Origin of the sequence: Acinetobacter guillouiae CIP 63.46 (assembly GCF_000368145.1) — a bacterium.
Taxonomy (GTDB): Bacteria; Pseudomonadota; Gammaproteobacteria; order Pseudomonadales; family Moraxellaceae; genus Acinetobacter; species Acinetobacter guillouiae.
In genome coordinates, this window is record NZ_KB849283.1 from 919,141 (window position 1) to 976,811 (window position 57,671).

At 37.0% G+C, this 57,671-nt stretch carries 50 protein-coding genes, 1 tRNA gene and 2 pseudogenes (1 of these 53 running past the window's edge); 21 read left to right on the forward strand and 32 right to left on the reverse strand.

Features of this window, described 5'->3' with window-relative positions; genetic code table 11:
• Window position 1 precedes the first annotated feature (1 nt).
• Genes F981_RS09545 through msrB form a run of 3 tightly spaced genes read right to left on the reverse strand, consistent with a single transcriptional unit; the run spans window position 2 to window position 1,781 of the window.
• On the reverse strand, window positions 2-847 hold the full coding sequence (locus tag F981_RS09545; RefSeq protein WP_004720959.1) for an AraC family transcriptional regulator: 846 nt from the start codon (window positions 845-847) through the stop codon (window positions 2-4).
• A gap of 35 nt (window positions 848-882) precedes the next feature.
• Window positions 883-1,365, reverse strand: a complete 483-nt coding sequence (locus F981_RS09550; RefSeq protein WP_004720960.1) for a glutathione peroxidase — start codon at window positions 1,363-1,365, stop codon at window positions 883-885.
• The gene (gene msrB, locus F981_RS09555; RefSeq protein ID WP_004720961.1) at window positions 1,362-1,781 is read right to left on the reverse strand and encodes a peptide-methionine (R)-S-oxide reductase MsrB; all 420 of its coding nucleotides are present in this window, start codon (window positions 1,779-1,781) and stop codon (window positions 1,362-1,364) included. Before msrB ends, F981_RS09550 begins: the two co-directional genes overlap by 4 nt.
• A 151-nt stretch (window positions 1,782-1,932) precedes the next feature.
• On the opposite strand from msrB, the gene F981_RS09560 reads away from it, so the two are divergent.
• Both F981_RS09560 and F981_RS09565 read left to right on the forward strand, forming a co-directional pair.
• Window positions 1,933-3,168 carry a pyridoxal phosphate-dependent aminotransferase gene (locus F981_RS09560; protein WP_004720962.1) on the forward strand — a complete coding sequence of 412 codons (1,236 nt, stop codon included), beginning with the start codon at window positions 1,933-1,935 and terminating at the stop codon, window positions 3,166-3,168.
• Window positions 3,169-3,476: 308 nt separating this feature from the next.
• A complete protein-coding gene (locus F981_RS09565; protein ID WP_004720964.1) occupies window positions 3,477-4,535 on the forward strand; it encodes a type II asparaginase in 1,059 nt (352 codons plus the stop codon).
• A gap of 127 nt (window positions 4,536-4,662) precedes the next feature.
• Here the strand turns inward: F981_RS09565 and F981_RS09570 are convergent, their stop codons facing one another.
• On the reverse strand, window positions 4,663-6,009 hold the full coding sequence (locus F981_RS09570) for an esterase-like activity of phytase family protein (RefSeq protein ID WP_004720965.1): 1,347 nt from the start codon (window positions 6,007-6,009) through the stop codon (window positions 4,663-4,665).
• 110 nt (window positions 6,010-6,119) lie between these two features.
• Between F981_RS09570 and F981_RS09575 the strand changes: the two genes are divergently transcribed.
• Window positions 6,120-6,659: a hypothetical protein gene (locus tag F981_RS09575; protein ID WP_004720967.1), complete on the forward strand. Its 540-nt coding sequence runs from the start codon at window positions 6,120-6,122 to the stop codon at window positions 6,657-6,659.
• 66 nt (window positions 6,660-6,725) lie between these two features.
• Here the strand turns inward: F981_RS09575 and tsaD are convergent, their stop codons facing one another.
• Window positions 6,726-7,742, reverse strand: a complete 1,017-nt coding sequence (gene tsaD, locus F981_RS09580; RefSeq protein WP_004720969.1) for a tRNA (adenosine(37)-N6)-threonylcarbamoyltransferase complex transferase subunit TsaD — start codon at window positions 7,740-7,742, stop codon at window positions 6,726-6,728.
• 145 nt (window positions 7,743-7,887) lie between these two features.
• On the opposite strand from tsaD, the gene rpsU reads away from it, so the two are divergent.
• Complete coding sequence (gene rpsU / locus F981_RS09585; protein ID WP_001136722.1) at window positions 7,888-8,103, forward strand: 30S ribosomal protein S21; 216 nt, start codon at window positions 7,888-7,890, stop codon at window positions 8,101-8,103.
• A 38-nt stretch (window positions 8,104-8,141) separates the two neighbouring features.
• Window positions 8,142-8,588 carry a GatB/YqeY domain-containing protein gene (locus tag F981_RS09590; RefSeq protein WP_004720970.1) on the forward strand — a complete coding sequence of 149 codons (447 nt, stop codon included), beginning with the start codon at window positions 8,142-8,144 and terminating at the stop codon, window positions 8,586-8,588.
• A 106-nt stretch (window positions 8,589-8,694) separates the two neighbouring features.
• Here F981_RS09590 and F981_RS09595 read toward each other — a convergent pair whose 3' ends face one another.
• The 6 genes from F981_RS09595 to F981_RS09620 all read right to left on the reverse strand — a co-directional run bounded on the left by F981_RS09595 (window position 8,695) and on the right by F981_RS09620 (window position 13,464).
• Window positions 8,695-9,273 (reverse strand): GNAT family N-acetyltransferase, encoded by a 579-nt coding sequence (locus F981_RS09595; RefSeq protein ID WP_004720972.1) that lies wholly within the window; start codon window positions 9,271-9,273, stop codon window positions 8,695-8,697.
• Window positions 9,274-9,311: 38 nt separating this feature from the next.
• Window positions 9,312-9,671, reverse strand: coding sequence for a hypothetical protein (locus F981_RS09600; RefSeq protein ID WP_004720974.1), 360 nt, complete (start codon window positions 9,669-9,671; stop codon window positions 9,312-9,314).
• A 150-nt stretch (window positions 9,672-9,821) separates the two neighbouring features.
• The gene (locus tag F981_RS09605) at window positions 9,822-11,219 is read right to left on the reverse strand and encodes a M48 family metalloprotease (protein ID WP_227515086.1); all 1,398 of its coding nucleotides are present in this window, start codon (window positions 11,217-11,219) and stop codon (window positions 9,822-9,824) included.
• Between the two features lie 172 nt (window positions 11,220-11,391).
• Complete coding sequence (locus tag F981_RS09610; protein WP_004720978.1) at window positions 11,392-12,357, reverse strand: 2-hydroxyacid dehydrogenase; 966 nt, start codon at window positions 12,355-12,357, stop codon at window positions 11,392-11,394.
• A gap of 34 nt (window positions 12,358-12,391) precedes the next feature.
• Window positions 12,392-13,099, reverse strand: coding sequence for a hypothetical protein (locus F981_RS09615; RefSeq protein WP_004720980.1), 708 nt, complete (start codon window positions 13,097-13,099; stop codon window positions 12,392-12,394).
• A 152-nt stretch (window positions 13,100-13,251) separates the two neighbouring features.
• On the reverse strand, window positions 13,252-13,464 hold the full coding sequence (locus F981_RS09620; protein WP_004720981.1) for a hypothetical protein: 213 nt from the start codon (window positions 13,462-13,464) through the stop codon (window positions 13,252-13,254).
• A 735-nt stretch (window positions 13,465-14,199) separates the two neighbouring features.
• Here F981_RS09620 and F981_RS09625 point away from each other — a divergent pair.
• A complete protein-coding gene (locus F981_RS09625) occupies window positions 14,200-15,828 on the forward strand; it encodes a long-chain-fatty-acid--CoA ligase (protein WP_004720985.1) in 1,629 nt (542 codons plus the stop codon).
• Window positions 15,829-16,193: 365 nt separating this feature from the next.
• Here the strand turns inward: F981_RS09625 and F981_RS09630 are convergent, their stop codons facing one another.
• Window positions 16,194-20,735, reverse strand: coding sequence for a translocation/assembly module TamB domain-containing protein (locus tag F981_RS09630; protein WP_004720987.1), 4,542 nt, complete (start codon window positions 20,733-20,735; stop codon window positions 16,194-16,196).
• 35 nt (window positions 20,736-20,770) lie between these two features.
• Window positions 20,771-23,515, reverse strand: coding sequence for an autotransporter assembly complex protein TamA (locus F981_RS09635; protein ID WP_004720989.1), 2,745 nt, complete (start codon window positions 23,513-23,515; stop codon window positions 20,771-20,773).
• A gap of 175 nt (window positions 23,516-23,690) precedes the next feature.
• On the opposite strand from F981_RS09635, the gene F981_RS09640 reads away from it, so the two are divergent.
• Together F981_RS09640 and coq7 are read left to right on the forward strand one after the other, a co-directional pair.
• On the forward strand, window positions 23,691-25,010 hold the full coding sequence (locus F981_RS09640) for an MFS transporter (protein WP_004720991.1): 1,320 nt from the start codon (window positions 23,691-23,693) through the stop codon (window positions 25,008-25,010).
• Between the two features lies 1 nt (window position 25,011).
• Window positions 25,012-25,647 (forward strand): 2-polyprenyl-3-methyl-6-methoxy-1,4-benzoquinone monooxygenase, encoded by a 636-nt coding sequence (gene coq7, locus F981_RS09645; protein WP_004720993.1) that lies wholly within the window; start codon window positions 25,012-25,014, stop codon window positions 25,645-25,647.
• Between the two features lie 122 nt (window positions 25,648-25,769).
• Here the strand turns inward: coq7 and F981_RS09650 are convergent, their stop codons facing one another.
• The 5 genes from F981_RS09650 to F981_RS09670 form a co-directional block, all read right to left on the reverse strand.
• A complete protein-coding gene (locus tag F981_RS09650) occupies window positions 25,770-26,294 on the reverse strand; it encodes a hypothetical protein (protein ID WP_004720995.1) in 525 nt (174 codons plus the stop codon).
• 27 nt (window positions 26,295-26,321) lie between these two features.
• On the reverse strand, window positions 26,322-26,753 hold the full coding sequence (locus tag F981_RS09655) for a 2-amino-4-hydroxy-6-hydroxymethyldihydropteridine diphosphokinase (protein WP_016539512.1): 432 nt from the start codon (window positions 26,751-26,753) through the stop codon (window positions 26,322-26,324).
• The gene (gene folB, locus F981_RS09660; RefSeq protein ID WP_004720998.1) at window positions 26,710-27,090 is read right to left on the reverse strand and encodes a dihydroneopterin aldolase; all 381 of its coding nucleotides are present in this window, start codon (window positions 27,088-27,090) and stop codon (window positions 26,710-26,712) included. The genes F981_RS09655 and folB overlap by 44 nt, the downstream gene beginning before the upstream one ends.
• Window positions 27,091-27,197: 107 nt before the next feature.
• A complete protein-coding gene (locus F981_RS09665) occupies window positions 27,198-28,496 on the reverse strand; it encodes an ABC1 kinase family protein (protein WP_004721001.1) in 1,299 nt (432 codons plus the stop codon).
• A 39-nt stretch (window positions 28,497-28,535) separates the two neighbouring features.
• The gene (locus F981_RS09670) at window positions 28,536-29,318 is read right to left on the reverse strand and encodes a HesA/MoeB/ThiF family protein (protein ID WP_004721002.1); all 783 of its coding nucleotides are present in this window, start codon (window positions 29,316-29,318) and stop codon (window positions 28,536-28,538) included.
• A 298-nt stretch (window positions 29,319-29,616) separates the two neighbouring features.
• Between F981_RS09670 and F981_RS09675 the strand changes: the two genes are divergently transcribed.
• Window positions 29,617-30,090: an Lrp/AsnC family transcriptional regulator gene (locus tag F981_RS09675; RefSeq protein WP_004721004.1), complete on the forward strand. Its 474-nt coding sequence runs from the start codon at window positions 29,617-29,619 to the stop codon at window positions 30,088-30,090.
• Window positions 30,091-30,254: 164 nt separating this feature from the next.
• A pseudogene (locus F981_RS23900) lies at window positions 30,255-30,727 on the forward strand (GrpB family protein).
• A 246-nt stretch (window positions 30,728-30,973) separates the two neighbouring features.
• On the opposite strand, the gene F981_RS09690 reads toward F981_RS23900, so the two are convergent.
• From F981_RS09690 to F981_RS09700, 3 genes are all read right to left on the reverse strand, one after another.
• Entirely contained in the window at window positions 30,974-32,428 is a 1,455-nt protein-coding gene (locus tag F981_RS09690) for a hypothetical protein (protein ID WP_004721014.1), read from the reverse strand.
• 924 nt (window positions 32,429-33,352) lie between these two features.
• Complete coding sequence (locus F981_RS09695; protein WP_004721018.1) at window positions 33,353-34,102, reverse strand: YebC/PmpR family DNA-binding transcriptional regulator; 750 nt, start codon at window positions 34,100-34,102, stop codon at window positions 33,353-33,355.
• A gap of 106 nt (window positions 34,103-34,208) precedes the next feature.
• Window positions 34,209-34,772 (reverse strand): 1-acyl-sn-glycerol-3-phosphate acyltransferase, encoded by a 564-nt coding sequence (locus F981_RS09700; protein WP_004721021.1) that lies wholly within the window; start codon window positions 34,770-34,772, stop codon window positions 34,209-34,211.
• A 748-nt stretch (window positions 34,773-35,520) separates the two neighbouring features.
• On the opposite strand from F981_RS09700, the gene F981_RS09705 reads away from it, so the two are divergent.
• From F981_RS09705 to F981_RS09715, 3 genes are all read left to right on the forward strand, one after another.
• Window positions 35,521-35,949 (forward strand): MAPEG family protein, encoded by a 429-nt coding sequence (locus tag F981_RS09705; protein ID WP_004721023.1) that lies wholly within the window; start codon window positions 35,521-35,523, stop codon window positions 35,947-35,949.
• A gap of 465 nt (window positions 35,950-36,414) precedes the next feature.
• Window positions 36,415-37,521 carry an OmpW/AlkL family protein gene (locus tag F981_RS09710; RefSeq protein ID WP_004721026.1) on the forward strand — a complete coding sequence of 369 codons (1,107 nt, stop codon included), beginning with the start codon at window positions 36,415-36,417 and terminating at the stop codon, window positions 37,519-37,521.
• 211 nt (window positions 37,522-37,732) lie between these two features.
• Window positions 37,733-37,966, forward strand: a complete 234-nt coding sequence (locus F981_RS09715) for a DUF2171 domain-containing protein (protein ID WP_004721027.1) — start codon at window positions 37,733-37,735, stop codon at window positions 37,964-37,966.
• Between the two features lie 115 nt (window positions 37,967-38,081).
• Here F981_RS09715 and F981_RS09720 read toward each other — a convergent pair whose 3' ends face one another.
• Both F981_RS09720 and F981_RS23905 read right to left on the reverse strand, forming a co-directional pair.
• On the reverse strand, window positions 38,082-38,366 hold the full coding sequence (locus F981_RS09720) for a hypothetical protein (RefSeq protein ID WP_004721029.1): 285 nt from the start codon (window positions 38,364-38,366) through the stop codon (window positions 38,082-38,084).
• A gap of 425 nt (window positions 38,367-38,791) precedes the next feature.
• Complete coding sequence (locus F981_RS23905) at window positions 38,792-38,959, reverse strand: hypothetical protein (RefSeq protein ID WP_004721030.1); 168 nt, start codon at window positions 38,957-38,959, stop codon at window positions 38,792-38,794.
• A gap of 311 nt (window positions 38,960-39,270) precedes the next feature.
• Between F981_RS23905 and F981_RS23910 the strand changes: the two genes are divergently transcribed.
• Window positions 39,271-39,417: a hypothetical protein gene (locus tag F981_RS23910; RefSeq protein ID WP_004721032.1), complete on the forward strand. Its 147-nt coding sequence runs from the start codon at window positions 39,271-39,273 to the stop codon at window positions 39,415-39,417.
• A 403-nt stretch (window positions 39,418-39,820) separates the two neighbouring features.
• Here F981_RS23910 and F981_RS24380 read toward each other — a convergent pair.
• Window positions 39,821-40,013, reverse strand: a pseudogene (locus F981_RS24380) (integrase family protein); the annotation flags it as partial.
• Window positions 40,014-40,161: 148 nt separating this feature from the next.
• On the opposite strand from F981_RS24380, the gene F981_RS09730 reads away from it, so the two are divergent.
• Window positions 40,162-40,238: transfer RNA gene (locus tag F981_RS09730), tRNA-Ile, on the forward strand.
• Window positions 40,239-40,471: 233 nt separating this feature from the next.
• Here the strand turns inward: F981_RS09730 and F981_RS09735 are convergent.
• Genes F981_RS09735 through atzF form a run of 3 tightly spaced genes read right to left on the reverse strand, consistent with a single transcriptional unit; the run spans window position 40,472 to window position 46,617 of the window.
• Window positions 40,472-41,164 (reverse strand): GntR family transcriptional regulator, encoded by a 693-nt coding sequence (locus F981_RS09735; RefSeq protein ID WP_004721035.1) that lies wholly within the window; start codon window positions 41,162-41,164, stop codon window positions 40,472-40,474.
• A gap of 3 nt (window positions 41,165-41,167) precedes the next feature.
• Window positions 41,168-44,770, reverse strand: coding sequence for an urea carboxylase (gene uca, locus F981_RS09740; protein ID WP_004721036.1), 3,603 nt, complete (start codon window positions 44,768-44,770; stop codon window positions 41,168-41,170).
• Between the two features lie 14 nt (window positions 44,771-44,784).
• Window positions 44,785-46,617: an allophanate hydrolase gene (gene atzF, locus F981_RS09745; protein ID WP_035372142.1), complete on the reverse strand. Its 1,833-nt coding sequence runs from the start codon at window positions 46,615-46,617 to the stop codon at window positions 44,785-44,787.
• A gap of 571 nt (window positions 46,618-47,188) precedes the next feature.
• Between atzF and F981_RS09750 the strand changes: the two genes are divergently transcribed.
• The gene (locus F981_RS09750; protein WP_004721040.1) at window positions 47,189-47,461 is read left to right on the forward strand and encodes a putative quinol monooxygenase; all 273 of its coding nucleotides are present in this window, start codon (window positions 47,189-47,191) and stop codon (window positions 47,459-47,461) included.
• A gap of 46 nt (window positions 47,462-47,507) precedes the next feature.
• On the opposite strand, the gene F981_RS09755 is transcribed toward F981_RS09750, so the two are convergent.
• Window positions 47,508-48,047: a type 1 glutamine amidotransferase domain-containing protein gene (locus F981_RS09755; protein WP_004721041.1), complete on the reverse strand. Its 540-nt coding sequence runs from the start codon at window positions 48,045-48,047 to the stop codon at window positions 47,508-47,510.
• A gap of 291 nt (window positions 48,048-48,338) precedes the next feature.
• Here F981_RS09755 and dctA point away from each other — a divergent pair, with 291 nt between their 5' ends.
• Window positions 48,339-49,622 carry a C4-dicarboxylate transporter DctA gene (gene dctA / locus F981_RS09760; protein ID WP_004721043.1) on the forward strand — a complete coding sequence of 428 codons (1,284 nt, stop codon included), beginning with the start codon at window positions 48,339-48,341 and terminating at the stop codon, window positions 49,620-49,622.
• 263 nt (window positions 49,623-49,885) lie between these two features.
• On the opposite strand, the gene F981_RS09765 is transcribed toward dctA, so the two are convergent.
• Window positions 49,886-51,112: an MFS transporter gene (locus tag F981_RS09765; RefSeq protein WP_004721045.1), complete on the reverse strand. Its 1,227-nt coding sequence runs from the start codon at window positions 51,110-51,112 to the stop codon at window positions 49,886-49,888.
• Between the two features lie 134 nt (window positions 51,113-51,246).
• On the opposite strand from F981_RS09765, the gene F981_RS09770 reads away from it, so the two are divergent.
• From F981_RS09770 to F981_RS09780, 3 genes are all read left to right on the forward strand, one after another.
• The gene (locus F981_RS09770) at window positions 51,247-51,840 is read left to right on the forward strand and encodes a TetR/AcrR family transcriptional regulator (protein WP_004721048.1); all 594 of its coding nucleotides are present in this window, start codon (window positions 51,247-51,249) and stop codon (window positions 51,838-51,840) included.
• A gap of 196 nt (window positions 51,841-52,036) precedes the next feature.
• On the forward strand, window positions 52,037-52,552 hold the full coding sequence (locus F981_RS09775; protein WP_004721049.1) for a GNAT family N-acetyltransferase: 516 nt from the start codon (window positions 52,037-52,039) through the stop codon (window positions 52,550-52,552).
• Between the two features lie 152 nt (window positions 52,553-52,704).
• Window positions 52,705-53,514 (forward strand): siderophore-interacting protein, encoded by an 810-nt coding sequence (locus tag F981_RS09780; RefSeq protein ID WP_004721051.1) that lies wholly within the window; start codon window positions 52,705-52,707, stop codon window positions 53,512-53,514.
• 265 nt (window positions 53,515-53,779) lie between these two features.
• Here the strand turns inward: F981_RS09780 and F981_RS09785 are convergent, their stop codons facing one another.
• From F981_RS09785 to F981_RS09795, 3 genes are all read right to left on the reverse strand, one after another.
• Complete coding sequence (locus tag F981_RS09785) at window positions 53,780-54,559, reverse strand: TIGR03915 family putative DNA repair protein (protein ID WP_004721052.1); 780 nt, start codon at window positions 54,557-54,559, stop codon at window positions 53,780-53,782.
• Window positions 54,560-55,819, reverse strand: a complete 1,260-nt coding sequence (locus F981_RS09790) for a putative DNA modification/repair radical SAM protein (protein WP_004721054.1) — start codon at window positions 55,817-55,819, stop codon at window positions 54,560-54,562. It lies immediately after the preceding gene.
• A 468-nt stretch (window positions 55,820-56,287) separates the two neighbouring features.
• Entirely contained in the window at window positions 56,288-56,710 is a 423-nt protein-coding gene (locus F981_RS09795; RefSeq protein ID WP_004721056.1) for a PACE efflux transporter, read from the reverse strand.
• 93 nt (window positions 56,711-56,803) lie between these two features.
• On the opposite strand from F981_RS09795, the gene F981_RS09800 reads away from it, so the two are divergent.
• On the forward strand, window positions 56,804-57,671 hold the 5' portion of the coding sequence (locus F981_RS09800) for a LysR family transcriptional regulator (RefSeq protein WP_004721057.1). It continues 56 nt past the right edge of the window; only the first 868 of its 924 coding nucleotides appear in the window; the start codon lies at window positions 56,804-56,806; its stop codon lies off the right edge, out of view.

Here is a 57,671-nt window from a genome sequence, read left to right on the forward strand (position 1 = left end):
GTTAGAGCATGACAAACTGAGCTTGAAACTGCTTCGGTGTGATTCCAGTATGCGATTTAAACACATGATGAAAATGACTTTGGTCTGTAAATCCCAAATCATGTGCAACTTGAATAATTGCTTCTCCAGACTTCAAACGCTTTCTGGCTATATTTATTTTTTGATTTAATTGATACGCATGTGGTGTTAAGCCAAAATTACTTTTAAACAAGCGAATAATGGCAGAACGACTAATCCCTAGACTTTGACTGAGATCTTCTAAAGAAAGCATCTGTTTACTGTGATTCATATCATCAATCATTGCACCCAAATGCTTTTGAAAATAATCAGACTGCTTTAATAACGTAAATTCAAAATTGGGCAATAATATTTCACTCAGGACTTCAATTAATTGTTGTTGTTTGAATAAAATCGATATGGTTGGATCAAATAACAGCTGATTTAACTGCGTAAATGCTTGGTATATATGTGGGTTTGTTAAAATTTGTGGTTTTAGCAACGGAATATGATGGGGATAAAGCTGCTCAATATCTTTGACTAATTCTGAAAAAAGTTGAGCAACCCAATGTGCATCTAGATGCATCATTTGATAACTCCATGCTTGATTTTCCAGTGGATTACATGCATGTTCCACCTCAGCAGGAATGATTACTACGCTTCCTGTTTGAATTTGCTCTTCGCTGGCAAAATAGCTACTAAAGCGACTTATTCCACAATCCACAGCACCAATCGAAAAGGTCGGATGGCTATGTGATTTATAGCAAATACGGCTTTGACATGCCCTACGTGTTTCGACATAGGGCATTTGCGGATCAGTCCAAAATTCAACTGCAGTGTCTAATTGCATCATATCCTCAGTCTTATTTTGGTCTGTACAACAGGTTATTCTGCTAAAGCTTTTTCAATATCCTGTTCTATATCCTCAGGCTTCGTGGTTGGTGCATAGCGGTTAATCACTTCACCTTTCTTATTTATTAAGAATTTGGTGAAATTCCACTTAATGCCACTGCCGAGTATGCCCTTACTGTTATTGGTTAAATAACGGAATATCACATGCGCTTCAGGTCCTTTTACATTCACTTTAGCGAACATTGGAAAAGAAACACCATAATTGCGTTGGCAATAAGTGCCGATTTGCTCATTTGTACCGGGGTCTTGTCCACCGAACTGGTTACAAGGAAATCCTAAAACTTCAAGACCTTGGTCTTTATATTTCTCGTAAACCTTTTCTAATCCTGCAAATTGTGGAGTAAAGCCACATTTACTTGCAGTATTTACAATCAATAAAACTTTTCCTTCATAATCAGAAAAAGATTTATTTTCACCCTCTAACAGCTCAGCCTCAAACTGATAAATGTTGGTCATGGATACGTTTCCTCGTCGCCTTTTTCTTGTGATTTTAATTCTAAAGAAGCGGAATTTACGCAGTAGCGTAAGCCCGTTGGTTGTGGTCCATCTTCAAATACATGCCCCAAATGAGCGTCGCAATGATGGCATATAATTTCTACACGTTCCATACCATGTGAATGATCATCTTGTTCTTCTATAACAGTATTATTGATCGGTTTAAAAAAGCTCGGCCAACCACAACCACTGTCATATTTGGTTTCTGAAGAGAATAATTCTTCCCCACAACATCGACATACATAGGTTCCATGCTGCTTGGAATTCCAATACTTTCCAGTAAAGGCAGGTTCAGTGCCCTTTTGTCGAGTGATTTTAAATTCCTCTGGTGATAACTCTCTTTGCCATTCTCGGTCTGTTTTATTGAGTTTTCCCATCATTAAACTCCTTTAAATCTTTGACATTCAATGTCATGCTTCAGTACTTCCATATTTACGCTAGAGCTTGGAAAATTTCTAGCTAAATTTCAACATAGATTGTGATATTTCAGTAATCTATTTTTTTAACTCAAAATAATTGGATAAAATTATGTCCGTTTTAGGTAACACAACCCCACGTGAAATCAAGAAATCGTCAAAGCTAGAGCATGTTTGCTACGACATTCGTGGACCAGTGTTACGAGCGGCCAATGAGATGGAAGAAGCCGGTCATAAAATTATTAAATTAAATATCGGTAACCCCGCCCCGTTCGGCTTTGAAGCCCCTCAAGAAATTATCAATGATGTGGCTTTAAATTTGCCTAATGCTGTCGGTTATACAGATTCAAAAGGGATCTTCCCTGCGCGTAAAGCCATCTGTCAGTATTATCAGCAAAAAGGTATCTTGGATTTACATGTCAAAGATGTGTATATCGGGAATGGTGTATCTGAACTGATCGTTATGGCGATGCAAGGTTTATTGGATGATGGCGATGAAATGCTGGTTCCAATGCCGGATTACCCATTATGGACGGCAGCCGTAAATTTATCAGGTGGTACAGCGATTCACTATAAATGTGATGACCAAAACTACTGGTATCCTGATATGGCGGATATGGAAAGTAAAATCACCCCAAATACTCGTGGTATTGTGGTGATTAACCCAAACAATCCAACGGGTTCAGTCTATCCGCGCCATGTTTTAGAACAGATTGTTGCATTGGCAAAAAAACATGATCTAATTTTATTTGCAGATGAAATTTACGACAAAATTGTTTATGACGGTATCGAACATGTCTCTGTTGCAGCATTAGCAGGAAACCATTTATGTGTTTCTTTTAATGGTTTATCTAAAGCCTATCGTATTGCAGGTTACCGTTCTGGTTGGATGGCGATTACGGGTGATAAGTCACGTGCAATGGATTACATTGAAGGCTTGGACATGCTTGCCTCTATGCGTTTATGTGCCAACCACCAAGCCCAATATGCGATTCAAACCGCTTTAGGTGGCTATCAATCAATTAATGATTTGATCCGCCCAGGTGGTCGTTTATATGAACAACGCAATATTGCTTGGGAAATGCTTAACGATATTCCTGGCGTGTCGTGCGTAAAACCAGAAGGTGCAATGTATTGTTTCCCTAGGCTGGATCCTGAAATCTATCCAATTGAAGATGATGAAAAATTCATGTTAGATTTCCTCAAAGCTGAAAAAGTTTTACTGGTTCAAGGAACAGGTTTTAACTGGCCTACACCTGATCATTTCCGTGTGGTATTCCTTCCTGCAGAAAATGAATTACGTGAAGCAATGAACCGCTTAAGTCGTTTCTTGGCAAAAATGCGTTAATCTTTATAAAGTAAAGATAAGCTCAAAAAGGCATTCAAAATTGAATGCCTTTTTTAATTGCTCAATTCATCTGTACAACTAAAAACTTAGTCATTGACGTTATATTGCACAACATCTTCATTGAATGCTGAAAAAACGCACTGGCAAGCACTTTATCCAGTTTTAATAGTATGTAACTATAAATTTGAGTGATTATTTGAAAAATTACATTTTTAAATAAGTATGGGCAACAGCTCAGTATTTATATAGATTTAAAAACTGGTACAAAAAATGCTTATGACCAGAACAATGATTGAAAAGGATAGTTTATGAAAAAGACGGTTACTGCACTTACACTTGCAATTGGCATGCTTTTACCCTTTACGAGTTATGCAAAAAATAATGTCGTTGTCGTCGCAACTGGCGGTACGATCGCGGGTGCTGGAGCAAGTTCTACAAATAGCGCAACATATACTGCTGCGAAAGTTCCTGTAGATGATTTGTTGAATGCAGTTCCGCAAATTCAAAATCTTGCTAATGTTACAGGCGTACAGGCTTTACAGGTTGCTTCAGAAAGCATCACTGACAAAGAGCTTTTAACCATTGCACGTAAAGTAAATGAATTGGTTAAAAAGCCTGATGTGAATGGCGTGGTGATTACCCATGGTACAGATACTTTAGAAGAAACTGCTTATTTTCTAAGTCTTACAGTTCATACAGATAAACCAATTGTCGTTGTTGGTTCTATGCGTCCACCTTCAGCGCTTTCAGCTGACGGCCCTTTGAACCTTTATAGTGCTGTTGCGCTTGCTGCCGCAGACAGTGCCAAAGGCAAAGGCGTTTTTGTGTTAATGAATGATGATATTTTTGCAGCACGTGATGTGTCAAAGACCATCAATATTCATACCGATGCTTTTGTCAGCCAATGGGGTGCTTTAGGTACACTGGTTGAAGGTAAACCTTATTGGTTTAGAAACGTTGCAAAACGTTTTAACAATAGCTCTGAGTTTAATATTGAAAATATTCAAGGTGATGCGTTACCAATCGTTCAAATCGTTTATGGTTCAGGCAATATGCTTCCAGATGCCTATGTGGCCTATGCGAAAGCGGGTGCTAAAGCCATTATTCATGCGGGTACAGGTAATGGTTCCGTTGCCAACTATATTGTTCCAACATTAAACCAACTCCAGCAACAAGGTGTACAAATCATTCGTTCTTCACGCGTTCCACAAGGTTTTGTGTTACGTAATGCTGAACAGCCTGATGATAAATATGGTTGGGTCGTTGCTCACGATTTAAATCCGCAAAAAGCAAAACTTTTAGCTGCTTTAGCACTGACCAAAACCAAAGATGCAAAAGAAATTCAACGGATGTTCTGGGAATACTAAGTTTAATATTTGAATCAAGCTTAATACTTGAATCAAGTTTAAAACCAGCACAAAGTTTATCGTAAATACATTCATTAAATCGCCAAATTAATTTGGCGGTTTAATTTTATCTTGAATGAATAAATACTTAATCCGCTGTTAAATCCAATTGATCAAGGATATAAAGTGTATTGCCATCAATGATATTTTTATCGTGATCTAAATACTTTTGTTCCAATACCCCATCTGTTTCAGAAAAAGCATAATCATCATCATTGAGTACTGCTAAGTGCTGTTCATCAATCACCCATAGACCTTCAATTTTATCGTGCGGATACTGTAACCGCGCAACCAAATCCACCACTAAGGTTTTTTCTACTGGGTAGATACCCTGTTGAGCCAGACCACTCCAGCCTGCTGTTAACACATATTGTTCTAGGGTTTGTTCCGCTATCAACAGACCGAATTGTTCATCTTGCCGAATCGTTGAACTTGGCTTTAGCTTTTCCAAATCAGTGGCATGTTGCAGATTGATTTTATAAATCCGTTTAAATGCTTGAGGATTATCTTTATAGAAATCATCATCACGTTCTGCGACTAGAAATTGCGTGGAACTCAAGGCTGTAATTGCTGTATTTGAATAGGTCTTTGCACCCCCTTCTTGTTGATACAAATACTGAGAAACGACTTTGCTTTCTAAATCAATCATCACAATACGCACAAGATCTGATTTGCTTACTGAAGCATCGGGATTGCTCATGGTGGATTGCATGATGCCCACCAGCTTTTTTTGATCGGGTGTAATGGTTAAACCTTCCATTCCTCGATTCTGGCGTCTATTGGCATATTCTTGAGGTAATAAATAACCCGATGTTCTGCGCTCATCTAAAACATAGGCATTGATACGATCAATTTCTAGCCCATCTGCATTAATATGCACAATATGAGGACCATATTCATCGCTGACCCAAAAAGTACCATCTTTGAGTGCAACCAAACCTTCAGCATCCAATCCAAATTCATCTGTCCCTATGGCTAATTTCTTTCCATCTTGGTCATAGGCAATTTCTTTACTTGCGCCAAAATGCTGATTAGGCAAACCTGTAATATTTCTGCCCATTGGATCTTTTAATAAAATTTCTTTTATTTTCTGAATAGTTCCATCTTTTTTTAACTCAAATAATCCAATTTTAGGGGTATAGTCAGGATCTAAAAAGATTTTGCCATGATCCTGATTGACGTTATACGTGGTATTCGGCCCACGATCTGTAAGTGCATAGAATTGATACTTTTCTGTAGGGTGAGCTGAAATTTCTGAACCAAACCCACCACAACGAACCTCGATAAAATGGCCGGGTTTTGCACCATCAGGAATATTGTGAATGTTTAAAACCTCATAAGGTAAACGCACGCCTTGGCTAAATTTTTTATAAAGCTGAAGATCTGTGTCAATATTGCTTAGGTTGATATGCTGTTCAGAAGACAATAAGTCCATATGCCAATCTCATTTTTTAATATTCTGATTATTTTCTATCATGAAATCAGATAAACCACAGTAAAAGAAATGCGATAAACTGTATAAATACACATTCAAAGTCAGTATAAATGAAAAGATTTTTTGCCCTATCACTGATTGTTTGTTCTGCATCACTACAATTGGCATATGCTGGGACGACGTTGAAAAAAGTTTCTGAGTGTCAGAGTGATTATTTTAATGGCGATTATTGTTCTAAAGCCAACCTTGCCAAATACAAAAATGCGCTTAAATCAATGCAGCCTAATTTTGATAAAAAATATATTTTACTCAATACGGGAACTTCAGATTCTTTAGAAATGGTTGCTATAGATACCCAAACAGGGATTGTCTATCCACTCAATTATCAGTTCACGGGTTGGGAAGATAATGAAGGCAATGTCAAAAAGAAGCCCACTTATACATTTGGATTGAATGACGCCAAATTATGCTTAATGGGTTCGCAATTCGATGGTGATCATCCTGGCACACATGAAACTTATAGCAATATCAAAAATTGTTTTAGCATCAGTCATCAATATGGCCATACAAAATTTGAATCAAATTACGATGATCAGGTTCAATATAACTATGATAACAAAAGCAAAACGTGGAAGCCTTATTCGCGTTAAATTTTAAATCCAAAAAAAGAGGCTTTCGCCTCTTTGTTAAATTTAACAATCCGTTCAATATCAGACTTAAACTAATTCAGGTTTCGTCAATTCAGTCATTGGCCAACGTGGTGTTGTCGTCACCGATAAACCATCTTTTTGTCCAGCTTTTAAACGCTGATAACCTGCAAACGCTATCATTGCGCCATTATCTGTACACAAAGCAGGTTCTGCATAATAAACCGTTGCTTTAATTTTAGCTAAATCTGCTTCTAAACGCTCTCTTAAACGTTTATTGGCACTGACACCGCCCGCAATCACCAACCGTCTTAAACCCGACTGTTTTAATGCTTTAATCGACTTTTTAACCAAAGTATCCACCAAAGCTTCTTGGAATGAAGCTGCAATATCTGCATCACGTTGTTCTTCACCTAATTTTTTTAACTGCACTGAAACAGCAGTTTTTAGACCACTAAATGAAAAATCTAGCCCTTGATGCAACATTGGACGTGGAAATTCAAAAGCATTTTTGTCACCTTGTTCCGCCAATTTTGAAATATTTGGACCACCCGGATAAGGTAATTTCAACATTTTTGCGACTTTATCAAAAGCTTCACCAGCGGCATCGTCAATCGACTCACCTAGAATTTCGTACTCACCTATTGCATGTGCTGCCATCAATTGAGTGTGTCCACCTGACACTAATAATGCGACAAACGGAAATTCAGGTGGATTTTCGGATAATAATGGAGCAAGCATATGACCTTCCATATGATGCACGCCAATCGCGGGTTTATTCAGCGCAAAAGCCAAGGTGCGACCAAATAATGCCCCTGTCATCAGTGCACCCATTAAGCCAGGGCCGCGCGTATACGCCACTGCATCGATCTCTGATTTTTTCACACCGCTTTGCTCAAGAAGTTGATTAATCAAAGGAATTAACTTCCGAACATGATCACGAGAAGCCAACTCAGGAACGACACCACCATACTCTGCATGCAATTTAATTTGACTATATAACACCTGTCCTCTTAAGCCGACTTCATTGTCATAGAGCGCTAATCCTGTTTCATCACATGAAGTTTCTAAGCCCAGAACGATCATTAAATTGCCTTTTACCCATTTCAAAATATTGCTAAAGCTATTATAGACTTGTGGTATGAGATGTAAATGAGTAAAATACTGACCTTCACTTGTGATCTAGGGTAATTCGACCCTGATCTTATCCATAACTTAATGAGGATTCTTCATGCCACAAGTTAAATTGAAAGAAGGCGAACCAGTAGACGTAGCTATCCGTCGTTTCAAACGTTCATGCGAAAAAGCTGGTGTTTTAGCTGATGTTCGTAAACGTGAATTCTACGAGAAACCTACTCAAGAACGTAAACGTAAAAAAGCTGCTGCTGTTAAACGCTACCAAAAGAAATTGGCGCGTGAATCAGTACGTACTACTCGCCTTTACTAAGATTAATTTGTGATTGATTGACTCACCTGGACAGATAAATGACTACTTTAAAAAACCAAATAACTGATGTTTTAAAAGCAACAATGCGTGCTAAAGAAATGGGTAAGTTAACGGTAATTCGTGGTCTACAGGCAGCAATCAAGCAAATCGAAGTCGATGAGCGCATAGAGCTTGACGATACTCAGGTTCTTGCGGTCATTGAAAAGCAAATCAAACAACGTAAAGAATCGGTCAAAGCCTTTGAAGGTGCAGGCCGTGAAGATTTAGCTAGTAAAGAACAAGCCGAAATTGAGGTGTTATCTCAGTTTCTACCTGAAGCTATGTCAGAGGACGAGCTTGATTCTCTCATTGCGCAAACTATTACTGCGCAAGGTGCAACTAGCATGAAAGATATGGGTAAGGTGATGAATTCTCTACGTCCGATCATAGCCGGACGTGCCGATCCAGCACAAGTTTCTGCAAAAATTAAAGCAAAACTTGGCTAAACCCAACGTTCTTAAATCTGAATTTCTGTTTGATTTGGTCTATTTAACAACTTAAATAAAAATTATTTTGCAATGAAATAGTTTCTTGTTAAATAGCCCAAAATCGTCAATCTACAATATCACTTAATTTATTTTCTATTTGATAATGGCAAATATCTCTAAAGCCACCATCGACTGGATTCCGTACAGATTGATATTGAATATTTTTAAGTAAAAACCCAGCTTTTTCACATAATTTTCGTGCCAATATATTTTCTGCATCGACATAAGCATTTAAACCGACAAAATTCCATTTCGAAAATAAACTACTTACAAATAGTATTAGCGCTTGTGACATGTAGCCTTTTTGCTTAAATTTTGAGTTTCCCCAAAACCCAATAGATGCAGTATTTTGCAACCAATCAATTTCATGGATATCGACCACCCCTAAAAGATCATCAGTTTCTTTTAAACGGATAATAAATACAAAGTTCTCTTTATTTAACAACGCCACCAAACGAGATTGGCAAAATGCCATTGAAGCATGCAAATTAGGTTCTTCCAATGCCCATACTAAACTTGCAGGAAACTTTCTAAGCTCGGTTAAGCTATTTGTTATTGCGCTATATAAATCTTCAGCATCAGATACTTGAATGATGTTGAGAACAATTTGCTCATTCTCAATTTGAAATTGGCTAAAATCCATAAATAATATAGCTCAGATGTAAGATGTTAAAGATAACCCTATTTCAAATCACACTGAATATTATATTTTTTAAGTAACTGCATTTCAGGTGACAACATCACTTTATCAATCACATTTTGTTTGGTCATAGATTGCGCTGATGGTGGGAGGTATTGACGATTTTCATCTGTCGTTTTATACATATCATCGACATATTTTTTAACAATGCCACAGAATTGTGACTCTTGTTGCGGGTTAAACTGGCTCAATTTCGGATCTAGACTACGTAAAAAAAATTTCATATCTGCACTGTATTGTGCCGAAATACGCTCAACTTCTCGAACATAGCTTTCTGGTACTGCTGCAAATGTTGAGTGAGTATAGAAAAAAATGCTGAATGCGATTAAAATTTTCTTCATGTGAATCAAATACTTTATTATAACTTTAAGTGATTTTAGCTTAACCTGTTCAAGCAAGAATAGAAAGTAAATTTTCTTTAATGGCACATTTAAAATCACCCATTATTTTTTGTTTTTTAACTCAAGTTTTAAGTTCTTTAAATCAAGCTTTTAAATTTTTAACTTTCGTTCATCTTGCATCACTTTTAAGCGTGTATCGATACGGGCACTCATCGCATTATTTTCTTTAGCTAAACGCTTGGCATGTAAAAGTGATTTAATTGCATTTTCTTCATCACCAGACCAATATTGAACTTCCGCCCTATTTCTCAGCACATTGACTGTACGCATTGGATTCTTTTTATCTAAATTTGCCGCTTGTTGTAACAATTGCCAGCCAATAATGTCCTTATTATTCTTATTCACAAAACGATTGACCAATTGCTCGGCTTCTTTGGGCTTCTGCTGTCGAATATAAACTTCGGCTAATTTATAACTTAATGCGCGATTTTCTGGGGTTATGATTTGCTTAGTGATGATGGTTTGATAGGCATCATCTAATTTATTTCGCCCTAAATAAATATCAGTTTGAATCAAAGTGACCAAAGTATGTTCTGCGTTGACCTTCTTGGCTAAATTCAGCTGTGTTTGCGCATTGTCATAATCACCTTGCAGCAAATAAAACTCACTTAAAGCCAATAAACCCGCTAAATTATTCGATTGTGCTAAAGCCAGCAATTGACGGTCAGTGGCTTGCCCCGAAATCACTGCGGTATACCATTTAATAATATCAAAATCAGATTGCTGGGCACGAAAAGGAACTTTTGGAAATTGATTTGCCCTTAATCTTGCTTCACTCATACGCTCTGTTGTTAAGGGATGAGTTAACCAAAAATCAGGTAAAAAACTTAAACGACTGGTAGAACGATGCATGGTTTCAAAGAAATCAGCCATACTTTCTGGGTCATATCCAGCCCCATACATAAACTGCATGCCGATCCGATCAGCTTCACGTTCTTGATTTCGGCTATAACTGAGCTGCTTGTCCATCAATGCAGCTTGTGTACCCATCATCACCGCGCCACCAATATCACCATCCGCTTTGGACGCCAATGCAGCACCGACGATAATTCCTGCAAGCGCCAATAAACCTTGACCTTTAAATGCTTCCTGCGAACGGCTGTAATGACGTTGTGTGACATGGGCAATTTCATGTCCCATTACACTAGCAACTTCATCCATATTACTTGAAGCTGTAATCATCCCACTATTTAAGGCAAACATGCCCCCAGGTACTGCAAATGCATTGATCTGAGCATCTTTGATCACCACCAAGCCTACTGGCTGTGAAAGCTGGGTCTGACTGAGAATTTTTGAAAAAACCAGCATAAACTGATCTTCCAGCCAAGGATCTTGCAGAACTGGCATTTGCTGTTGAACTTGACGATAAACTTTTTCACCAATGGTTTTTTCTTTTTGTTGATCAATAAATCCCACCCCACTGCCAATTTCAGGTACTTCAAATTGAGTACTATTTTGAGTTTGCAGAAAATCATCAGCTGAGCTAATTGAAGTGCTTAAGCAGAGACAAAGGCTGAGGAAGGTCTTGTTCAATTGATCATCCCAATTATTTTAATATTCTAAATATAACATTGAATTTAGTACAAATTCGCAATGAAGTGTTAGGGGGCTGTAAACATTTCTTATGTAATTTGCATTGTCAGCAAACATTCAACATCCACTAGAAGTTTTCATTGACTAAATATCTTGGTGTGCGTTGTTCCAAAGCATCGACTAAATTTTGAAAAGCCAGTTCCGCCATTTTCTTGCGCGTCTCGGCAGTTGCTGAGCCGATATGCGGTAAAGTCACGACATTATCCAACTCAAACAATGGCGATTGTTGCAACGGTTCTTTTTGGTATACATCTAGACCCGCAGCAAAAATTTGACGGTTCTGTAAAGCTTCAGTTAATGCCTGTTCATCCACTACTGAACCACGCGCAATATTGACAAAAACAGCGTACTTTTGCATCAAGGCAAACTCTTGAGCACCGATTAATGCTTTAGATTGGCTATTTAAGTCTACTGCAACCACAACAAAATCAGCTTGTTTTAACAGTGCTTCAAGACTTTTATATTGTGCATTAAACTGTTGTGCAACTTCGATTTTTTCACGGCGATTATGATACAAAATATTCATATTAAAGCCATAAAATCCACGTCGTGCAATTGCTGCACCGATATGACCTAAACCGATTATTCCTAAAGTTTTACCAAAAATTTCTTGACCAAATTGTGTCGCATTGACTGTACGTTGCCACTCACCTTGTTTGGTCCAGTGATCTAGACTCGGTACTTTACGTGCGGCACTCATCAACAAAGTAAACGCTAAATCCGCAGTCGTTTCGGTTAATACGTGTGGTGTATTCGACAACCAGATTTTCTTTTGATTTAAATAATCAACATCGTAATTATCATAGCCTACACTGACAGAGGAGATAATTTTTAATTTTTCTGCAGTGGCTATATTGCTTTCATTAATCAAACGACCCGCACCAATCATTGCGTCTGCATCAACAACCGCTTGACGAATTTGTGCATTGATATCGCCTTGCTTAGGATTCAATACAACCAACTGATATTTTTCTGCTAATTTTGCTTGAACTTCTGAGTCGATTTGACTAAATACAACCACTTTTTTATTCATATCCCAGAAAACCTCTCAGTACAGATCTTGAAAACTAATTCAGTTTATTTTGCATAAATTGCCATAGGCGGCGTTTTAATAAGGGTTGCTCAATCATCTCTTGTAAACTTGCCAATTCAAACATTTCAGTATTGTTTAAATAAGGCAATTGACCAAGACTGATGATTTTGCGCTCTTGCCTTAGAGCATCAACAAACCCTTGAATATACATCGCAGCCCCTCTCCCATCTTGAAGCTGCAACATTGGAAAAGGCCATTTTAAATCATAAAACTGCCCTACAATCGCCTGCTGTATATTGCCCCATAGTGTTAATTGATCAGCGCTGATTTGAGTACAATCGACAAAGATGACACAGCTTTCAATGCAATAGGCTTGGATTTCAAATGGCGCAATTTGTAATGCAGGCTCGACAATAAAGTTTGTCTGTTGCTGAATTTGTTCAGGCGCTGAAATTTCTTCAGTTTGCTGTGTTTCAGGATTTCGTTTTAATAAAGAAACTTCAGGCTGATGTGCTTTTTCAATCTGTGACGGCTGTACATTTTGATTTTCTAATTTTGCATCAGATTGAGTTGAATGCGTGTTCAATTCAGGCACAACAGCAATATCCCGTTCAACTTGAGCAATATCACGGTATAGCGCATTTTCATAATGACGTGTTTGAACATCAACCTTGGGGATCCAAAGCTCTATTCCCATCGTAGCCAAAATGCTACGCTGATGTTCTGATGCGTTCATATTCATTATGGATTCAATACACACTATTCAAGCTATATTTTAGCTGTGTTTTGACTTTTTTGTCGCATTAATCAAAGTAAAAAAACACGATAAATTAAATTTAAGCGCAAGAATATGTTACATGCTGATTTTAGCGACAATCGTTGAGCACCAACTCACTATAAAGATGTGATTAAAATTCCGTACTTTGCCGTAAGATACATCCCCTGACGAATGATATCTGTACCATTGGCATGATGAACTTTGAGTTCTTGAGTCAACACATCAAATTGAAAAGCATCATAACAATCTTGATGTTGGCATAACCAATTTAAAGTATCAGCAAGATGTTCATCGACAATATAATTTTCAGCTAAAAAATCTTTAGACATTATGATTCAAAGACAATAAAACAAGAATAGCATTATTCTAACGTAAATTTAGCAATACTTAAAAAACCAAGACAGCCTTAAGCAATAAAATAAAACAGCCATATGCAATCAAACGAGGACATCTATCACCATAAGATTGAATGAATCAGCTTGCAAAACTAGATTTTTATTATTTTCATTTAGAGATATAACGCTTTCTAAATATCACCATATTTTATCGAATGATCATAATATAGTGATATTTTGCGATCGCTTCTAGAAAATTAATGATGAGCACCACACTTACGGCACTCTTTAACCACAATATTATGTCCAATTTCATATTCAAAACTGTGGATACACAATAATTTTCTGATCTTTTGAAACATTCTAAAACTCCTTTTAATATGTCACGTCAATATAGTTTCATCCTAAAACATCAATGCCTTAACAAGACATGTAATATGTTTAGCACATATACATATATCTGAATAATACTTTCTCCTAGTTCTTTAGTCTGATATCCCAAATTTCATAATCAAATTTTCAAATTGTGATAATCCAACTAAGCTATTGTTTTTTATTGGTTAAAAGAATAAAAATGTTGCAAAAATATATTGTTTTTAAGCTTGATTTAATCTGACTTTTATATAGGATGAAATGATAGCTTTTTCTATTTAACAATTTTTTTCACTTAGAAAGCTTCTGAGAAAAATACAATTTAAGCCTATCAACAAGATTATAAAGGAATTTTATATGCAAGGACGTATGATGCAGCAACCATTATTAATCAGTAGCCTCATTGAGCATGCTACGCGTTATCATGGTGATACTGCGATTATTTCAAAAAATACCGATGGCACGATTACAAAGACAGATTGGACACATGTAAGCGAGAATGCGAAACGCTTTGCCAATGCACTTGCTGGACTGGGTTTAGGCTTAGGTGACCGAGTTGCAACGATTGCATGGAATAATCATCGTCATCTTGAATCTTGGTATGCAATTTCTGGAAGTGGCTTAGTCTGCCACACCATTAACCCTAGACTCTTTCCTGAACAATTGATCTTTATTATCAATGATGCTCAAGACAAAGTGGTGTTATTTGATAAAACATTTTTACCGCTAATCAAAGCAGTGAAAGCCCTTACCCCTCATGTAGAGCATTTCGTTTATCTGGGTGCTTTTGACCAAGATATTGCCGATGCCCTCCCAGATGTTAAGTTCTATGATGTGCTGATTGCAGAACATTCTGTACAGTACGAGTGGCCTAATTTTGAGGAAAATACTGCAAGCTCGCTTTGCTATACATCAGGGACAACAGGCAATCCAAAAGGCGCATTGTATAGTCATCGCTCAACCATTTTACACACCTATGCGATCGCGCTACCCGACTCTCTAAATTTATCTGCAAAAGATATTATGTTACCTGTGGTTCCCATGTTCCATGTCAATGCTTGGGGTACACCTTATGCCGCAGCAATGGTTGGTTGTACGTTGATACTCCCGGGGCCAGGTTTAGATGGCGCCAGCTTAGTACAAATGATTGATGAATATAAAGTCAGTATTGCACTTGGTGTACCGACTATTTGGCAAGGCCTGCTTGCAGCAGCAAAACAATCTGGCAGCACTCTTGAAAGCCTTAAACGCAATGTTGTTGGCGGTTCAGCCTGCCCACCAGCAATGATGAAAGCATTTAGAGATATTTATCATTGTGAAACCATTCATGCATGGGGCATGACTGAAATGAGCCCATTGGGTACAGGTAATCAGCTCAAAGCCAAACACTTAAATTTAAGTGAAGAAGAACAATTTAAAGTTCGCCTATCTCAAGGTCGCCCACCTTTCGGCGTAGATTTACGTATTACCGATGAAGAAAATGGTACACACGAAGTTGCTCGTGATGGACATAGCACGGGGAATCTGCAAGTAAAAGGCCATTGGATTATTGAATCTTATTATGGCAAATCAGAAAAAGCATTAAGTGCTGATGGTTGGTTTGATACTGGTGATATCGCCACGATTAATGAAGATGGCTATTTGCTTTTAAGTGATCGTGCCAAAGATTTAATTAAATCAGGTGGTGAGTGGATTTCTTCTGTTGAGCTTGAAAATATTGCCATGAATCATCCTGAAATTGCGATGGCTGCCGTCATTGCAGCAAACCACCCGAAATGGGATGAACGTCCAGTGGTGATTGCGATTAAACAGCAAGGCACTCACATTACTGAGCAAGATCTACTGGATTACTATGCTGATAAGATTGCAAAATGGCAAATCCCCGACAAAGTCATTTTTGTTGAATCCATTCCTTTAACAGGGACGGGTAAGATGTTAAAGCGTGATTTACGTGAACAATATGGTGATGTGCTATTAACTGAATAACACGATTGAAGTGCTTTAGCGTGTAACGCCATCTTCAAATCAGTTTTAAAAGCCCAATATTTCATTGGGCTTTTCTATTTCTAAAAAATTAGATATTCACCCCATGATCAGCCTTAAATAATCAGTGTAAATCAGCAAAACAAATGCATATAAAGATCCTTAATATATTCACCTATTGGCTTTGCAATAGCATGTGCAAAATCTTTGCACTACTCATATTCCATGCATTTTACGATGTGCTTTGTTTAGCTCAATGATTCATCTCATTTGATATAAATATAAAAAACTCGGATCGTAATCCGAGTTTTTCAATATTGATCAACTACATTTCAATGCCAATTGCATCTAAAATGTTTTATCCATAGCTAGAATCTCCAATGATAGAACACGTCAATGGCTTTTTCTAAAGACTGGCTGGCTTCCAGATATAAACGTTTATTCATTTGATAACGTAAAGTCAGTTTATTCACTGGTGTAAACACCCCCACACCATAACGAATATACAAGTCTGGCGTAATATAACCCGTCAAACTGACCTGAGTATCATCGCCTGTACCTTGTGCATCAAATGACAAACCACTTAAACCAAATGTACGTCCAATTTGGTTGGTAAATGCACGTGTTCCACCTAGCCCCAAACTGATCCCTGCTGCTGCAATCGTATTGTTTACATCCGATTTAAATCCTTCAGCATTACTTAAACCACTGGACCCTTCATTAATACGTCCTGTAATTAAAGCATTCATCGCTTCCTGATCAGACAAACCAGCATCATTATAAACTTGAATGTTTGGACTAGAAGCTGTGCCTGTAATACGTAGACCTACGGTACTGCCAGAAATACTCTTATTGGTATCGACATCCAATGTAGGATTAGACAATGGGCCATTAAAACGAGCAATGGCACGATTTAAGTCTAAGCGCTGACCATAAGCCTCAACGGTTACTTTTTGACTGACACCAATCGCACCATTGGCACGCATTGCAGTTTCCAAACCACGTTGAGAAAGATAAAGACGACCCACCAATGGAATACGACTGTTAAAGCCTTGGAAAATAACTTTATCGCCCAAGTTTACTGAAACATCGGCACGTATAGACCACGGCTGTGCTGCTTTAAGCACGGCCAGCTGATTTTGACCTTCTTTTACAATACGCACATCAGGTGACACATTGACTACGGTTGCACTGGATTCAGGCATTGAAATTAATGCACTAGGTACATCAACTTTACCTTTCACGGTCAGTTTCTTACTTAAAGGTAAAGCATCCAGTTCAATATCGGTATCGACAACCGCAGTAATCAACGGTGCTTGACGAATCAGCAATTTATCGCCATTGAGACGTAATTGTATATGTGGATCATTTTTCCAATCGATACTACCATTAATTTTACCGACACCACGACCACTGTTAAATGCACCATTAATTGTTGCAACGTCTTGACGAATTGAAGTGTAAATCTGAACATTATTCAAATTCACAGGCAGTGAAATCATACTAATTTCACCATTTTTCAAGCGCATTTCACCATCAAACAATGGTTGTGTCAGCGTACCGTTAATTTTTCCTGCAAGCGACAAAGTCCCATCGAGTTTACGTACATCGGCAATAAATGGCTTTAAGATTTTCAACTGAACTTCATTAAATGCCACCTCACCACGCATCGGCTTAGACTCGACATATGGGTTGACAATGACGCTGGCATAGCCTGTTCCGACATTCGGTGCTTTTAAATCAACACGCAACAACAAACCATCTTTTATGCTTTTCGCAATTACACTGGCTTCGTCATAGTTCATCGAAGTTGAAGGGTCATTTGGATCTTCTGCAGCAATACCAATTTGCCCATTCCGGGTAACCAGCTTAGCATCTAGCTTAGGTTGTGCACCTTTCGCCCATGATGCTTTTGCATAACCATTTAACTTACCTGTCAGTGCCAAACCTTCTGGCATAAACGCGGCAAAATCATTCAGATCTAAATTTTTAGTAACAAAGGAAACATTACCATTTTGCTGACTTGCGCGGATCGGTTGATCAAAACACAATTGGCTTTGCTGACTTGACCAACAATGCTGTCCAACATATAACTCCGATTTTGACGCGTTAAAAATAACAGGAGCATTTTGTTGTTGTAATAAGTGTGCTCTTACTGAGTCAAACTCACCTTTTTGAATCTGACCCAACCAATCATTTTGCGCATTAAATCCACCTGCAAGCTGTACATAAAACTTAGAATAATAGTTCCATGCCTGAAGCTGTAATAAATGTGCTTTACGTGTGCCTGAAAGTGTAATTCCTGCATGCTGAATTTCACGGTTTCCACTGCGTAAAGTATCCATTTGCGCCACCATTTTCGACGCTACAGTTTCAGAGGTTGGCAATTCACCCTTTAAGCTTAATTTTTTAATGCTTAGACTATCATTAAAACTAAAATTATCGACTGTGAGGTTTGCAGTTGCACTCAAACGTGGCTGTGCTTGTAGATTCAAATAACCATATGCTGTGCCACGTAATCCCCGATAAAGCTCATATAATGCAGGTGCATTGACTTTTAATCGTAGATTCTGTGCATTTCCTGTCGCCTGAACTTGGTTATTGGCATAAGACAAAAATAAGTTGTTGGCTTCAAATTGCTGTGGCATCAAGCCTTTTAAATCAGAATTTAAGACAACTGCAAGGTTACCTCGCCCTCTCAATGGTTTGTTATTGATCATGCCTGCAATATTCAATTGTTGAATATTAATTCTCTTCAGACGATCTGACCAATTCCCCTGAGTCTTCACATTCCCAGAAACTTCACCACGCACAGAAGAAACAAAATATTGCGGTTTAAAACGCACCAAAGATGCGTTGATATCCCAACCGATGCCATTGCTGATATGCACCAAGCCATTGGCTAAGATTTTTCCTGCAACACCATCATGCTGTAGCTCAGATATTTTAATTAGCTCTGGTGTACCCGCAACTCTAATCTTTAATAAGCCACTGCCTTGTTTCAGCTGTGACGCATTTAATGCGCCATCATAATTCACTGCAAAGCCTTTAAAAGCACCACCTGCATTGGCATCGTTAAAAATAACTGCGGCTGTACTTTTACCAGTCAATTGGATTGTTTCAGGGTTGGCTTGATTTGCAAGTCGGCCGGTTAAATTAATCGCATCAAAATTAATCAATTGTTGATTTGGTTTTGCAAAACCATTGGCTTTTATCTGCCCATTGATTAAATCTACTGGTGCTGTTGCGACAATACTTTGTGGATTAAAATCTTTTGCATTGAGCAAGGCATTCCATTTTAACTGGCGTTTTTCAGTAGGTAATTCAACGATTGCATTTCCAGATAAACTTCCTTTCGTTGCCACATATTCAAATGCTGGTACGTGTAGATCATTGCCTTTTAGGTCTAACTGAGCTGTGTATTTGCCCTCAGGTAAACTGCCTTTTTCATGTTGACGTACAACGGTTGCCACATGAATATTTTGCTGATCGTCAACCAGTGCAACTTCAACCTGACCTTGTTCACTGCTCAACCAGCCCACATAAGGCACTGCTCGGTCAATATTTTTCCAGTTAACACCCAATAACATCGGTTCAGGCTTTTTACCCTTTTGTTCAGCTTGATCTAATTTAACGTTCCAAGCTTCATATTTATCAAAATCAACATTGGCGGTTAAATGCATGCCTTGTTTTAATTCGCCCACTGAACCAATTTTGGCATCAAGCGAAACAGGTAAAAAGTCTTGAATCACTTGTGGGATAATTTTGTCTTTTGGATTGATTCGATCTAAACGGCCTTGCACATCCCAATGCACATGATCTTGCCAACTGACCAAACCTGCAAGATTTAAAGCACCACCCATCAATTGGCCATTTAAATTATTAATATTCAACTGATTGGTTAAATCGGTATGTGCTAAAGCAGTATATTGACCTTGTGGGATATTTTTACCACTAATGTCTGTATTAATATCTAAGTTTAGGCCTTTAACATCGCCTTGAAATTTCGCCAAGCCATTTTTAGACAGTAATTCTTGTTCCTGCAACAACGGCCAATGATAATCTTTAAAAACCAAAGCACCATTCATTGGAACATCATGACGCATCGGATGGATCACCGCCCAACCCGTTAAAAGATCGGGCGTTTTAGTCGCAACACCTGCTTTAATTGTGTCGAGTGAGCCACGCGCATGTACATAAATATCTTCAACATTTAAACTTTTTAAACTTGGGATCCGCAAAATTGCCTTGGCATTCAGCGGATAATCGCCTTGTTTAAAATTCATATTACCTGTCGCGTCTTTTACAGATAAATAGCCCATGTCCATTTTAGAGTTTTCAAACTTCAGCTCTGTACCCGACCACAATGCATTTTCTAAATGAATATCGTTAAAATCAATTTTTGTAGAGGCAGTTTGAAACTGCATATGATCTACATTTGCTTCATCTAAACGTAAAACAAAGGGTAACTTGATTTCGCTAAACTTAAAGGGTTCATCGCTTGGTGGTGTTTTGCTGATAATTCTTAAATTGTTAACATCAGCATGGCTCAGATGAATTTCTTTATCTAATATTGCGCGCCAACCCAAGGAAACATCCGCACGATCAATTTTGACATCAACCGCAGCGAGAGTGACCAAAACATTTTTAAGTATGATCCCTTGAAGCAAGTTACCGCTTTCATATTGGTAATCAATAATTTTCTGGCTTGAAGCAACCCGATCCAATAAAAACTTACTGCCTTTATCGGTACTAAACATCACAGCCAATGCAGCAATCAATAAAATAATGACCAAAAGCAATGACATCAGAATATTACGCAATATATTGCGCTTCTTCGGCGTCTGCGCTTGCTTTAGTTGATCATTTTGCTGTTCATTTTGAACATCTTGATGTTCTTCATCAGCCATAATATTTCCAGTAATTCTCTTATATTTTTAGTTAATTAAAGTTGTGAACCAATAAAGAAGTGCAGTCGAATTGGACGAGCAGGATCTGAAACACCTGATGCAACATCAATACGAATCGGACCAATTGGTGACTTCCAACGGATTCCTAAGCCTAAGCTATATTGGGTATCGTTACTAAATGATTTATCGTAAGCATTACCAAAGTCACTGAATATTGCGCCACGCCAACCCTCTTTAAATTGGTAATTGTATTCCAATGAACCGACAGCCAAACCTTGACCACCGACTTTATAACCATATTCCGTTGGAGATAAGCTCTTATAATCAAAGCCTCGCAAACTCTGATCTCCACCAGCAAAATATCTTAAATTATAAGGAACCTGTTCAAAATCTTTGGCAAAAATATAGCCGACATTCAAACCACCAACCACCTGATGATTATCATTTTGACCAAATGAATATAAGCCTTTCCAATCTGCACTGGTGATCGCCATATCCGTATCTGAAAGTAAAGATTTACTGCCAAGTTGAATTTTATAACTTTGCTTATATCCGCGTGTTGGATTGATCCGATTATCACTGGTTGTTTTGGTTGCTTCATAACCCAACAACAATGACTGCTGTTCTTGATTTGAACCAGGAATTAAAAAAGCATCAGGAATATTGGCAATATCTACAGGACCATTTTGAGTAACACGGTCTAAGCGGTAACGCACACCAAGAATATGCTGCCACTCTTTTCTTGAACCTTTAATAATACGGTCTACCCCGGCTACCGCAGACTCAATAACCAAATCCATGTCATTACCAATACCATCACGGGTTTCTCGTTCATAACCCGCAACCAAACTGAAGTAATCATTTAATGGATGTTTATAAGGAATGTTATAGCGAGCATCAATCGCTTGACGAATTTGTGACAATTCCATATTGGCATCAAAAGAATGCCCTAAATGGTTAACAATCGCACGTCTATATTGGCTACGTAAACGTACCCCTGTATCGGTCCCATAACCAATACCTGTCTCTAAACTGTTTAAGCGATCCGCATTTAAAGTCACAATCACAGGAATCTTTTTATTCTCACGTGCCTGATCTTTTAATAGATCATCATCAGATTCTTTTTCTTTCTGCTGCGCTTGAAGCTGCTTTAAGTTCGGATTGACCTCTTCACCTTGCGTTCCCGCAAACTGATTTTCATTGACCACATTTTGAGTCACTTCTTTATCTGACAAATGTGCTTTATCGGCATTGGTTTGCGCAGACAATGTTGTTTCAGTGATTTTTTGCTGATCTACTAAGGCTTGCAGATCAGCAGGAAGCTCAAGTGGTTTTACAATTGCATCCGGTTTAATCGCATCAACCAAGGTATAGTTAAAATAACGTGAGTTGGTTAAGTTATTGGCCAAACCATTAACACGCCATGCAGTGTAATCCGCACCATCTTCCCACGGCGCTAAGGTTTTTAAGATTTTTAAATCGATTGGGAGCGGCTTAGAAGGATCACTCATTCTGAACTCTACATCTTCGAGTTTATAACGATCGCCCGTTTCGTATTTTAAATCAATTTTGGCTTTGTTTTGTGGTTGTTCAACTTTGACATCATGTAAACGCCAATAACCATCAAAAAATCCATTATTCGATGCTGCATCCACAATTCGGTTTTTGGTAGATTCATAAGCACCATGATTGAGAATATCACCTTCTTCTAAATCAGGAAGTACGCCAATAACTTGGAACTGTGCCAGTTTAGAGCCAGCCCCTGTAAACTCAATATTTTGTTCAGCCACTTTGACTGGATCATGTGGAGTAACTTTAACCCCTAAATGAGTATCATCAATTTTAGTAAACTTGAATTCTGCATTGTAATAACCTACTGCTTGGGCAGCCTGTACCGCCAATGTTCTTAACTGTGGCACCGAGCCATTAAAATCAGAATATGCTTCTTGGGTAAAGGTTCCTAATTTTGCTTTTAAGTTAGTTGCAAGAACCGTAGGCGCACCTGTTACGGAAACACCGATTTTTGGAATTGGTACACCGTTGTCTTGCGGTCCACGGATTTTATTGACTAAACTTTTAAAGAAGCCAGGTTTAGCTTTTTCTTCATCAGTATTGCTCTGTGTATTATCAACCAAGGTTTTACCCGATTGATTTTCTTCTACAGAAATTTTATTGTCCGCACGAATGGTTTGTATAAGCTGATCAACATTGACTGGTGCTTGCGTAATTTCATTTAATTCTTGTTGAGTCGCATTAGTCACTTCGACTTGAGGTGCTTTGGTCACCCCATTACGAAAATTTTGCGCATCCGTTTTCGCATCTTCTGCAACTTTATAAATTTCATTTGCTAAAGACTGATCCACAGCAACAGCAGGTAACTCTTCAAGATCTTCAAATTGGATCGGCTTAAAATCATCTTGCACCCCCATATTTTTTTCTTGTTGTTCAAGCATTTTAACGCTATCGACTTGATCAGTTTGTTGAGCTTGTTGAATTTTCTGATCTAACTGGTCGATCTTTTCGTTGGGTACGCCTTGTTGAATGGCCGCTGATTCTAATTGTTCTTGAGTATTGCTGATTTTTTCAGAACTTGTGTTGATGGTTTCAGAACTTGACGGCAAGTTCTGATTGCTTTGTATTTGATCGGCATAACTGACAGGGATCGCAAAAACACTTAAAAAAACACTTGAACATATCAGTTTATTGATATGATAACGGTCAAAGTGTAAATGTACACTATGTGAAAGCACAGATTTTTTAAAATTAATTTTTGCTGGCATACCAAGCTCGAATGACCTAAATTTATTTGTAGAAAGATCAATTATTAAAAATCTTTCAAATACCCAAACCAATTGGTTTTACACATGATTTAAGTTAAAAACATGATACATGATTTTGAGAGATAGTTACCATTTCAACACATTTCTTATATATAACTAAATGAAGTCGTCTACAATGGAAAAAAATGAGCATATTTTAGGGACAAGACGTTTTTTACCGATGTTCCTTACCCAGTTTTTTGGCGCCCTGAATGATAATGTTTATAAACAATCATTATTACTCGTCATTACCTATGGTTGGATTCATCATCAGTCTGCCAATATCAGTACACTCAACAATCTCGCTGCGTTACTGTTTATTCTACCCTATTTCATCTTCTCTGCGACCGCAGGTCAAATTGCAGATAAATACGAACGCTCATTTTTAGTCCGAAGTATTAAAATTTTAGAAATCATCATCATGCTGATCGCCTCAGCGGGTTTTTTATTGGGTAATCTTTGGATTTTACTCTTCGCCTTATTTTTAATGGGCACGCATAGTACTTTTTTTGGGCCAATCAAATATGCGATTTTGCCTGAAATTTTAAAACCCAATGAACTGATGTCTGGTAACGCCCTGTTTCAGTCAGGCACATCCATTGCGATTCTAATTGGGATGATTTTAGGCGGCGCAGTCATTTCGCTGTCACAAGGCAATATGATCTGGATTTGCTTAACCATCGTATCTATTGCAGTAGTGGGTTATTTATCCAGTCGTTTTGTCCTTAAACAATCTACTTCAAATGAAGACTTAGAGATCGATTGGAATTTCTTTCGTACCAGTTTCCAAACCATCCGCTATGCTAAAAGTTTACCGTTAATTTTTATCGTACTTTTAGGCAATTCTTGGTACTGGTTTTATGGTGCAACTTATCTCACACAAATCCCGCAGTTAACACAGCAAAACCTACATGCCAATGAAAATGTTGTTAGTTTATTGCTTACATTTTTTTCTGTCGGCATTGGCGTAGGTTCGTTACTGTGCCGTAAAATTGGCGGTGCAGAAGTGAATATCAAAATGGTACCGCTTGGTGCGATTGGCTTAACACTATTTGCACTCTATTTAGCAGCTAGTTTGGCTTTTGTTCCAGAACGTACCGGTGATCTGATTGCGATTTCTGATATGTTTAATTCAGGGGCAATTTATTATCATGTCATGCTTGCAGTCACCTTATTGGGCATAAGTGGAGGTTTTTATATCGTTCCACTTTATGCCATGATGCAAGCCTATGCCCCAAAATCTCACCGTGCACGTGTGGTTGCGGCAAACAATATTTTTAATGCAATATTCATGGTTTCATCGGCAATTTTTTCTATTCTCATCTTAAGTATTTTGAAAATAGATATTAAAATCTTATTCTGTATCACAGCTGTGCTGAGTGCTATTTTTAGTACTTGGTTATTAATTCGTTTAAAACCATTAATAGCGACAACTCAGGTTTCTTTGGAGGACTAATATGCGTCAATATACTGGCATCGATAAATTGATCAATTCATTTGACCAAGCTTTAAGAAGTTTAGTACCTGGTGCAACTTCAGCACAAAGAAGCAATCCGTCCAATGCAGTAGAAACTAAGCTGGCTGTCAGTGAAGCACGTCATGTTGCAGGCTTAATGCGCGTTAACCATAGTGGTGAAGTCTGTGCTCAAGCGCTTTATCATGGGCAAGCATTAACAGCCAAACTTCCAAATGTACGTCGTGAAATGGAATTTGCAGCAATTGAAGAACAAGATCATTTGGCTTGGTGTGAAGATCGTTTAAAAGAGCTCGACAGTCATACCAGTTTGCTGAATCCTGTATGGTACGGTCTTTCTTTTGGTATGGGTGCGCTTGCTGGCATTGCAGGTGATAAATACAGTTTAGGTTTTGTGGCTGAAACTGAACGCCAAGTCAGCTTACATTTACAACACCATATCAGTCAGCTTCCAGCTCAAGACGAGCGCTCACGTAAAATATTGGTGCAGATGAATGAAGATGAACTGCATCATCGTGATACAGCATTAACTGCTGGTGGTGTAGAGCTGCCTATTCCAGTGAAGATCACCATGACTGCTATTTCTAAACTGATGACCAAGACCAGTTATTTTATCTAATTTATCTAACAGTCTGATTTAACTGATTTACAAGCCCACTTGCTGGGCTTGTTTTTTTAGTATTTTAATAAGGTCTGCTTAACCCACATTTTGATGTAGAGATGTAGGTTAAAAATAAAAAATTACTCAGCAACGCCCAAAAGTAATTTAGCTGTATTCGGTGCCAATTTTGCAGTTGCGACAGGCAATAAAGATGGATTGAGCGGATATTGAGTTCCATCAAATTTCAACATCACTTGCCCATGCTTTCGGCTATAAACCAGCACTTGCTTCCAACCATTATGCATATATGTTGTAGAGTAAACTGGTGTATCCACCAAGGTTGTTTTACTTAAAAAGTCAAACTGGTGATTAGATTTTCCTTGAAAGATCAGCATTGTACAACCACCAGACCCACACCAATCTTGCCCTTTTAAAAGCACGATGGCTTCATCTTGTCCATCTTGATTGAGATCATCAAATGCCACATCAAATAAAGCTTGATCTTGTGTATAAGCATTCACTTTTTGCTTAAGATTGTTATCCCGCTGTTGTAAGCTTTGCACTTCACTTACAGCTTGTACTGGTGTAACAGATTGTTCAGGTAAATGGCGACATGCACTAAATAAAAGCACACAACTGAATAATGCCAAGGGCTTAAAATACATTGTTTTTTAACCTATTTATTTTAAAGACTATAAAATAATAACTGGAAATTGATCTGCGGAATGTTTGAATAATGCATCTTCCCAAAGATCAGACATCGGCACTTTAACATCCAACGCCAATGGTAGTTTCTTTGGATTAAATTGCATTGCAGTTAAATGAGATCCCCATGCAATGAGATCAATATCCAAGGAAATTTGATGTGATGGGCGTACACGACCTGAGTCTGCTTCCATCTTTTTTAATAAAGACAGCATTTCATCTACAGACAGCTGACTTTGAACCAAACATGCAGCATTCCAATAATCTGCACCAATTCCATCACGGCATGGAATCAAATAGATTGGAGAAAATGACACCATTCCCAAATGGGCAATCTGAGCAAATGCTTTTTGAAAATTTTGTTGTGGATCGCGATTACTCGCTAGAGCTAGGGCGAATATCATTTCGGTGTCGTTCAAGACGAATTCCTACAGAATTTGCTTGCGGGATAATGGCAGGCTTACGGATCGTAATCATAATCGATTCAATAGGCGGAAAGGTAGAGAAAAGCGTATTCAACACCAATTTGGCCGCATGTTCGATCAATTTTGGCGCAGCATCCTGAATCACTTTGGCAGAAATTTCACAAATTTCTGCATAGTTCAACGTATCGACCAATTCATCTGAGTTAGACGCTTGTTCTAAACTGGTTTGAATGTGGAGATCCAACATTAAAGGTTGGATAATTTGCCGTTCCCAATTGAAACAGCCGATCACCGTCTCAACTTTCAACCCTTCAATGATAATTGCATCCATGACGTTTATAAATTCTCAATTTAAATAAAAAATGCCCTTTTAAAAAGGGCCAAGTAAGATTTTACAATCAAACTCAGCCAGCTTTTCACAAAGGGAAAACATCTATATCAATGTTTTAACAGCGACACAGGATCAATATTTTGCACCATCTGTAAACGTTGGTCAGCATAAATATCGGTATATGGCGCAAGAACACGCATAAAACGATCAAAATAGAGCATTTGCTTAAATAATAAGGCGAAGTCACGTGGGAAACGAATACCATGACGCTCGCCTACACCCACCATGTCCATCATGATGTCATTTAAATCAGATGGGTTTGACGTCATAATTTTTTGTGGATCCGCAAGCAGTACACCACTAAATAAACGTTCTAAATCTTCTGCCAAAACCTGAGTGTCGACTTGAGTACTGGTCATGCCCATACCCAACATATTTTCAGCCATCAACTTGTAATCAGTCTTTTGCAAAGCATCCATAAATGCCATACATGCTTGCCAAACTTCAGGTTTTAACTGTCCAACGATACCAAAATCAATAAAACCAATACGGCCATCTTCAAGCAACATCAGATTACCTGCATGCAAATCAGCATGGAAAGACTGGCATAACATCAAACTACCAAACCAAGTATTCATGGCGGTAATCAGCACTTGAGATGGATCTTTCGCGACCTTTCTCACTACATCAAAATCAGTCAGTGGCACGCCATACAAGCGTTGCATGGTAAGTACACGACGTGTTGAAAATTGATGATAGACCTTTGGTGCTGTTGCTGCGGTGTTTTGCGACACATTGAGATAATTCACAAAATCATCTAAATTTTGTGCTTCTTCAATAAAATCAACTTCACGTACCATCCGTGTTTTAATTTCATCAACAATATCGGCTAATGAAGCGAATTTTACTTTTGGAATTGCTTTTTCCAACACCTTTGTTGCCCAATGCAATACATTTAAATCGGTATAAAGAATAGTTTCTACACCTGGTTTTTGCACTTTAATTACAACATCTTCACCGGTCACCAATTTGGCCGCATGAACCTGAGCAATGGACGCTGAAGCAAGAGGCTTTTCATCGATGGATGCAAAGATTTCACTTAAATTACGTCCAGCAAATTCTTGTTCCAACACGTCTTGAACATAGCTAAAAGGTAAATAAGGCGTTTGATCTAAACAGCCTTGAAACTCTTCAACATATTCACGAGGAAATAAAGATGGTGTACTGGCAATAAATTGACCCAATTTAATATAAGTTGAGCCTAATGATTCAAAAGTTTCACGCATCAGTTTGGCATTACTTGGTTTTTCAGTGGCGTATTTAATGCCAGCTTTGGCTGCGATAACGGCAGTTTCCCCAACTCGGGCAACTGAACGCAGACCATCTAAAAAGATATTATTTTTCATAATGTCAACATTAAATTGAATTTGTATAAGTGTAGCAAATTAATCAGCATTTGCAGTATGGCTTGCCTGACAGTTTGTACAATCTCTATCTTTTTCAAAGGCTAAAATTCGTTGTTTCATTGTTAATCCATCCCAAAGCATCAGTTTTTGTTTCAATGGGGTTTTTGCTAAACCTAAATATAGAAGTGCATGATGTGCCTGTAAACTTGCCATGACATTGGGTGTGGTGGCCAATACACCTGAATCAGCACAACGTAGACTTTCATTATGTTGTTGCGCTTTGGGAAATAAGCATTCATAACAAGCTGAGCCACCTTCAACCATAAAAAGCTGACCTTGGAAACCAATCGCAGATGCACTAATCAGCGGGATATGCAGCTGGGTACAGATGTGGTTCACCAGATAACGGGTAGTAAAATTATCGCAACCATCTAAGACTAAATCTTGCTGAGCAATCAATGCCTGCGCATTATTTTCATCCAATTTACTGGTATAGCTTTCTACTTGGATAAAAGGATTAATTGTTTGCAATCTCTTCGCCAAGATCTCCGATTTATAAAACCCGACATCTTGCGCAACATAGGCAATTTGTCTTTGTAAATTACTGATTTCAACCGTATCAGCATCAATCAGACTAATTTTCCCAACACCTGCACGTGCCAACAATTCGGCAGTGGTACACCCTATTCCACCGCAACCAACAATCAGCACATTGGCGAGTTTTAATTTTTCCTGCGCCTCAATATCCCAACCATTCAGCAGAATTTGACGGGAATAGAGATACATTTCAGATTCGGTAAGTTCTAGATCGTGTTCAAGCATGGGGGGATAAACTTTTCAATTTTAATCAGTATAAAGTAAAAATTTTATAGAGGAGCAATTACTAAAATAATCTTTAATCCTTTGGGTTAGGTTTTATCAATTCGCTCAATGTTTTCAACAGGTCATTTGCAAAATCATCATGATATGGTTCAACACAGTATACAATCAGATTTAAACTGTTTCATTTTCCATAACCTAGCATTTTATGATATTTATTCTCAAAAATGATTCAAATATTGAAAAACTATAAAAATCAATCTACATTAATACAGAAAATTTTTTCAAGCTGGATAAAAATATGGAACTGGATCGTTACGACAAACAAATTTTAGAAATTTTAACCCATGAAGACATCAATCTAAATGAATTGTCAGAACGTATTAACCTGTCGGTAAGTTCTGTCCATCGTCGTATCAAACACTTGATCGAAACTGATATCATGACCAATCTAAAGCGTGATATTAATTTTGAAAAATTAGGCTTTAAATTACATGTCATTTTACAAATTTCCCTAAGTAAACATGATACTGATACCTTTGCTAAATTTTTAGAAGAACTCGAAAACATCCCTGAAGTGATTAACGCCTTTTTAGTGACTGGGCAAACTGCTGATTTCCTTGTAGAAGTTATCGCAAAAGATATGGAGAATTACAGTGAAATTTTACTCAAACGTATTGGTAAAATTGAGCACGTGGTTGCACTACATTCAAGCTTTGTGATTAAAGAATATAAACGCGTGTTTAATTGTACTGGCCTACTCAATCGAATTTAAATTATGTATTGAGTCCGTTTAGTTTCCACACGATGAATAGAATGGACTTAAAAGTTTACGAAGCAAAGCTACTCTCATTGGTCTTAAACATTGGTTTTATGATGTTTTAAATAAGTAGAATTTAAAAATCAAAGATATCACATTGTATTTGAATGGATCTTTTTATGAGATTTTATTTAGCCGAAGAATATCAACCACTATGTCATGCACGGTTTGCGTATTATCAAACTCAAATCAAAGCACTTTTAACCAATGCAGAGATTGAGCACATTGGCGCCTCTTCGATTCCAAATGCAATCTCTAAAGGAGATTTAGACATTTATATTGCAGTGGATCAATCTGAATTTAATGATCCAATTCAAAACTTTATGGCTTAAATTTTCAAGAAAAATTAGCAACACTGAGAACGGATCAACTGTGTATGTTGGAATCGCTCAATGGTGATGATGTCGCCTTTCAACTGGTTGTCAAAGGTTCTGAATTTGAGTCATTTATTAAGTTTAGAGATCGACTCAGGCAATCGCCTGAACTGGTGCAAACGTACAATAATCTAAAAAAGCGTTGTGAAAATTTAGATATGATCGATTATCGGATTGAAAAAAATAAATTTATTTCCGCTGTTTTAAACCAGCAATAAATTCTCTCAATAAAAAACGCACCAAAAGGTGCGATTAACATTCAATTAAATCAATATGTTGTAATTTTATTGCACTCAATATTTTCATTTATTAAATTTAAAAAATAATCATGTTTTATTAAAAATTTTATCATCATTGCACTGCCTGAATCACTCTTAACTAGATAAGATTTATTACTGATGCTCAGATTGTCAGTATCAGTAATGTTCTCTTTTAAATTCTGTACGAATTCCAGTAAATTAAGATTAACAAAATTTGAGGCTACCATAACAATTTGGGGCAAAATTTTGCCCATTAAGCTGAAGGTTAGATAGATTCATTTGTAGGGGAGCAACATTTGATAAATTTACATTTCCAATATTTGCATCAAGGCCATTTCCACTAATAATTCCACCAAGATCATTTGTTCTGGCAGGATTTTGCTGTAAATAATCTCCAGCTTTCGTAGCAAATTGACCAAGCAATGGCTCAATACTTAATTTTTGGGTTGGTTCTACTCGACCTATACTGATAGGATCTGCAAGTGCTAACCACCAACCTGGCTGTGCAATATTTAAGGATTCAGAACCTGGCCACAATAAACTCTGATTTTGTAAGCTTAAAGATGCAGCCGAATTCACCTGTAAGCTATGAATAAAGCCAAGAGCTTCTTGAAAATTTACAGTCGCTTTTGCACCACTTACTGAACCACTCATTTTGATATTAGTAAATTGACGCCCTGTTGGTGCTGCTAAACAAGCAGGAATTAAAAAAACCGTGTTTTGACATCCTGTTATCTTAGCGTCTACGGGATTACCAGCTGTGTATACTGCTGTTGTGGTTCCATTTGCATCAAAGGTTGTTCTACCTATTGCTGGATAATCATTTCCTGTCCCTAAATTGATAGTTGGAATATCAACAGATGCAGATAAGCCAACTGATGTCTTACGATTTCCTACAACAACAATTTGGGAAGTTTCAAAAGGAAGGTTATTCATTTCTGGAATACTGAATCCCCCTCCAGTTGTGATAAAACTTGCATTTGCTAATCCAATTGCAACTAAGTTGCCTTTAATTGGATATGTAGCTAGATTCATAAACTGTGCAGCAGTATCGGCATATCCTTTAATTTTACTTTGTTCTGCAACAGTAGTACCAATACCTGACTGTACTTTCATGTATCCAGAGAAACTATTTAGTCCATTCGCAACAGATGAATTTTCTGTTCCTAAAGTCAGCAGACCTAGTATTTTCTCGGCACTCAGTCTCAATCCTACCATTTCTCTTGTTGATGACTGACCAGGATTTTTAATTGCAAACTCAATGAAAGGGTTAGTTAATTTTGCACTGGAACTTGCTCTGCCAGAATTAGTATCAGAAATACCACTTAAACTTAAATTATCAATATCAAGGTCACATCCACCAGCCCCGTTCAATCCCCCACAACCTAGTTGTAATTTTTTAATATTAGCATTCAACTCTAGTTCTGCTTCCAAACCTAAGCGATAAAAACCGATATTCTGGCTACCGCCAGTGCGCTGTCTTTCCAAGTTATCTGAATCATTAGGTGCAATAAAAGACATACTCATTAAAGCCTGACCAGTAGTCGCTGACATTTCACTTTCTGACATAGGTTGAAAAGTTTCAGAACTTGCATAAACTGAATAGTTGCTAAAACAGATTAATCCCAAAAAAGCATTTGATAAAAATACCTTTTTCATTATAAAAATCCTTTTTTCATTGTAAGAATGCTTATTAGTTTAAAAATTCAAACAATTACTTTTATTAATAATCGTAATGCAATTTTGCTGTAATTGTATACTTTTTTTTATTCTTCTCAAACTCTTTTTAATTTACCTAAACATTCTAATGTATAAAAATTTTGACTATTGAAGACTGTGGTCTATAACTAAAAAGAGAACTCCAGCATTGCCCACCGTGAGTGGGTTTTTATCTCAAAATCCGATCTTAAATTCACCATACGCAAGCTTTATAATTGTTTTGTCAAAATTTTCATTATAGTTTTTGCATTTTTAATAGTTTTTTCCAGCATTATTCCTAAGGATAAAACTCTATCCAAAGAACCTTAGTACATCATTCAAACCACTACACTCGTTGTATTTAGCAACGGTATAACGATCCTTAGCGTGATTTCTTTACCCTGCCCTAATTTCAATTTAAGGAGTTTAGGGCAAAGTATCATTTAGATATCTGTAGTTTCAAATATGCTGTATTAAAGTAATTTTAGAAAATATTAACTATTAAAAAAATTAATTTCATTAAGTATTCGTCTTCACTCTCAAGAAATTCTTTCTCTTCTAAATTACATGAAAATGCTTCAAAAATATGATTAATTACTTGAATTACACTCTCTTTGTTAAAATTTTCAATGTTAACTAAAATCGACAGTGCATCAGAAATTTCATTCAGGCTAAAAGAGTATTCAAATCGTCCAATTTCAATTAGATCTTTGATTGATTGATCAACAGAAGCAATGTTGATCTCATCTTGTTGAAGGATTTTATTTAAATTTAGTCAAATGAAAAATAACTTATAAACTATTGTTTTTTATTTAATAAATTAAATTAAAACGCGTAATAATAAAAAACGCACCCAAAGGTGCGTTTTATCAACTCAAATCAGACTTAACTGTCTAATTCAGCCAATACTTCATCTGTGAATTCAACATTGGTATATACGTTTTGAACATCATCAAGATCTTCAAACATATCAATCATTTTCACAATGAGTTTTGCTTGATCCACATCAGCAATCAATGCTTTTGTTGATGGGCTCATGACCACTTCTGCATTATCAGATTTTAAACCAGCAGCAGTCAAAGCATCTTGTACATCACCAAAACTTTCTGGTGTAGTGATTACTAAGATTTCATCTTCGTTCACTTCGATATCTTCAGCACCAGCTTCCAAAGCCACGTCCATGATTTTATCTTCCAAAGAAACATCTTCAAAAGTAATCTCACCACGTTTGGTAAACATGTATGCCACTGAACCCGCAGTACCTAAGTTACCATTGGTTTTAGAAAAACAATGACGTACATCAGGCACAGTACGATTAAGGTTATCTGTCATGGTTTCTACGATAACCGCAACACCACCCACACCATAACCTTCATAAGTGACTTCTTTTAAGTCATCGTTATCTTCACCACCAGCACCACGCTGGATAGCGCGGTTGATCGTGTCACGTGTCATATTCACTGAAAGTGCTTTTTCGACAACAGCACGTAGACGAGGGTTACTTCCCACATCAGGACCGCCAAGTCTTGCTGCTGTGGTTAATTCACGAATATATTTGGTAAAGACTTTACCACGACTTGCATCTTGTTTTGCTTTACGATGCTTAATATTGGCCCACTTGGAATGACCCGCCATGCGAAATATGCTCCTGTAGATTGGCTTTATGCCATATCAAATTGCGACAATTCTACCATAAGCACTTTTTTATGAGAAAGTGCTTATTTTTTAGATTTAATGCAAATTAAGAATTTTTTGCTTCAGGAATCACAATATCGAGCCCTGTATGTTGTTTATATAGACGTTTAATTTCTGCTAAGTCTTGATCTAGATCTGTTGGGTAAATTTTTCCAAAGATCCCACCCTGTTTTGTTTTTGAGTTTGCATACATTAAAACAATAGGAACACCAGCTGCTTTTGCGATATGCCAAAAACCAGTACGGATCGGTTTACGTGCTTGCCCACGTTCTGCGCGAGTCGCTTCTGGCGCAATCACCAAATTAAATTCTTCATTACTCTGAAACAGATCAACCATTTGTGAAACGATATCTTTGTTTGACTTACGGTCTACAGGAATACCACCAATTTTTTCTAAAATCGGTTTTAAAGGACCTTTAAATAATTCTTTTTTAATTAAAGTATGGATTTTAATGTCATGAATTTGAAAAATTGCCAATGACAACACAGCATCCATCATGGATGTATGTTCAAAACCGATGATGACTTGTTTTTTTTCTAATACACTTTGATCAACTTCATATGACCAACCTGAGAGCTTAAAAGTAAGTTCTCCCAACATCTTTTTCATAAATACCTGACATCATAAAATCATAATTTGCGAATTGTCCGAGTAAAAGCTTAAAAAGACAATCTCTATTGTGCTTATTTTTTACATTTGTATATTTATTTTTGTCATTTTAAACACTTGTTTTGCTACACCAAAATGTATGCTTAAAATAGAAAACCGTTAAACGCACCAATATCATCTAACTTCCTCTAGAACAAAAATATAAATTTTTCATAAAAAACATCCATATAAATCATAATCTCAATAATAAGGTTCAAATCAATATTTTTTATCTTGTTAAAATCATTTAGACTTTAGTCTTAATTGCGCCATAAGCTCAAAAATTTTACCTGCAAAAGGATTGCAATATGTTGATGCCTCTCTTTGGCGTAAGTGCCTTAGTCTTTGTTTTGATTTGCACATGGAGCATATTTGAAATTTATTTAGAAAAACGAAAAAAGTAACACTGCATACTATTCCCGCTCAATAGCCACAAACTTTGCTAGATCATCGTATAACGCAACACACTCAGCAGCAGCTCTCATTGACTCAAAGCTTAGATCATCGTTAAAAGCACTCGATTAATTTTCAATTGTGTTTAAGTTTCTAATCATTCGATTCTATTTCAGTCATTCTCACCAAAAAATAAATCAGAGCCATCAAGCATTAAAACTGCTTCTAAAAATTTCTCTCGACAAAGTTTAAAAATCACTTTAAATAGATACACTTAATTAAATACATCTAAAGCATATAAAATAAATGGGGATCTATGAATAATCTACTACATATCTATGCATTTTGTGTGGTTTTGCTTTTTTTTAAAATGCTTGTAATCTCTTGTTATCAAGGATTTTATCGTATAAAGAATAAAGCGTTTAAAAATGCCGAAGATGCTAATTTTGTCAGTGTCCAAGCCCGACCCGAAGAGCTGCCACAAGTAACCAGAGCCAGCCAAGCTTGGGCAAATGATTTAGAAAATATTCCCGTGTTTTGGGTGTTTGGAGGGCTTTGTATTGCATTAAACCTAAGTAGTGATTTTATTGTCTGGATCTTTTGTATTTTTACGATTGCAAGAATCACACATACAATCACCTATCTCAGTGCAATGCAACCATGGCGCAGTATTTCTTATGCTGTTGGAATAATCTGTCTTATTATTTTGGCGATTCAAATCATAATCACATGTATTGGATTTTAAATAAATGCAAATCAATAGGCATTAACTGATCATTTTATTCTTTATTCGCTATTTTATAATAGTTAATTTCTTTATAAGTTGTATTTTATAGTTGGAAAAATAATACAACTTATATCGATAATTCACCAAAATATTCTATGAATAATAATTAAATTTAGATTTACTAATCTATGCTGTAATTTTTTTAATATAATCAAAAGTAAAGTAAATTTATCAAAAAGTAAAACTATGTCACTATTTTGTAATACTTTATTTATATGAAAAATATACTTAAAAATACATTATTTTCAAACAACTCTATGATTTTATGTTTTTTATATTACTTTTCGATCATTATTAATTAACTTCTAAGTCTTAATACTGTTTTTAAATTAGAGTTTTTACTCTACTTATTGGTTGTTTTATGTAATTTTAATAATCTCATTGTCAAGAAGACAGTGATTGTATTTAAAAGGATGAATTCAAGTGAAAACAAAAAAGATCTTTCAAAAAGCCGTCATTACAACCTCACTCATTTGTATTGCGGGAATAAGTCAAGCTGAAGATTTTAAACGCTTCTCGGTTTCTTCAGGTTGGTTACATATGTCATCAATGGGGAAAGCACAACCTTTTAGGATTAATACCTCTGTAGGTAATGGTACTAAAGCTGCGGTGGGTGTAATTTCAGGCAAAACGATTATAGATAATCTCGATCAATCGCGTATTGATGCGATGGATCCCAACCTTATTAGCATACTCAACATGCCGAGTAATGAGGAAGGACGGTATGTATTTGATGATCTGTTGGATGCAATTATGGCAGATGACCCAACATTAATAGACCAATTAACAGGAATTGCTGAAATCAATGGGATTGCCCATTGGTCAGCGGATGCTGGTTTGGAAGTTGAGGATGTAGACACGTTAGGTATGATGTTTACTTATAATGTCACCGACAATGTTGCTGTTCAATTGATTGCAGGGATTCCACCAAAAGTTGATCTAAAAGGAAAAGGTACTGTTTATGCACCCTTTTCAGCAGCTTCTCAACCACTCGGTGGCATTGCAGGCGATTTGTATTTAAAAAACAATCTTTTAATTACAGATTTGGATAGTTATAACACTGCTGCATCTGCTAGAGCTTGGACGCCTGCCATACAAGCGCAGTACTATTTTGGTAAATCTGGTGTCAATAAGTTCAGACCATTTGTAGGTGCTGGTTTAATGTATGCCTACTTCAATGATATCGAAATCAATTCAGGAATTGAAAATGATTTGATACGTGCTGGACATATGATTCAAAACATTCATGATGGTAAAGCAGGTGCTTCTTTAGAAGGAAAGCCATCGAGCGGCAACATGAAAGTTAAAGTAGATGCAACTGATGCCATTGCTCCGATTGTTACTGCTGGTTTTACCTATGACTTTAAACAAAACTGGTTTGCTACAGCCTCTATTTCTTATGCGAAGTTAGACAATACGGCAACCATTACTGTCCTAAACACCAACAACAATGCAAAGCTCATTCAGGCTAAAACTAAAATTGAGATCGACCCACTGATCACTTACCTTGGTGTAGGTTATCGTTTCTAAGTCTATCTGTTAAAACCTAAAGCCATTACAGTGACTTAAATACTGTAATGGCTTCATTTATAATTAATTTCAAAAAATTACCATGTATAAAATTTAATTCATTAAGTAATTATTTTGGCTGTCTTGTAGCCTTTTCATTTCAGACCAAGACTCACCTATCTATTTCATATAAGGTAAATATTCAAATCACATTTCAATAGGAAAGTATCAAATGACTTCTATCAATGTTGAAAGTATTAAGAATCATGCCGATGTTATTGCGTCTTGTGGAACCAAAGTTGGTGAGGTAGATCACCTTGTTGGAGCAGACCAAATCAAACTGACCAAACATGGCGATGGACATCACCATCTCATCCCAACATCTTGGGTTGGTGAGATAAAAGGCGAAAAAGTGATCTTAACTAAAGATTCTCAAGAGGTTAAAGACACTTGGCTAGAAGTATAGATTTTGCCTATTACAACTGAGTTTTATTCAATTTATGTGTGTCACGTTCTGAAGTAGATTGACACTTATTCCATATAAAACGCTCGATGAGTTTCATCGAGCGTTTTATATTTGATTAAATCTTATTTTTTAAGACTTTCGTATCTTCATCCAATCTTAATTGGCGTTGTCTTTCGCCTTCATTGATAAGATCGAGGCGTTTGCCCCAGTATTGAATTGCATATTGATATTTTGCAAAAAATGCAAAAAACATAAAGGTTAAGGCTGGACCTAAAACAATTTTATCTGCTTGACCTATGAATTTCTCATAGATCGCCATGCCGAGCGCACAAAAGGTTAAAACCATAAACATAAAGAAGCTAAATTTTAAAAAATTATCGAAGCTTTTACCTTTAAACATAATCAAGAATACATATCATTATCATTTGATAGCTTATTATAGGAGATAGGATCTAATTTTCAAGTGATCACTATTGGTTTTGTATTGATGGCTTTGTATTGATATTGAGCAACCTTATTTCTGATTTAGATCCTTCATCAATCATTGTATTTTGATTGGCATGCTGATCTAAGAATTTGCTTTTTAAAATCTGTCTAATAAATTACACTTTGATATTCGCTCGGTTTGCATGTTGATATATTTTCTATTCTAGAATTTATGAGTAGTAATATGGGTAATGAATAATGGCGTAATGTTTTAAATAACGAGCACAGATAATCCTATAGGCAAACTTTAAAAATCATCTTTATAACTCTATTATTTAATTTTTCAAAGTTAGCAGTTTATTTAACAAATAAAAAATCCACCGAGGTGGATTGAATCAGCTAAGAGTGGCGTAATTTTTTCCCACCTCCATCCTGCTTATTTACGGTCGCCCAAGCAATACGTTGTGCATCTTCATCCGAACGGCCTTGTTTTTTCTCACTTTCATAAATATGTTGGGCTTGTCTTTTCTGCTTTGCTGTATATGCAGATTTATCTCCTATAGGCATAATCACGTCTCCATATAACGATAAATATAAGGATTATCTTTATAACATGGATTATTTTATTCGCTGTTTAGTGTTGTAAGTTCTTGTGAATTTGAGTCATGCTTATTTATTTTAACTCAATATAGAATACCAATTAACACTATGTTTTTATTTTTAAAATAACTAACCCTTATTTTAAAGTATCATTTCATTTAATACTTAAAATTTCACTTAATCTACATTGATCACTTTTTAACAACATTTATTCACACAGTATTGATGAGATTAGTCCACCATATAAATTAATCACTTGATAAATCTTAGAGGTTAATATGCAACCTGATAACAACCCATCAACAGCTCAAGAAAGATCAGAAAAAGCACAAGAAAAGCGTAGAATCCCAAAATATATTTTACTCATAGTGGGTCTATTTTTGCTTGCGATTGTGATCTATATGCTTGCGAGTTGGCAAGGCTAAGTTAGAGTAATTTGCAGCTATTTTTATAAGCTTAGCGTTTTAAAAATGTTTAAAGCAGATTAAGAAAAGCAAGGTGTTTCCTTGCTTTTCTAATAGTGAATTTAATTAAAATCCTATTTAAAATAAAAAATCTTAAATTAAGATGCTAATCACACTTCCAAATACCGCCCTCTTTTTAAACGATCTATTTTTGATTGTATAGTCTATGATTGATCTTGCTTGAAAAGACTCTAAATTGAGGTAATCCATAAAAACTTCGTTTGCTCTAGCTACTGTAGACTTCTTCTTCTCGATATTTAATTGTTGTTGCTGCTCTGATATTTTTGCTTTTTCTCTGGGTTGGGATTTATCCCTTATGCCATTTGCAGCAATTTTCTCTCTACCAATTCTTACGCTTAGTCTAGATCGATATTTCCATATAATCCGAAGTTGAGCAAATAGATCGACTGAGAACTTTCTTTTCAGCGATATAAGTTTTATCGCTGTTATTTACACGTACAACAAAGCCAATCAACTTATTGTCTCGATAAATCGCAGATCTAAGCTCCAATTGATCAATAAATGTCTTTTGTCAGCTTTACTCTTGGTGTTGACATATATAGAATCTCTAGCTGTCGCAATGCTAAATACTATATCAAGCTATTCTCTACAGTCTACTTGTAAAAAAACTTGATAAACTCTAAAATCTTAGATAGTATTGCACACGTTCCAAGTAGTTGATAATTAATCAATTCACTTGATGAAGGGCCTGTAGCTCAGTTGGTTAGAGCAGCGGACTCATAATCCGTTGGTCCCCAGTTCAAGTCTGGGCGGGCCCACCAAATAAGACAACCACTTAGGTGCATTAATCCTAAGTGGTTTTTTGTTGTTTGCTATTCTTGATTAACTATTTTACATCTGCTTTATCGTCAATTAGCTTTTTTCTTTTAATCGAAGTGTGGAACTTGCCCCCCTCATTTTTCAGCATTTATACATTTCTCTCAATTTACAACAAATATTCATCATCCTTCCCTTAAAAGCATTGAAGTATAAGTCAATTAATCAAAATTTTAGCTTAAATAAATTGACTAGAATCTAGCATTTGCAATGTAATTTTCTTTACCTCATCACGGCTCTGTTTGATATGCTCTGTAGTCGCATTTAGCGCAGAATCCCGTTCTTTTCTAAAAATAAAACCTAAAATAGTCTGATGCTCAGCATAAGTTGCCTCTATACGATATTGTTTGGAGAAATCTAAGCGACGAATAATTCTAATTTTTTCACTCAGTTCTCGATGTATTCGTGCCATTTCCTGATTACCTGCTGCACGAACAAGAGAACAATGGAAATCTTCATCTTGTTGAGAAAGCGCCTTAATATCTTTTAGGTATTGCTCAGGTTCGATACACCATAAATCTTTTAATACTGCCAACTCAATTGATGGCTCCCCAATATGAGCGCAAAGTATTTCGATGGCTGCTTTTTCTAAAATGATGCGAACATCATACAGTTCTTCATAATATCTAAAGTTCAGTGGTCTCACCTGCCAACCACTTCGAAAACTAACCTCTACATAACCTTCCTGCTGTAAACGATATAAAGCTTGACGTATAGGGGTACGACTCACTTGATAAGTTTTAGCAATTTCTGACTCAGTAAAACGCTCACTCGGCATAAGTTTAAAATCAAAAATATCATTCTTGATTCTTCGATAAACCAGCTCAGACAAATTGTCTGAGCTTTTTAAAGAATTCTTTATTTCAGTCATATCCTATTCCATATAGACCAATGGCTCACCACTATGTACTGTCTGACCAGCGCGACAAGTCACAGCTTTTACAATACCGTCTTCAGATGCATATACAGGTAATTCCATTTTCATAGCCTCGATGATCGCTACAGTTTCACCTTTCTTCACCACTTGACCATGTTCAACCAATATTTTCCATATATTGCCTGTCATTGATGCATTTAAAGCGACAAAGTGACTAAAATCTTGCTGTTCAATGTAATCCTTTTGGGTTTCTTCTGGATGGATAAAATCTTCTTTCCATCGTTCAACTTCAGTTTTAAAAGCAAACTGTTGTTTTTCTTTAAAGACCTCGATGCTGTCAGCTTCATCCTCTAAAAATTTACAGTATTGCGCATAATCAAATTCAGTTTCTTCAATTTGAATTTGAGCTTGACCATTGGCAAAATCTAAACGCCACTGATCTAATTCAGCTTCAGTAACCTCAAAAAATTTGATTTGGTCAAAAAATTGCAGGAACCATTGTTTATCGCCAAATTGTTTATTCTTTTTAAATTTATTCCAGATCGGTAATGTGCGACCAATTAATTGGTATCCACCTGGTGAATCCATTCCATAAATACACATGTACATACCACCAATTCCCACAGTCCCTTCTGCGGTAAATGTACGTGCTGGATTATATTTAGAGCTTAATAAACGATGACGCGGGTCTATCGGTACTGCGCAAGGTGCTGTCAGATAAACATCTCCTAATCCAAGCACAAGATAATTTGCATTAAATAAGATTTGTTTAACTTCATCACGGTGTTTCAAACCATTAATTCGCTGAATAAAATCCACATTATTTGGAAGCCATGGTGCTTTGGCGCAAACACTTTCCTGATATCGTTCAACTGCACTCAGGGTGGCACTATCTTCAAATGCCATGGGTAAATAAACGATACGTGATGGTATTTTTATTTGGCTTAGATCTCCCATTTGTTCTTCTAAATAGAGCAGTTCAGCGATTAGCGTTTTTTGCGGGATGATCAAACCATCATATTTAATTTGCAAGGAACGAACACCAGGTGATAATTCTAAAATACCTGCGATATTGTGAGCACGTATCAGCTCTATCAATTTGTGGACACGTAACCTAAGGGAAAGATCCAGAATATTGTCACCATACTCAAGTAAGATATAACTATCTCCGGCTTGACGATAAACTGTTTTTGGAGAAAGCTGCATAGCCTCTCTCTGTGCCAAAATCGTCGTACCCATTTCCGCTTTAGAAATAGGGGCTACATCTGGAACAGCAGTTGAAAAGTTTTCAATCAAATCTAGCTGCTGTTGTTCTAATTGATTCGCTTGTTCTACGCTTAATGGATAAAAAGAGATTTTATCATCTGCTTTAAGTTGTCCGATTTTCCATAATTCTGCTTTAGCAATCGTTACTGGGCAAACAAACCCACCAAGACTTGGTCCATCTTTAGCTAAAATAACAGGGAAATCACCTGTAAAGTTGATTGCGCCAATGGCATATTCACAATCGTGTACATTGGAAGGATGTAATCCAGCTTCTCCACCATTTTCTCGTGCCCAACTAGGCGTTGGCCCACTTAAACGAATTCCTAAACGGTTTGAGTTAAAATGAACCGTCCATTCTGAAGCAAAGAATTCTTCAATATATTCTTGTTTAAAAAAATCTGGTGCGCCATGTGGGCCATATAGCACTCCGATTTTCCATTCGGTGCTATAGCTTGGAATTAAGTGGTTAGACAATGCTTGTGGTTGTGCAATGGCAATAGGTAACTCATTCATAAGTAAAGTCGGATTCACCATTTTAATCGTATCACCTGCACGAAGTGTACGACCAGCATGACCTCCAAAATTACCTAATGCAAAAGTCGAGCGACTGCCTAAATATACTGGGACATCCAAACCATCCCGTACTGAAAGATATGTTCGACAACCGGATTCAACTTGCCCTAACTCAAGTATCTGTCCAGACTTGACTGTGATCGGTTGCCAAAAATGAATAGTTTGATCGTCAAGATATGCAGAACATGGCGCACCTGTTAATGCAATGGTGGTATCAGCATGAAATTTTAACGTAGGCCCCATCAAGGTAAATTCAAAACCCGCAGCTTTAGCATCATTGCCTACAATTTTATTTGCCAATTGGAAAGCAAAATCATCCATAGGGCCTGATGGTGGGACGCCAATATCCCAATAACCAATACGCCCAGGATAATCTTGAATCGAACTTAATGTTCCCGGCTGAACCACTTCAATCACCCGAGGTGTATATTTAAAATCGTCTAACATCCGTGTCCAGATTTGCATACTTTCAAAGCGAACATCTGAAATAATCTCACGCGCATAATCAAGATTGGTACTAATACCGTTGAGTCGTGCTTCAACTAATGCTTGTTTTAACTTTTGTATCGCAGCCTCACGATTTTCAGCATGAACGATGATCTTAGCAATCATTGGATCAAAATATTGAGAAATTTCAGTGCCTGTAGATACCCATGTATCAACCCGAATTCCTTCAGGGAAATAAACATCAGTTAAAACACCTGGACTCGGCTGAAAATTCTTAACTGGGTCTTCTGCGTAGACCCGAACTTCTATAGCTGCACCTTGGGGCTGTATATGCGCTAAGTCATCCCAATCCAACCGATCCCCTGATGCGACTTTTAGCATACATTCGATTAAATCCAGCCCTGTTACCATTTCTGTTACAGGGTGTTCAACTTGTAGTCGAGTATTGACCTCTAAGAAATAAAACTCATCTCGTGCTGCATCATAAATAAACTCAACGGTTCCAGCGCTACGATATTGAACCGATTTTCCGAGCTCAATTGCAGCTTGATGTAGTTTTTTTCGTGTTGCGTCAGGTAAATTTGCTGCAGGTGTTTCTTCAACAATTTTTTGGTTACGACGTTGTAGTGAACAATCCCGTTCTCCCAAAGCAACCACTTGACCTTGACCATCACCAAATATCTGTACCTCTACATGACGAGCCTTATCTATAAAGCGTTCTAAAAAGACGCCAGCATCCTTAAAAAATTGCTCACCTAAGCGTTTCACACTTTCATAAGCTTCCATTAAGGCATCTTTTGAGTCACAGCGGGTTAAACCAATACCGCCACCACCTGCGGTACTTTTCAGCATGATCGGATAACCAATTGTTTCCGCAGCTTCGAGTGCTTCATCTAAACTATTTAATAAACCTGTTCCGGGTGTCATTGGCACATTGGCTATGGCCGCCAGTTCACGTGCACGATGTTTTAGTCCGAATTCTAAAATTTGCTCGGCTGTAGGCCCCATAAATGCAATATCGTTTTCCTCACATGCTTGAGAGAACTCAGCACTTTCAGAAAGAAAACCATAACCCGGGAAAATCGCTTGTGCGCCTGTGTCTTTTGCAATTCGGATTAACTTTTCAATACTCAAATACGTATCTGCTGGCTTAATCCCCTGTAAAGCAACTGCGAGGTCTGCATCTAATACATGCTGAGCATAACGATCTGTGTCTGAATAGACAGCTATACTTTTGATGCCTAATTTCTTTAAGGTTCGAATGGCTCTTACAGCAATTTCACCACGGTTTGCAATTAATACAGTATGAAACATGATGCTTTCCCCCCTTAATTCGATACAGCTGGTACTGGATTATTTCGCTGTTGGATATATGCCCGCCATCCTCCCAAATGACTGATATTCTCTGCATCTTCCAAACCATAAGGTTCACAGATAAAGCCTTTTACCCAGCGCCCATCTTCAAGTTCCACATTTCCCATACCCAGTGGTGTCGGGATTTCTGCAACAAACTCCCCAAAACGAGCAGTTGGAATATCCCAAAGTTCTACAATAATGGCTTTCCCCTCAGCTTCATTACGTGCAAGGCCCGGTTTAGGCGGCACTGTCCCATTCAATGCATATAGAGAATATTTACTGGCAGTTTTGGTCGTTTCAATATGTACAGCATCTCTGCTGGTCAATTGAAAATTCAGTGGCATACCTGTTAAATGAGCCCCAACAACAGCCACACGGATATGATGATCAGATCGGGTTAAATTCAGTTGAGTAGATTTCAATTTTGCTTGTGTTGCCCCTAACTTTAAATCGAGATATCGCTGCCAGAGTTTTCCAAAATGAGTTAATGCAGCATCATGCCAAGCAGGTGCAATTAAAGTAATTCCAAAAGGTAAGCCGTCTTCTCGAAACCCTGCGGGTAAAGCCAGTGCACTTAAATCAGCCAAATTGGTGAAATTAGTATATGTACCAAAATGAGAGTTAAACTTAATGGGTTCAATTTTCATTTCTTCGATTGTGTAAATTGTGGGGGATGTTGGTACGATCAAAGCATCAAATTGAGCCAATTTTTCCTGAATTTCACGTGCCAAATCTTGTTTTAGATACTCTGCGTTGTAAGCATCAATCGCTGTGTATTGATAACCCTGTTTAACTATTTCTAAAACTGTTTGATCAAATGCTTCAGGATTTTGTTCGATAAAATCTTCTAAAGCAGCAGTTCGTTCAGCCACCCAAGGTCCTTGATAAAGTTGTACTGCGAGTTTTTCAAAAGCCGTAAAATCAATCTCTGTAATAGAAGCCTGAAAAGACTCAAGTAATTTTAGTGCTTGGTTAAACGCTTGTTCCGATTGTTGATCACCAAAAAAATTTAAAGTGTCGGGTATTGCAAAATTGAGTTTTGAGGTAAAGCGTGCTGGCGCTGTTTTTGGATTTTTCCGCGAGTAACTATCTCGCGCATCATATTTTTCTAATAGATTGGCAACATATTCAGCATCTACAACTGTTAAAGCAAAAATCGAAATACAATCAACAGTCTTACAGGCAGGCAATAGACCATTATTTGAAAAACGCCCTTTGGTTGGTTTTAATCCCACAATATTGTTAAAACCAGCTGGAACACGGCCAGACCCTGCAGTATCAGTTCCCAATGAAAAAGGCACCAGACCACGAGCCACTACGCTCGCTGAACCAGAACTTGATCCACCACTTACATAATTTGGATTAAAGCTGTTTTTAACTGCGCCATAAGGAGATCGAGTGCCAACTAATCCAGTTGCAAATTGGTCCAAATTTGTTTTACCGACGACAACCGCACCAGCATTTTTCAATAACTGGACAAGTGCGGCATCTTGTTCAGCAGGATGAGAGATGATCTTACATGCCGCTGTAGATACAAATCCTTTTACATCAATATTGTCTTTAACTGCGAATGGAATTCCATATAACGGAAATTGCTGATAAATATTCTCTAAGTCATGAGAATCGATTTGAAGATCTTCAATCTGTTGTTTGATTTGTTCGACAGTCGCAATTGAAATCCATGCATTATCCTGCGGATCAAACTCACTCACTAATTCACACAATTTTTCGATATTAATTTCACCAGTTTGATAAGCCCGTTGCCAATCACTAATCGTCCAGCCACTCATTTTTTCTAAGTACATTTTTTGAATCCCATCTTGTATACAAGTTTGAATTACATTTGCAGGATCCATGCCAAAAACTAACAATCTGTTTTTTATATTCTTTTTATATATGTGAGACTGATATGCAATAATTTAGATCAATTTTTTTTAGTCAAAATGCAAGCTTGCTATTTATGAGTGCAATATAGGATGGTTTATAAAATTGGTGCTCTACTTAGGCAACTTCATCCACTTGTTCATCTGAATAGATTGAAGTCTGTAGCGGTCAACTGCTTTTTAGAGTGAGTCAGCATCACCTTTATGCTCTTTCAAAAGCTCAAGTTTTTTTATGATTTAACTTTATTTTATCGTGGCGATCTTTTACGTTTTTTATGACTTTTCCTACAAATTTTTATTTTCTTATGTTGAGAAATATGACGATTTACGCTCTAAATATTAACCTTATATTTTAAGTATCACTTCTCTATAAGTAATATGTGAGCAATCCAATAAAAAATGCGTATTAAATTTTTACGCAATAAATAATAATATATAAGACTCGTCCTACGCCTACATAAAACAACAGCTATATTTTATCAATGAGAATGCTATGGTTAAGCTAAGTGGTCAGTTAATCTGTGTGTCTGAACAAGAATTAAATATCGTAATCAAGTGTCTTCCAGAACATATCAAGTTAACCAGACAAGAACAAGGTTGTGTTTCTTTTGAGGTCAAACAAAGCCAAAATCCCTTAATTTGGGATGTGCATGAAGTTTTTGAGAATCGACAAAGTTTTGAAAATCATCAACGTAGAATATCTGGTTCTGTATGGGGAATTAAAACCCAACATATTCAAAGATTATATGAAATAACACTCGATTAAAGGGCTATCTCAAAAATTTAAACTTTGTCTAACCTGCCCTATTCACTTATTCCAACTCTTTTAATATCGCCTCATTAAAGGCAGGAATATCATCTGGACTACGTGATGTAATGAGTACCCATCCACCCGTATTACAACGATGAACTTCTTCATCTGTCCAGTTTGCACCTGCGTTCTCTAAATCTATGCGAATACTTTTATATGAAGTCAAATTTTTATCTTTAATTCTTTCTGCATTGATTAAAGCCCATGGTCCATGACATATGGCAGCAATCGGTTTCTTATGGTCTGTAAAGGATTGAATGATTTTCTTAGCATTCTCATCAATTCTCAATTGATCGGCATTGACCGTTCCCCCTGGAATAACCAGCAGGTCATAATCACTTGGATCTACTTTTTCCAAAATCGCATGCGGACTATATGACACCGATTTTTCATCATCATGAACAACGGTTCGTACATCGTTTAATTCAATCGCAGCGTGTATGCTTTCTATGCCCTTGCTCGTCAAAAAGTCTAAAGGTTTTTTAAGCTCATCATGCTCAACGCCAGAATTGGAAGTGATGAATAGTACTTTTTTAGTCATTTTCTTACTCCAATAATACGGTATATTTCAAGCTAACAAAAAATACGATTGTAGATGTACAAGTTTTAGCTTCTTATTGTTAAATGTTTTAGGATATTGTTTTAAGGCTTGTTATATATCCTTTTTATTTTTTTAATCTATAAATAATTAAATAACACTATTAAGCAGCCTATGTATTAAACATCAAATACCGCCATAACAAAAATTACAGAAAAGACCAAAAATTATTCATTCAAAAAATGGCATAACTATTGCTTTTTTCAAGTGACCTTTTAGTTATGAATCTCCTCAATGAAGCTTATTAAACGCTCTTTATTTTTACAAGTGATGATTGCATTGGTGATTGGTTGTTTATTCGGTTACTTTTTGCCTCATATTGCGATCAATTTTCAAGTGTTTGGTAATGGCTTTGTCAAACTTGTCAAAATGCTGATTGCACCGCTTATATTCTGTGTCATTGTGTTAGGAATCTATGGTGCAGGAGACTTAAAAAAAGCTGGGAAAGTGGGAATAAAAACGCTGATTTATTTTGAAATAATGACCACTATCGCTTTAATTTTAGGATTAGCCGCAGCTTATATATTTAAACCTGGGCATGGTATGCACGTGGATATTTCAACATTAGATGCATCCCAAATGACCAAGTACAATGAAAATATCCATGCAGTTACAGGTATATCTGATTTCTTTTTAAATATGATTCCTCAAACCGCTGTGGGCGCATTTACAGGGAATGATATTCTGCAAGTGGTTGTCTTTTCAATTTTATTTGGCGTTGCATTATCTATGCTGTCTAAAGATGTCAGTGAACCTGTCGCCTCTTTTATTGACAAAATATCTCAAGTTATTTTTAAAATCATGTCCATCATCATCAAACTGGCTCCTATCGGCGTTTTTGGTGCAATTTCTTTTACCGTGGCAAAATTTGGAATAGAAACTTTACTTAATTTGGGCTATTTGGTCTTAATTTATTATGCAACTGTGATTTTCTTTGTGATCGTCATACTTGGTCTGGTATTAAAACTCTTAGGTTTCAATATTTTTAAGCTCATTCGCTATTTTAGAGAAGAAATCACCATCGTATGTGGAACATCATCTTCTGATTCAGTATTACCACAAGTGATGTATAAACTAAAAAAATTAGGGATAAAAGACTCCACTGTAAGCCTAGTCATTCCATCGGGTTACTCTTTTAACTTAGATGGCTTTTCAATTTATCTCACCCTTGCTGTTGTATTTATCGCGCAAGCGACAGGTGTTCACCTAACAATTTCAGACCTCATCATGATTCTTTTAATCACCTTATTTACCTCAAAAGGAGCACATGGCATTCCTGCATCAGCGATCGTTGTACTCGCTGCGACTTTATCCAGTTTTCCTGTTATCCCGGCGATTGGCTTGGTATTGATCCTTTCAGTGGATTGGCTGATTGGTATTTTAAGAGCAGTAAGCAACTTGATTGGTAATTGTGTCGCAACTTTAGTGATTGGTGTATGGGAAAATGATGTTGATAAGAAACGTGTACATCAAATGTTAGATGATCCGAACTGGGCAAAAAATGAATTGAGCAGTTAAAACGCAATTAACACATAGTGGGGAAAAATTAGAGTTTTATTCTGTAGCAAAACCAATGCACTACATAACCAACGCACTATTAGCAACACAATACGCTTTAGATAAAATCCTTTAACGCTATCTTAAGCACACATATTTCATAAAAACCATTTCCGCATTGAGTCGCTGAAATGGTTTTTTTATGAATCACAGTTATTCACTTAAACTAAAGCCCTCAATCGAAGACCATTCCAGGAAGCACACACAAAAAATCGTGCTGATCATCATGACGGATCATTTGATATGGCTATGCTGTGATTATCTATGCTGTCATTAGCCATACGGTAATGTCCCCATAATACAATCACCAACACCATACCCCCTGCGCATAATGCAACGAGAAAACCCGATCTTAGCCCATAGCCATCAACCATTTGTCCAGAGATTGCGGCTCCTAGTGCCACACCAACATTTAACCCAGCCAGTAACCATGTCATACCTTCCGTCAGGCGATGTTTTGGCACAATGCGCTCAACCAGTGTCATTGCGACGATCATCGTCGGTGCAAAAAATACCCCTGCCAGTAAAACACTACTTGCCAACATCGTAATACTATTCACCCATAATAAGGGTAATGTACTCGCTGCAGTTACCACGCCTCCGAGTAATAAAAGATGCTGTAAAGACATTTTCAATTTAACTGCACCAAATAATAAGCCAGCTAAACATGAACTTAACGCATATGCTGAAAGCACCAAACTGGCAGCTGCAGGCTGACCAAGATGTTCAGCAAAGGCGACACTAACGATATCAATCGTGCCTACAATGATCCCCATTCCAACCATTAACAATGTCAGCAAGCGTATCTGAACAAGCATAATGATTGAGCCGGAACGCTTATGAGTTAAATCTTGTGTGTCGATTTGGGGTTCTGTACCTCGTTGTAACACCAGTAAAAATACACCGATAATCAACAACAATGTTGCAACCAGTAAACTTGCTTGTGGTAACACTGCTACCGATAAGCCAACAGACAATGGCGGACCAATAATAAAGGTGACTTCATCTAGTACTGTTTCTAGTGAGTAAGCGGTTTGTAATTGAGCTTGTCCAGCATATATTGCCGTCCAACGTGCCCTTACCATGGCAGATATACTGGGCATAAAACCCGCCAATAATGCCCCCACAAACAACGTCCAATCAGCTGCCCGCCACCATGAAGCAAATACCAATATCAGTAAACCGATACTGCTGATCGTTGTTACGATAGGCAGTATGCGGCTTTGTCCATATTGATCAACTAACTTTGATACTTGGGGCGACACTAATGCGTATGTCAATACGAATACCGCAGATACTCCACCTGCCAGCGCATAACTCCCCCTCATTTGAGACAACATAACAATGATACCAATGCCGGTCATCGGTAAGGCAATCCGAGCCAATAGCCCAGCCAAAGCAAAACCTTGGGTCCCTGCGACAAAAAATAGTTCTCTATATGGACCAATCATCAGACTCTCCTGAATACAATCTCTTGCAAACATATAAGGATTCAGTAAAAATACATACATTGCGTATGAATAAAGCATACATTCATACGCAATGTATGTAAATAATCATACGAAATGTATGTAAGGAGAAATTGATGGTTCGTCGTACACGTATTGAAATGGAAGAAACCCGTGCTGCACTGATCGCAATGGCTCGAAAAGTCTTTAGTGAACGCGGTTATGCCGATACCTCAATGGATGATCTCACCGCACAAGCAGGTTTCACTCGTGGTGCGTTGTATCACCATTTTGGTGATAAAAAAGGATTACTGGCTGCAGTCGTCGCACAAATCGATCATGAAATGGATCAACGTTTAGATATGATCTCCGAACAAGCTAAAGATATTTGGTCAGGATTTAGTCAGCGTTGTCATACTTATCTGGACATGGCAATAGAATCAGAATATCAACGCATCGTACTGCGTGATGCACGGGCGGTATTGGGTAGTGCATCTATAGATTCGCAACAGCACTGTATTGATTCTATGCAAAGACAGATAGCACAACTTATCCAGCAAGGAATCATTGAGCAAGCTGATCCGCAAGCACTCGCCTGCTTAATTTATGGCAGTTTAGCTGAAACCGCGTTTTGGATAGCTGATGGTGAAGACCATAATCAAAGACTCAAATCTGGAAGAACAGCACTAAACCTTTTACTCCGCGGGTTATTGATTAAAGTAGATCAATAAAAATTCTGATTACTATGAGTACAGGGATTAAATTGAAACTCGATATTCAGAATAAAGTCAGAAAACTAGGATCGATATCCCTATTGATGACTTCAATTTAGGATAGTTTTTAGCTTAAACCGATCCTGATTTTAACTATGTATCTTTTGTCTGCTATACGATAAATTAACTGTAATTCTGAATTTTCGAGGTTTTTTTGAACTGGAATAATATAGAGATCCATTTTTCTCAAGTTGTTTTAAAACCATTTACATCTTTAGATGCTGATGAGGTATTTCAGCATATTACTCCCACCTTGACTCGATATATGGCTTGGGATCCTCCGCAAAGCCGTCAAGAGTTTGATGAGATTTGGCATAAATGGCTAGAGAATATTAAAGATGGGAATGAGTTAATTTTCGTCGTCAGAAACATTGCCAATCATGATTTTCTTGGCCTTGCAGGACTGCATCAAATACAAACGGAAACACCTGAATTAGGCATTTGGATTCGAGAAGATCGACATAAGTCAGGATTTGGTAAAGATGCGGTAACAAGCATGGTTCATTGGGCTTCTGTTAACTTGAGTTTTAAAAATTTTATTTATCCTGTAGCTGTCGAAAATTATGCCAGTCGCCATATCGCAGAATCTTTAGGTGGGGTTATTTCTGAGTATAAAAAGAAACCTAAATATGATTCTGTAACCTATGCTATTCCTCCTCATACTGCATAATACCAATGGATAGATTGAATTGTTTATGATTTATTGATGATGGATACTGAGCATATTTGCAGTTTTGCAATCAACTCATGCGGTAATGGTGGCATTTTCATGTAAAAGTCGATACGATAATGAGAATTATTGTTATTTATATGGAATAAATCATGGCGCTGAATGCACATCGCACTTTTATTCAAGTGAAAGAGAAAATATATCTAGGTCCAAACTATATCCGTATTATTTTTGACTGTGCAGATGTTGAGAAATTCAAACACACTAGTATTGGTGATAACAATAAAATTTTTATTCCAAGGCATGATCAAACCACAATAGAAATTCCTGATTTTGATTTTAATCAACGTAAATGGATTGTCAGTAATCCTGAGATGATGCCAGAAATTCGGACTTATACCCATCGTGATATTGATTTAGTCAATAAAACTCTAACCATCGAGTTTGCAATGCATGGTACAGATACGGTGGCTTGTCACTGGGCAGATCGTGCTCAACCTGGAGATCAAATTGGCGTAACCATGTCTACTGCCGCTAAAAATTCAATCCCTACAGGACTAAATCATTATCTCATTATCACCGATGGGACGGGACTTGCAGTCACTCAAGCGATCTTAGAAAAATTAACAGCTGATGCCAAAGTATATGTCATTGCAGAAGTGGCAACTGTAAAAGATCAAATCGAACTGCAGACGCAAGCTGATTTAGAGCAAATATGGCTGTTCAATCCGAACCCGCTTCAACAAAGCTTATTGGCTGATGAGTTGTTACGCCATCCTGAATTCATTAATCTACCAGCAAGCCGTTTTGCACATATTACCGCTGAACTACAAGCTGTACGCGCATGTCGTAATATCTTAAGAAAGCAAAGTGATTGGGGCAAAGAAAATTGTTATGCCTGTTCTTACTGGCAGATTGGGAAAGCAGATAATGAACGACAGTCTAAAGTGCTAGATGATTAAGCCCAAAGTGAATAAATGATCAATCCCGAAATATCTGATTTATATTATTTCGGATAGATGCATTAAAACCTTATAAACTAGCATTTATAAGGTTTTTGATTCCCAAAAAACTCAATTGAAAAAACACGAGTCTTAGAAATATAGAATAATTAGAGAATCAAGTTTAATACCTAAGAACTGACAAATTTCCAAACTCATTCATGAATGTAATAGAGAAAATCAGCTACACATCAAAACCAAACCCATATTATTGATTTAAAGATATTTAAATCGTTTTCTCATTCATATAGCGCCAATATCGCTTTGGTACATATTGAATATGCAGTTTAATGTTTTTTCGCGCTGAAATATTTACACTGTTAAAATAATCTTTCCAAAGCTGATCATATAGAACCTCTTGATGATCTAATTCAACACTAAAATCCTGACTAGAGCCTTGATGAATATTTTGATCAATTTCTAAGACATTCATATTGACTTGATGAACCTGTCTTAAATCATAATAGATACCAAAATTTCGTTTTTCATCATAAATAAGCCAGCGCTGATCTTGATATCTGGCTTTAAAATGCTTTTCGATCAAAGGCAAAACATTGAAATCTGGCTTAACCAAGCTTAAAAATAATTCATCTTTACACTTTTTAAAGCGAACAAAAGCTTCCATACGATGTTTTTCTCTTCCCACTTGTTTGGCCCATTTTGACAGTGCCAAAACATCTGGATGGCCATAATCTCGATCAATCGCTTTTTGAGCGAAGAATGCATAAACACTAAAATTAAACAGATGTTGAAAAGCATCTTCCTGTTCAGATAAAAAAGTATAGTAAAAATTACGTAAACCACTTGCTGAAACTTTTAACTTTAGGCCTTGCCAAACTCTATTGGCTTGAGCGTCATTGGATTCAACAAAAATCGTTTCATCAAATAAAGCGGCTTGGGTGTTATTTTCACTTGAGACAATGACATCAAACTCTTTAAATTGAAATGCACGAAATACACAGCACAAAATCCCTGTCATGGTCCCATCAAAAATATATTTCGCCATTTAGAATAACAAGTCCAACTGGGGTGAAAGTTGTTGAGTATATTTTGAATGCCCTGTCTGTAATATTTTCTGGCGAATTTGACTGGGTAATTGATCTTTTAAAAATGGTGGAGTATCTGCACAACGAATAAAATGCATTGTCCTATTATAAGCAATCCCCAATTTTTTGATTTGATCAATATGAATTTTACCAAAGCGACGTGCTTGAACAATCTTTTTAGCTGAACGCACCCCAATTCCAGGGACTCTTAAGATCATTCGATATTCAGCTTGATTGATATCGATAGGAAATTGTTCAGGATGACGTAGCGCCCAACTCAGTTTGGGGTCGATATCTAAGTCTAAATTTGGATGCTTTGCATTGACAATTTCAGTCGCTTCAAAGCCATAAAATCGCATTAACCAATCAGATTGATACAATCTATTTTCACGCAATAATGGCGGTGCTGAACCCACTGAAGGCAATGCTTTTTCTTCATCATTAATCGGAATATAGCCCGAAAAATATACCCGTTTTAGTTTAAATTCTTTGTAGTGACGATCAGCCATTAAGATAATATCTTGATCCGTTTCATTATGTGCGCCCACCACCATTTGAGTTGTTTGTCCTGCTGGAACAAACTTCGGCACAGTTTTTATAATTTTTCTTTCATCTTTAAATTGAATCAAACGATCTCGAATAATACCCAAATCTTTTTGCACTTCATCATGGGTTTTTTCAGGAGCAAACTTTTTAAGGCCTTCCGCGGTAGGCATTTCTAAATTGATACTCATCCGATCTACATAAAGCCCTGCCTCATGGATAATCTCCTGTGAAGCACCTGGAATCGTTTTAAGATGAATATAGCCATTAAAGTTTTCTTCTAATCGTAGCTTTTTAACGACTTGTAGCATGCGCTCCATGGTATAGTCTGCTGACTTAAAAATTCCTGAACTGAGAAACAGGCCTTCGATATAATTTCTTCTATAAAAATTAATGGTTAAATCAACAACTTCTTGTACCGTAAAAGCAGCTCGTTTGACATCATTAGAACGGCGAGAAACACAATATGAGCAATCAAAAATACACACATTGGAAAATAAGATTTTAAGCAGCGACACACATCGACCATCTTCGGTATAACTATGGCAAATTCCAGCCCCCGTATTGCCTAGCCCACTGTCTTTGTTTTTACGGTTACTGCCACTGGATGAACATGACACATCATACTTCGCAGCATCTGCTAAAATTTGCAGCTTTTCTCTAATACGCTCTGTCATCACTCACACCTAATTTTCCGAATGAACTTTAGTGATTATATAAATTATGAGCGGTCAACAACGGCGATTTCTTTATTGTTGCGACATGAGCTGTCGTATAAATTTAAAGCATTAGGGTCTGTTGACAATTCGTCTATGTTTGCGACTACGTGTGTTTTTTAGGCGATACTAGGCGCGAAATACGTAATTTAGTCATTCTAAATGAGTAGTTCGTAACGACGTAGCGGCAAAAAACACGCTAGTCCCGAAGGGTTGTGGCTAAAATTATCTCAGCCTACGTTATGAAACTCGAAAATAGTCTCGCTATTCTCTTCGTTTCATGCCTTGCCTGCTCAATTTTAACCTACAACGCAAGCCATTTATGAAATGTCAACAGACCCTAAATAGAAATTATTGTGCTAGAAAAACCTACATTATTTGCCCATTCAATTGAATGGGCAAATAACTTAAGCAGAAACAACTACATTTTTAAGCTTGAGCGGAAAGTGGAACACCAAATAATCGATCAAAAGACCAATTAAAAATAAAGGTATAAATTGGAATGATAACAATTAAAGCCGCATCTAATAAAAATGCCTCTAGAAAACTAATATTCATCCACCATGCAATCAATGGAATAAGAAAAACCACCAAGGTTAATTGAAACCCAATCGCATGAGCTATACGGCGTTTTACTGTACGTTGACGTAAAGTTTGGCGTCTTTCCCATGCTTCAAAAATTAAGTTATAAATAAAGTTCCAGCTCACAGCAATCGTGGTAATCAGGAAAGCCAAAGGCCCCGTATGGGTTAATTGTGTACCCGAAAGTAGTGCCAGCCCTAAAGAAGAAATACCTAATCCAATGATTTCATAGGTACTTACATAAATTACTCTACGTTTAAGACCTTGCATAAACTTACCCAAACAGATTTTCAAAAAAGCTATTTTAATTTCAGTTATAATTATAGATAAAGACAATAGCTTTCAGTTTGACTGATACCAATTATGAATTTCACCAGCGAAAATATAGAATTATTTGTAAAAGTACTGGATACAGGCTCTTTTTCTGCTGCGGCTCGTGCCTTAAATCGAGTACCATCAGCCGTCAGTATGGGTATCGCAAATATCGAAGCAGAATTAGGCTTACAGCTGTTTGAAAGAACACCCCGCAAAGTGATTCCAACAGCTTCAGCACTTGCCTTAGCCCCACAAGCAAGAATCATCTCAGAACAATTAAAACAATTGAGTAAGCATGCTTATGAACTGTCCTTAGGTTTGGAGAGTACTTTAAAAATAGGGGTTGTATCAGATGTAAATAATCAAAAACTTTTACAATCTATTGATAAACTTGCATCAAAATACCCGTTGCTCAATATCGAAATCATTACTGCGCCACAAGATGATATTTTGCATTTACTGTATTCAGAACAAATCACAATTTGTTTAGCGGGTTCAGGGCAACATATCAAAATGCAAGAACATTTGCAGTTGGTCAGCATGGAGGTTGTTGTTGCAACTATATCTGCAAATCATGCCTTGATGAATCAAGCAGTTCATCCTATTTATATCGAGGATTTGGTTAATGTTCGACAAATTGTTGTTGCGAGTAGTGCGCTTGATATTGCAGATTTGAGATCGGTAATTGCTGCATCTTACTGGCGAACCAATGATCTACAAACGGCGATTGATATGGTTGAGATCGGCTTAGGATGGGGAAATTTTCCATATTCATTGGTTAAGTCACATATTGATGATGGGCGTTTAATCCAAATTGATTTTAAAAATACCTACAATCAACTTTCTGTTCCGATTTATCTGATTTGGTTAAAAGATAAAGCACTACCTAAAGCATCGCGCGAATTAATCGAGTTAA

Bases quoted from the DNA above. Each gene is read 5' to 3' on its own strand.
- F981_RS09545 (WP_004720959.1), bottom strand. From the start codon at position 847: ATGCAATTAGACACTGCAGTTGAATTTTGGACTGATCCGCAAATGCCC.
- F981_RS09550 (WP_004720960.1), bottom strand. From the start codon at position 1,365: ATGACCAACATTTATCAGTTTGAGGCTGAGCTGTTAGAGGGTGAAAAT.
- msrB (WP_004720961.1), bottom strand. From the start codon at position 1,781: ATGGGAAAACTCAATAAAACAGACCGAGAATGGCAAAGAGAGTTATCA.
- F981_RS09560 (WP_004720962.1), top strand. From the start codon at position 1,933: ATGTCCGTTTTAGGTAACACAACCCCACGTGAAATCAAGAAATCGTCA.
- F981_RS09565 (WP_004720964.1), top strand. From the start codon at position 3,477: ATGAAAAAGACGGTTACTGCACTTACACTTGCAATTGGCATGCTTTTA.
- F981_RS09570 (WP_004720965.1), bottom strand. From the start codon at position 6,009: ATGGACTTATTGTCTTCTGAACAGCATATCAACCTAAGCAATATTGAC.
- F981_RS09575 (WP_004720967.1), top strand. From the start codon at position 6,120: ATGAAAAGATTTTTTGCCCTATCACTGATTGTTTGTTCTGCATCACTA.
- tsaD (WP_004720969.1), bottom strand. From the start codon at position 7,742: ATGATCGTTCTGGGCTTAGAAACTTCATGTGATGAAACAGGATTAGCG.
- rpsU (WP_001136722.1), top strand. From the start codon at position 7,888: ATGCCACAAGTTAAATTGAAAGAAGGCGAACCAGTAGACGTAGCTATC.
- F981_RS09590 (WP_004720970.1), top strand. From the start codon at position 8,142: ATGACTACTTTAAAAAACCAAATAACTGATGTTTTAAAAGCAACAATG.
- F981_RS09595 (WP_004720972.1), bottom strand. From the start codon at position 9,273: ATGGATTTTAGCCAATTTCAAATTGAGAATGAGCAAATTGTTCTCAAC.
- F981_RS09600 (WP_004720974.1), bottom strand. From the start codon at position 9,671: ATGAAGAAAATTTTAATCGCATTCAGCATTTTTTTCTATACTCACTCA.
- F981_RS09610 (WP_004720978.1), bottom strand. From the start codon at position 12,357: ATGAATAAAAAAGTGGTTGTATTTAGTCAAATCGACTCAGAAGTTCAA.
- F981_RS09615 (WP_004720980.1), bottom strand. From the start codon at position 13,099: ATGAATATGAACGCATCAGAACATCAGCGTAGCATTTTGGCTACGATG.
- F981_RS09620 (WP_004720981.1), bottom strand. From the start codon at position 13,464: ATGTCTAAAGATTTTTTAGCTGAAAATTATATTGTCGATGAACATCTT.
- F981_RS09625 (WP_004720985.1), top strand. From the start codon at position 14,200: ATGCAAGGACGTATGATGCAGCAACCATTATTAATCAGTAGCCTCATT.
- F981_RS09630 (WP_004720987.1), bottom strand. From the start codon at position 20,735: ATGGCTGATGAAGAACATCAAGATGTTCAAAATGAACAGCAAAATGAT.
- F981_RS09635 (WP_004720989.1), bottom strand. From the start codon at position 23,515: ATGCCAGCAAAAATTAATTTTAAAAAATCTGTGCTTTCACATAGTGTA.
- F981_RS09640 (WP_004720991.1), top strand. From the start codon at position 23,691: ATGGAAAAAAATGAGCATATTTTAGGGACAAGACGTTTTTTACCGATG.
- coq7 (WP_004720993.1), top strand. From the start codon at position 25,012: ATGCGTCAATATACTGGCATCGATAAATTGATCAATTCATTTGACCAA.
- F981_RS09650 (WP_004720995.1), bottom strand. From the start codon at position 26,294: ATGTATTTTAAGCCCTTGGCATTATTCAGTTGTGTGCTTTTATTTAGT.
- folB (WP_004720998.1), bottom strand. From the start codon at position 27,090: ATGGATGCAATTATCATTGAAGGGTTGAAAGTTGAGACGGTGATCGGC.
- F981_RS09665 (WP_004721001.1), bottom strand. From the start codon at position 28,496: ATGAAAAATAATATCTTTTTAGATGGTCTGCGTTCAGTTGCCCGAGTT.
- F981_RS09670 (WP_004721002.1), bottom strand. From the start codon at position 29,318: ATGCTTGAACACGATCTAGAACTTACCGAATCTGAAATGTATCTCTAT.
- F981_RS09675 (WP_004721004.1), top strand. From the start codon at position 29,617: ATGGAACTGGATCGTTACGACAAACAAATTTTAGAAATTTTAACCCAT.
- F981_RS09690 (WP_004721014.1), bottom strand. From the start codon at position 32,428: ATGAAAAAGGTATTTTTATCAAATGCTTTTTTGGGATTAATCTGTTTT.
- F981_RS09695 (WP_004721018.1), bottom strand. From the start codon at position 34,102: ATGGCGGGTCATTCCAAGTGGGCCAATATTAAGCATCGTAAAGCAAAA.
- F981_RS09700 (WP_004721021.1), bottom strand. From the start codon at position 34,772: ATGAAAAAGATGTTGGGAGAACTTACTTTTAAGCTCTCAGGTTGGTCA.
- F981_RS09705 (WP_004721023.1), top strand. From the start codon at position 35,521: ATGAATAATCTACTACATATCTATGCATTTTGTGTGGTTTTGCTTTTT.
- F981_RS09715 (WP_004721027.1), top strand. From the start codon at position 37,733: ATGACTTCTATCAATGTTGAAAGTATTAAGAATCATGCCGATGTTATT.
- F981_RS09720 (WP_004721029.1), bottom strand. From the start codon at position 38,366: ATGTTTAAAGGTAAAAGCTTCGATAATTTTTTAAAATTTAGCTTCTTT.
- F981_RS23905 (WP_004721030.1), bottom strand. From the start codon at position 38,959: ATGCCTATAGGAGATAAATCTGCATATACAGCAAAGCAGAAAAGACAA.
- F981_RS23910 (WP_004721032.1), top strand. From the start codon at position 39,271: ATGCAACCTGATAACAACCCATCAACAGCTCAAGAAAGATCAGAAAAA.
- F981_RS09735 (WP_004721035.1), bottom strand. From the start codon at position 41,164: ATGACTGAAATAAAGAATTCTTTAAAAAGCTCAGACAATTTGTCTGAG.
- uca (WP_004721036.1), bottom strand. From the start codon at position 44,770: ATGTTTCATACTGTATTAATTGCAAACCGTGGTGAAATTGCTGTAAGA.
- atzF (WP_035372142.1), bottom strand. From the start codon at position 46,617: ATGTACTTAGAAAAAATGAGTGGCTGGACGATTAGTGATTGGCAACGG.
- F981_RS09750 (WP_004721040.1), top strand. From the start codon at position 47,189: ATGGTTAAGCTAAGTGGTCAGTTAATCTGTGTGTCTGAACAAGAATTA.
- F981_RS09755 (WP_004721041.1), bottom strand. From the start codon at position 48,047: ATGACTAAAAAAGTACTATTCATCACTTCCAATTCTGGCGTTGAGCAT.
- dctA (WP_004721043.1), top strand. From the start codon at position 48,339: ATGAAGCTTATTAAACGCTCTTTATTTTTACAAGTGATGATTGCATTG.
- F981_RS09765 (WP_004721045.1), bottom strand. From the start codon at position 51,112: ATGATTGGTCCATATAGAGAACTATTTTTTGTCGCAGGGACCCAAGGT.
- F981_RS09770 (WP_004721048.1), top strand. From the start codon at position 51,247: ATGGTTCGTCGTACACGTATTGAAATGGAAGAAACCCGTGCTGCACTG.
- F981_RS09780 (WP_004721051.1), top strand. From the start codon at position 52,705: ATGGCGCTGAATGCACATCGCACTTTTATTCAAGTGAAAGAGAAAATA.
- F981_RS09785 (WP_004721052.1), bottom strand. From the start codon at position 54,559: ATGGCGAAATATATTTTTGATGGGACCATGACAGGGATTTTGTGCTGT.
- F981_RS09790 (WP_004721054.1), bottom strand. From the start codon at position 55,819: ATGACAGAGCGTATTAGAGAAAAGCTGCAAATTTTAGCAGATGCTGCG.
- F981_RS09795 (WP_004721056.1), bottom strand. From the start codon at position 56,710: ATGCAAGGTCTTAAACGTAGAGTAATTTATGTAAGTACCTATGAAATC.